This is a genomic window from Pseudomonas sp. B21-048 (genome assembly GCF_024748615.1).
Taxonomy (GTDB): domain Bacteria; phylum Pseudomonadota; class Gammaproteobacteria; order Pseudomonadales; family Pseudomonadaceae; genus Aquipseudomonas.
This window is the reverse complement of the sequence record NZ_CP087168.1, coordinates 4,570,440-4,627,757: the sequence shown is the minus strand read 5'-3', so window position 1 is coordinate 4,627,757 and position 57,318 is coordinate 4,570,440. Positions and strand designations below refer to the sequence as shown.

The 57,318-nt window shown below is 59.7% G+C and carries 50 protein-coding genes and 3 pseudogenes (2 of these 53 running past the window's edge); 30 read left to right on the top strand and 23 right to left on the bottom strand.

The window, feature by feature from the left end; translation table 11 throughout:
• From LOY56_RS21615 to lpxC, 13 genes are all read left to right on the top strand, one after another.
• Positions 1-679, top strand: partial view of a penicillin-binding protein 2 gene (locus tag LOY56_RS21615; RefSeq protein ID WP_258622829.1) — the 3' end only. The gene continues 1,061 nt to the left of window position 1, outside the view; only the last 679 of its 1,740 coding nucleotides appear in the window; its start codon lies beyond the left edge, outside the window; its stop codon occupies positions 677-679.
• On the top strand, positions 679-2,142 hold the full coding sequence (locus LOY56_RS21610; protein ID WP_258617040.1) for a UDP-N-acetylmuramoyl-L-alanyl-D-glutamate--2,6-diaminopimelate ligase: 1,464 nt from the start codon (positions 679-681) through the stop codon (positions 2,140-2,142). The genes LOY56_RS21615 and LOY56_RS21610 overlap by 1 nt, the downstream gene beginning before the upstream one ends.
• Positions 2,135-3,502 (top strand): UDP-N-acetylmuramoyl-tripeptide--D-alanyl-D-alanine ligase, encoded by a 1,368-nt coding sequence (murF, locus tag LOY56_RS21605; RefSeq protein WP_258617039.1) that lies wholly within the window; start codon positions 2,135-2,137, stop codon positions 3,500-3,502. Before LOY56_RS21610 ends, murF begins: the two co-directional genes overlap by 8 nt.
• The gene (gene mraY, locus LOY56_RS21600; protein ID WP_090286123.1) at positions 3,502-4,584 is read left to right on the top strand and encodes a phospho-N-acetylmuramoyl-pentapeptide-transferase; all 1,083 of its coding nucleotides are present in this window, start codon (positions 3,502-3,504) and stop codon (positions 4,582-4,584) included. The genes murF and mraY overlap by 1 nt, the downstream gene beginning before the upstream one ends.
• Positions 4,585-4,589: 5 nt before the next feature.
• Positions 4,590-5,936 (top strand): UDP-N-acetylmuramoyl-L-alanine--D-glutamate ligase, encoded by a 1,347-nt coding sequence (gene murD, locus LOY56_RS21595; RefSeq protein WP_258617038.1) that lies wholly within the window; start codon positions 4,590-4,592, stop codon positions 5,934-5,936.
• The gene (gene ftsW / locus LOY56_RS21590) at positions 5,933-7,150 is read left to right on the top strand and encodes a putative lipid II flippase FtsW (protein ID WP_258617037.1); all 1,218 of its coding nucleotides are present in this window, start codon (positions 5,933-5,935) and stop codon (positions 7,148-7,150) included. Before murD ends, ftsW begins: the two co-directional genes overlap by 4 nt.
• Positions 7,140-8,210, top strand: coding sequence for an undecaprenyldiphospho-muramoylpentapeptide beta-N-acetylglucosaminyltransferase (murG, locus tag LOY56_RS21585; RefSeq protein WP_258617036.1), 1,071 nt, complete (start codon positions 7,140-7,142; stop codon positions 8,208-8,210). Before ftsW ends, murG begins: the two co-directional genes overlap by 11 nt.
• Entirely contained in the window at positions 8,203-9,663 is a 1,461-nt protein-coding gene (gene murC / locus LOY56_RS21580; protein WP_258617035.1) for a UDP-N-acetylmuramate--L-alanine ligase, read from the top strand. Before murG ends, murC begins: the two co-directional genes overlap by 8 nt.
• On the top strand, positions 9,660-10,619 hold the full coding sequence (locus LOY56_RS21575; protein WP_258617034.1) for a D-alanine--D-alanine ligase: 960 nt from the start codon (positions 9,660-9,662) through the stop codon (positions 10,617-10,619). Before murC ends, LOY56_RS21575 begins: the two co-directional genes overlap by 4 nt.
• Before the next feature lie 4 nt (positions 10,620-10,623).
• On the top strand, positions 10,624-11,490 hold the full coding sequence (locus tag LOY56_RS21570; RefSeq protein ID WP_258617033.1) for a cell division protein FtsQ/DivIB: 867 nt from the start codon (positions 10,624-10,626) through the stop codon (positions 11,488-11,490).
• A 15-nt stretch (positions 11,491-11,505) separates the two neighbouring features.
• Positions 11,506-12,765, top strand: a complete 1,260-nt coding sequence (ftsA, locus tag LOY56_RS21565; protein ID WP_007939849.1) for a cell division protein FtsA — start codon at positions 11,506-11,508, stop codon at positions 12,763-12,765.
• An 80-nt stretch (positions 12,766-12,845) separates the two neighbouring features.
• Complete coding sequence (ftsZ, locus tag LOY56_RS21560; protein WP_007904318.1) at positions 12,846-14,039, top strand: cell division protein FtsZ; 1,194 nt, start codon at positions 12,846-12,848, stop codon at positions 14,037-14,039.
• A gap of 112 nt (positions 14,040-14,151) precedes the next feature.
• Positions 14,152-15,063 carry a UDP-3-O-acyl-N-acetylglucosamine deacetylase gene (gene lpxC / locus LOY56_RS21555; protein WP_007939852.1) on the top strand — a complete coding sequence of 304 codons (912 nt, stop codon included), beginning with the start codon at positions 14,152-14,154 and terminating at the stop codon, positions 15,061-15,063.
• Positions 15,064-15,231: 168 nt separating this feature from the next.
• Here the strand turns inward: lpxC and LOY56_RS21550 are convergent, their stop codons facing one another.
• The 4 genes and pseudogenes from LOY56_RS21550 to LOY56_RS21535 form a co-directional block, all read right to left on the bottom strand.
• A complete protein-coding gene (locus LOY56_RS21550; protein ID WP_258617032.1) occupies positions 15,232-16,728 on the bottom strand; it encodes a sensor domain-containing diguanylate cyclase in 1,497 nt (498 codons plus the stop codon).
• Positions 16,729-16,953: 225 nt separating this feature from the next.
• Positions 16,954-17,114: pseudogene (locus LOY56_RS21545) on the bottom strand (ATP-binding protein); the annotation flags it as partial.
• Positions 17,115-17,135: 21 nt separating this feature from the next.
• Positions 17,136-20,237 (bottom strand): multidrug efflux RND transporter permease subunit, encoded by a 3,102-nt coding sequence (locus LOY56_RS21540; protein WP_258617031.1) that lies wholly within the window; start codon positions 20,235-20,237, stop codon positions 17,136-17,138.
• Entirely contained in the window at positions 20,234-21,394 is a 1,161-nt protein-coding gene (locus LOY56_RS21535) for an efflux RND transporter periplasmic adaptor subunit (RefSeq protein WP_258617030.1), read from the bottom strand. The genes LOY56_RS21540 and LOY56_RS21535 overlap by 4 nt, the downstream gene beginning before the upstream one ends.
• A 605-nt stretch (positions 21,395-21,999) precedes the next feature.
• On the opposite strand from LOY56_RS21535, the gene LOY56_RS21530 reads away from it, so the two are divergent.
• A complete protein-coding gene (locus LOY56_RS21530; RefSeq protein ID WP_258617029.1) occupies positions 22,000-22,368 on the top strand; it encodes a DUF6124 family protein in 369 nt (122 codons plus the stop codon).
• Positions 22,369-22,570: 202 nt separating this feature from the next.
• Positions 22,571-22,828, top strand: a complete 258-nt coding sequence (locus tag LOY56_RS21525) for a hypothetical protein (protein ID WP_258617028.1) — start codon at positions 22,571-22,573, stop codon at positions 22,826-22,828.
• Between the two features lie 171 nt (positions 22,829-22,999).
• Here LOY56_RS21525 and LOY56_RS21520 read toward each other — a convergent pair whose 3' ends face one another.
• The 5 genes from LOY56_RS21520 to norR all read right to left on the bottom strand — a co-directional run bounded on the left by LOY56_RS21520 (position 23,000) and on the right by norR (position 27,515).
• Positions 23,000-23,749: a YkgJ family cysteine cluster protein gene (locus LOY56_RS21520; protein WP_258617027.1), complete on the bottom strand. Its 750-nt coding sequence runs from the start codon at positions 23,747-23,749 to the stop codon at positions 23,000-23,002.
• Between the two features lie 83 nt (positions 23,750-23,832).
• A complete protein-coding gene (locus tag LOY56_RS21515; protein ID WP_258617026.1) occupies positions 23,833-24,159 on the bottom strand; it encodes a hypothetical protein in 327 nt (108 codons plus the stop codon).
• Between the two features lie 127 nt (positions 24,160-24,286).
• A complete protein-coding gene (locus tag LOY56_RS21510) occupies positions 24,287-24,745 on the bottom strand; it encodes a GNAT family N-acetyltransferase (protein WP_258617025.1) in 459 nt (152 codons plus the stop codon).
• A 27-nt stretch (positions 24,746-24,772) separates the two neighbouring features.
• Positions 24,773-25,675, bottom strand: a complete 903-nt coding sequence (locus tag LOY56_RS21505) for a chemotaxis protein CheV (RefSeq protein ID WP_258617024.1) — start codon at positions 25,673-25,675, stop codon at positions 24,773-24,775.
• A gap of 286 nt (positions 25,676-25,961) precedes the next feature.
• Positions 25,962-27,515, bottom strand: a complete 1,554-nt coding sequence (gene norR, locus LOY56_RS21500) for a nitric oxide reductase transcriptional regulator NorR (protein ID WP_258617023.1) — start codon at positions 27,513-27,515, stop codon at positions 25,962-25,964.
• Between the two features lie 147 nt (positions 27,516-27,662).
• Here norR and hmpA point away from each other — a divergent pair, with 147 nt between their 5' ends.
• Positions 27,663-28,844, top strand: a complete 1,182-nt coding sequence (gene hmpA, locus LOY56_RS21495; RefSeq protein WP_258617022.1) for an NO-inducible flavohemoprotein — start codon at positions 27,663-27,665, stop codon at positions 28,842-28,844.
• A 234-nt stretch (positions 28,845-29,078) separates the two neighbouring features.
• Entirely contained in the window at positions 29,079-29,855 is a 777-nt protein-coding gene (locus LOY56_RS21490; RefSeq protein ID WP_258617021.1) for an ABC transporter substrate-binding protein, read from the top strand.
• Between the two features lie 146 nt (positions 29,856-30,001).
• On the opposite strand, the gene LOY56_RS21485 is transcribed toward LOY56_RS21490, so the two are convergent.
• The 5 genes from LOY56_RS21485 to LOY56_RS21465 form a co-directional block, all read right to left on the bottom strand.
• A complete protein-coding gene (locus LOY56_RS21485; protein WP_258617020.1) occupies positions 30,002-30,643 on the bottom strand; it encodes a transcriptional regulator in 642 nt (213 codons plus the stop codon).
• A 99-nt stretch (positions 30,644-30,742) separates the two neighbouring features.
• Positions 30,743-31,870, bottom strand: coding sequence for an FAD-binding oxidoreductase (locus tag LOY56_RS21480; RefSeq protein WP_258617019.1), 1,128 nt, complete (start codon positions 31,868-31,870; stop codon positions 30,743-30,745).
• A gap of 157 nt (positions 31,871-32,027) precedes the next feature.
• Positions 32,028-32,975 (bottom strand): ornithine cyclodeaminase family protein, encoded by a 948-nt coding sequence (locus tag LOY56_RS21475; RefSeq protein ID WP_258622828.1) that lies wholly within the window; start codon positions 32,973-32,975, stop codon positions 32,028-32,030.
• A 140-nt stretch (positions 32,976-33,115) separates the two neighbouring features.
• Entirely contained in the window at positions 33,116-34,603 is a 1,488-nt protein-coding gene (rhlB, locus tag LOY56_RS21470) for an ATP-dependent RNA helicase RhlB (RefSeq protein WP_217854429.1), read from the bottom strand.
• Positions 34,604-34,688: 85 nt separating this feature from the next.
• A complete protein-coding gene (locus tag LOY56_RS21465; RefSeq protein ID WP_258617018.1) occupies positions 34,689-35,345 on the bottom strand; it encodes an alpha/beta hydrolase in 657 nt (218 codons plus the stop codon).
• A gap of 469 nt (positions 35,346-35,814) precedes the next feature.
• Between LOY56_RS21465 and LOY56_RS21460 the strand changes: the two genes are divergently transcribed.
• The 4 genes from LOY56_RS21460 to LOY56_RS21445 all read left to right on the top strand — a co-directional run bounded on the left by LOY56_RS21460 (position 35,815) and on the right by LOY56_RS21445 (position 39,977).
• Positions 35,815-36,846, top strand: coding sequence for an amino acid ABC transporter substrate-binding protein (locus LOY56_RS21460; RefSeq protein WP_258617017.1), 1,032 nt, complete (start codon positions 35,815-35,817; stop codon positions 36,844-36,846).
• A 65-nt stretch (positions 36,847-36,911) separates the two neighbouring features.
• Positions 36,912-38,093: an amino acid ABC transporter permease gene (locus tag LOY56_RS21455; RefSeq protein ID WP_258617016.1), complete on the top strand. Its 1,182-nt coding sequence runs from the start codon at positions 36,912-36,914 to the stop codon at positions 38,091-38,093.
• A 10-nt stretch (positions 38,094-38,103) separates the two neighbouring features.
• Positions 38,104-39,201: an amino acid ABC transporter permease gene (locus LOY56_RS21450; RefSeq protein WP_258617015.1), complete on the top strand. Its 1,098-nt coding sequence runs from the start codon at positions 38,104-38,106 to the stop codon at positions 39,199-39,201.
• Positions 39,202-39,212: 11 nt separating this feature from the next.
• Positions 39,213-39,977, top strand: coding sequence for an amino acid ABC transporter ATP-binding protein (locus tag LOY56_RS21445; protein ID WP_010444394.1), 765 nt, complete (start codon positions 39,213-39,215; stop codon positions 39,975-39,977).
• A gap of 57 nt (positions 39,978-40,034) precedes the next feature.
• Here LOY56_RS21445 and LOY56_RS21440 read toward each other — a convergent pair.
• Together LOY56_RS21440 and LOY56_RS21435 are read right to left on the bottom strand one after the other, a co-directional pair.
• Positions 40,035-40,519: pseudogene (locus LOY56_RS21440) on the bottom strand (type II TA system antitoxin MqsA family protein).
• Positions 40,516-40,828 (bottom strand): annotated as a pseudogene (locus LOY56_RS21435) (type II toxin-antitoxin system MqsR family toxin). The pseudogenes LOY56_RS21440 and LOY56_RS21435 overlap by 4 nt, the downstream one beginning before the upstream one ends.
• 166 nt (positions 40,829-40,994) lie before the next feature.
• On the opposite strand from LOY56_RS21435, the gene LOY56_RS21430 reads away from it, so the two are divergent.
• The 5 genes from LOY56_RS21430 to LOY56_RS21410 all read left to right on the top strand — a co-directional run bounded on the left by LOY56_RS21430 (position 40,995) and on the right by LOY56_RS21410 (position 44,922).
• A complete protein-coding gene (locus LOY56_RS21430; RefSeq protein ID WP_258617014.1) occupies positions 40,995-41,654 on the top strand; it encodes a FadR/GntR family transcriptional regulator in 660 nt (219 codons plus the stop codon).
• Positions 41,644-42,954 (top strand): CynX/NimT family MFS transporter, encoded by a 1,311-nt coding sequence (locus LOY56_RS21425; protein WP_258617013.1) that lies wholly within the window; start codon positions 41,644-41,646, stop codon positions 42,952-42,954. The genes LOY56_RS21430 and LOY56_RS21425 overlap by 11 nt, the downstream gene beginning before the upstream one ends.
• Positions 42,955-43,067: 113 nt before the next feature.
• Positions 43,068-43,538, top strand: a complete 471-nt coding sequence (locus LOY56_RS21420) for a nuclear transport factor 2 family protein (RefSeq protein WP_095051230.1) — start codon at positions 43,068-43,070, stop codon at positions 43,536-43,538.
• 39 nt (positions 43,539-43,577) lie between these two features.
• Positions 43,578-43,898 (top strand): GIY-YIG nuclease family protein, encoded by a 321-nt coding sequence (locus LOY56_RS21415; RefSeq protein ID WP_038981663.1) that lies wholly within the window; start codon positions 43,578-43,580, stop codon positions 43,896-43,898.
• Positions 43,899-43,986: 88 nt separating this feature from the next.
• Positions 43,987-44,922, top strand: a complete 936-nt coding sequence (locus LOY56_RS21410; RefSeq protein ID WP_201062261.1) for a glutathione S-transferase family protein — start codon at positions 43,987-43,989, stop codon at positions 44,920-44,922.
• Between the two features lie 148 nt (positions 44,923-45,070).
• Here the strand turns inward: LOY56_RS21410 and LOY56_RS21405 are convergent, their stop codons facing one another.
• Together LOY56_RS21405 and yejK are read right to left on the bottom strand one after the other, a co-directional pair.
• Entirely contained in the window at positions 45,071-45,421 is a 351-nt protein-coding gene (locus LOY56_RS21405; RefSeq protein WP_123719445.1) for a glutaredoxin family protein, read from the bottom strand.
• Positions 45,421-46,425: a nucleoid-associated protein YejK gene (gene yejK, locus LOY56_RS21400; RefSeq protein WP_007905511.1), complete on the bottom strand. Its 1,005-nt coding sequence runs from the start codon at positions 46,423-46,425 to the stop codon at positions 45,421-45,423. The genes LOY56_RS21405 and yejK overlap by 1 nt, the downstream gene beginning before the upstream one ends.
• 396 nt (positions 46,426-46,821) lie before the next feature.
• Here yejK and LOY56_RS21395 point away from each other — a divergent pair, with 396 nt between their 5' ends.
• Positions 46,822-47,103 (top strand): HU family DNA-binding protein, encoded by a 282-nt coding sequence (locus LOY56_RS21395; protein WP_007905514.1) that lies wholly within the window; start codon positions 46,822-46,824, stop codon positions 47,101-47,103.
• A 228-nt stretch (positions 47,104-47,331) separates the two neighbouring features.
• On the opposite strand, the gene rlmF is transcribed toward LOY56_RS21395, so the two are convergent.
• From rlmF to LOY56_RS21370, 5 genes are all read right to left on the bottom strand, one after another.
• A complete protein-coding gene (rlmF, locus tag LOY56_RS21390) occupies positions 47,332-48,354 on the bottom strand; it encodes a 23S rRNA (adenine(1618)-N(6))-methyltransferase RlmF (protein WP_064676012.1) in 1,023 nt (340 codons plus the stop codon).
• Positions 48,355-48,508: 154 nt separating this feature from the next.
• The gene (locus LOY56_RS21385) at positions 48,509-51,355 is read right to left on the bottom strand and encodes a valine--tRNA ligase (RefSeq protein ID WP_258617012.1); all 2,847 of its coding nucleotides are present in this window, start codon (positions 51,353-51,355) and stop codon (positions 48,509-48,511) included.
• A gap of 123 nt (positions 51,356-51,478) precedes the next feature.
• Positions 51,479-51,880, bottom strand: a complete 402-nt coding sequence (locus tag LOY56_RS21380) for a DNA polymerase III subunit chi (RefSeq protein WP_258617011.1) — start codon at positions 51,878-51,880, stop codon at positions 51,479-51,481.
• An 8-nt stretch (positions 51,881-51,888) separates the two neighbouring features.
• Positions 51,889-52,317: a DNA polymerase III subunit chi gene (locus LOY56_RS21375; RefSeq protein ID WP_258617010.1), complete on the bottom strand. Its 429-nt coding sequence runs from the start codon at positions 52,315-52,317 to the stop codon at positions 51,889-51,891.
• Between the two features lie 60 nt (positions 52,318-52,377).
• A complete protein-coding gene (locus tag LOY56_RS21370; protein WP_258617009.1) occupies positions 52,378-53,868 on the bottom strand; it encodes a leucyl aminopeptidase in 1,491 nt (496 codons plus the stop codon).
• A 302-nt stretch (positions 53,869-54,170) separates the two neighbouring features.
• Between LOY56_RS21370 and lptF the strand changes: the two genes are divergently transcribed.
• From lptF to lepA, 3 genes are all read left to right on the top strand, one after another.
• On the top strand, positions 54,171-55,289 hold the full coding sequence (gene lptF / locus LOY56_RS21365; protein ID WP_258617008.1) for an LPS export ABC transporter permease LptF: 1,119 nt from the start codon (positions 54,171-54,173) through the stop codon (positions 55,287-55,289).
• A complete protein-coding gene (gene lptG, locus LOY56_RS21360) occupies positions 55,282-56,343 on the top strand; it encodes an LPS export ABC transporter permease LptG (RefSeq protein WP_258617007.1) in 1,062 nt (353 codons plus the stop codon). The genes lptF and lptG overlap by 8 nt, the downstream gene beginning before the upstream one ends.
• 171 nt (positions 56,344-56,514) lie before the next feature.
• A protein-coding gene (gene lepA / locus LOY56_RS21355) for a translation elongation factor 4 (RefSeq protein WP_258617006.1) crosses the window boundary here: on the top strand, positions 56,515-57,318 show its 5' portion. It continues 996 nt past the right edge of the window; only the first 804 of its 1,800 coding nucleotides appear in the window; its start codon is at positions 56,515-56,517; its stop codon lies beyond the right edge, outside the window.

The window sequence follows — 57,318 nt, the reverse complement described above, 5'->3', positions numbered from 1 at the left end:
GGTCGCGTTCGATATTGGCGGCGAAACGATTTTCCGTCTGGCGCAGAAAGTCGGCCTCGGCCAGGACACCGGCCTCGGCTTTCCGGGGGAGCGCGTCGGCAACCTGCCGAATTACCGCGAATGGCGCAAAGCTGAAACCGCCACGCTGTCCTATGGCTACGGTATTTCCGTGACCGCGATCCAGCTGGTTCACGCCTTCTCGGCCCTGGCCAACAATGGTCGCCTCGCGCCGCTGACCCTGATCAAAACCGACAAGGCGCCGCAAACCACACAGGTATTGCCGGAAGCCGTCGCAAAAACCATGCAAACCATGCTGCAACAAGTGATCGAGGCTCCGCGCGGTGTATTCCGTGCGCAGGTGCCGGCGTATCACGTGGGCGGCAAGTCGGGTACTGCACGTAAAACGTCGGTCGGCACCAAGGGCTACGCCGAGAATTCCTACCGCTCGCTGTTCGCCGGCTTCGGCCCGATGAGCGATCCGCGTTACGCAATCGTGGTGGTGATCGATGAACCGACCAAGGCCGGTTACTTCGGCGGTCTGGTCTCGGCGCCAGTGTTCAGCAAAGTGATGTCCGGGACTCTGCGCCTGATGAACATCACCCCGGACAACCTGCCAGCCACTCAACAAGCGAACACCGCACCGGTCGTTCCGCTGAAAGCTAATGGAGGGCGCGGCTGATGTCGCTGAGCCTGAACAAGATTTTCGCCCACGCCGGTCGCGATCTGTTGATCCGCGAATTGGCGCTGGACAGTCGCAATGTACGGGCAGGCGATCTGTTTCTCGCGGTCCCGGGTGGCAAGTTCGATGGGCGTGCGCACATCGCCGATGCCTTGCAACGCGGCGCGGCTGCCGTGGCTTATGAAGTCGAAGGCGCGACCGTGCTGCCGATTACCGACGTGCCGTTGATTCCGGTCAAAGGCCTGGCGGCGCAGCTGTCGGACATTGCCGGGCGTTTTTATGGTGAACCGAGCCGTCACTTGAATCTGATTGGCGTGACCGGTACCAACGGCAAGACCAGCGTGACCCAATTGGTCGCCCAGGCACTCGACCTGCTCGGTCAACACTGCGGCATCGTCGGCACCTTGGGCGCCGGCTTCTACGGCGCGCTGGAAAGCGGCCTGCACACCACGCCGAACCCGATTGCGGTGCAAGCGACCCTCGCCGACCTGAAAAAGGCCGGCGCCAAAGCCGTGGCCATGGAAGTCTCCTCCCACGGCCTGGATCAGGGCCGCGTGACTGCGTTGGCGTTCAATGTGGCGGTGATGACCAATCTGTCACGCGATCATCTGGATTACCACGGCACCATGCAGGCCTATGGCGAAACCAAGGCCAAGTTGTTTGCCTGGAATGATCTGAAGTGCCGGGTGGTCAACCTCGACGACGATTTCGGCCGGCAATTGGCTGCTGATAAAGGCGAGTCGCGGTTGATCACTTACAGCCTGGAAGATTCCAGCGCCTACCTGTATTGCCGCGAGGCGCAGTTCGACGACGAAGGCGTGCGCGCCACATTGGTCACGCCGCAAGGCGAGCACCATTTGCGTAGCACCTTGCTCGGTCGTTTCAACTTGAGCAACGTGTTGGCTGCGGTCGGCGCCTTGCTCGGGCTGGACTACGCGCTGGACGAAATCCTCAAAGTGCTGCCGAAACTCGAAGGCCCGGCCGGTCGCATGCAGCGCCTGGGCGGCGGTAGTCAGCCGTTGGTGGTGGTCGATTATGCCCACACGCCGGATGCGCTGGAAAAAGTCTTGATGGCCCTGCGTCCTCACGCTAAAGGTCGGTTGCTGTGCCTGTTCGGTTGTGGCGGTGATCGCGATCGGGGCAAGCGTCCGCTGATGGCGGAAGTGGTCGAGCGTCTGGCCGATGGCGTATTGGTCACCGATGACAATCCGCGCACCGAAGACCCGATTGTGATTTTCGATGACATCCGCGCCGGTTTCACCGCTGTGGATAAAGTTGCCTTCGTCGCCGGCCGTGGCCAGGCGATTGCCCAATTGATCGCCAGCGCTTCGGCGGATGACGTGATTGTCCTAGCCGGTAAAGGTCACGAGGACTATCAGGAAATCAACGGCGAGCGCCACGCTTTCTCCGATCTGGTCGAGGCTGATTACGCCCTGACCGCGTGGGAGGTGGCCCATGCTTAAAGCCTTGAAGCTGAGCGAACTGACCAGCGCATTGAATGGCCGTCTGATTGCCAGCGACGCCAGCTTCAACGGCGTCAGCATCGACAGCCGCGCGATCAAGCCAGGCCAGCTGTTTATCGCTCTGGCCGGCCCGCGTTTTGATGGACATGACTACCTCAATGACGTCGCCGCCAAAGGCGCCGTGGGTGCCTTGGTCGAGCGCGAAGTTACCGACAGCGCGCTGCCACAACTGCTGGTCAAGGACACCCGCCAGGCCCTCGGCCAATTGGGCGCGATAAACCGTGCGGCATTCACTCAGCCAGTCGTGGCCATCACCGGTTCCAGCGGCAAGACCACGGTCAAGGAAATGCTCGCGAGCATCCTGCGCACGCGCGGTCCGGTGCTGGCGACCCGTGGCAACCTGAACAATGACCTGGGCGCTCCGCTGACCCTGCTCGAACTGGCGCCGGAACATACCGCGGCCGTGATCGAACTCGGTGCTTCGCGGCTCGGCGAGATTGCTTACACCGTCGCCATGACCAAGCCGCACGTGGCTGTCATCAATAACGCCGGGACCGCCCATGTCGGCGAGTTCGGCGGACCGGAAAAAATCGTTGAAGCCAAGGGCGAGATTCTCGAAGGGCTGGATGCCGATGGCGTCGCCGTGCTGAATCTCGACGACAAGGCGTTTGAAATCTGGAAAACCCGAGCCGCCGGTCGCCACGTGCTGACGTTTGCCCTGAGCAACCTCAGCGCCGACTTCTACGCCAGCGATCTGGATCGCGATGCTCGCGGTTGCCCGGCGTTCAACCTGCACAGCCCTGAAGGTGTGGAACGGGTTCAACTGAACCTGCTCGGCACCCATAACGTCGCCAATGCCATGGCCGCCGCCGCTGCAGCTCATGCTTTGGGCGTGTCGCTGCCCGGCATCGCCACTGGTCTCGGCGCGGTGCAACCGGTGAAGGGCCGCACCGTCGCGCAACTGGCGACTAACGGCATGCGCGTGATTGATGACACATACAACGCAAACCCCACCTCTATGTGCGCCGCCGTTGATATACTCGCCGGCTTTTCCGGTCGCACCGTTTTGGTGCTCGGAGATATCGGCGAGTTGGGCGATTGGGCGGAGCAGGGGCACCGCGATGTGGGTGAGTACGCCCGCGGCAAGGTATCCGCGCTTTACGCGGTCGGGCCAATGATGGCGCACGCCGTGAACGCTTTCGGCGAACAGGCTTTTCACTTCAGTACTCAGGCTGAGCTGATCAAGGCCCTGGAAGCCGAGCAGGACACAAACACCACCATTTTGATCAAGGGCTCGCGCAGCGCCGCGATGGAAAACATCGTCGCCGCTTTGTGCGGGCCCCGTCTGGAGAAACATTAATGCTGCTGCTGCTAGCGGAGTATCTGCAACAGTTCTACAAAGGCTTCGCGGTCTTTCAGTACCTGACCCTGCGCGGGATTCTCGGTGTGCTGACCGCGCTGGTCTTGTCGCTGTGCTATGGCCCGTGGATGATCCGCACCTTGCAGAACCGTCAGATCGGTCAATCCGTTCGCAACGACGGCCCGCAATCGCACCTGTCCAAGTCGGGCACCCCGACCATGGGCGGCGCGCTGATTCTTTCGTCCATCGGTGTCAGCACCTTGCTCTGGGCCGACCTGAGCAACCGTTACGTGTGGGTCGTGTTGTTGGTAACCCTGCTGTTCGGTGCCATCGGCTGGGTCGACGATTACCGCAAAGTCATCGAGAAAAACTCCCGCGGCCTTCCGAGCCGCTGGAAGTATTTCTGGCAGTCGGTGTTCGGTCTGGGCGCGGCGATCTTCCTTTATATGACTGCCTCGACGCCGGTGGAAACCACCCTGATCCTGCCGATGCTCAAGGACTACAGCATTCCATTGGGCGCGGGTTTCATCGTCCTGACCTATTTCGTGATTGTCGGTTCGAGCAACGCGGTCAACCTGACCGACGGCCTCGACGGTCTGGCGATCATGCCTACCGTGATGGTCGGCGGTGGCTTGGGGATCTTCTGCTACCTGTCGGGTAACGTGAAATTCGCCGAATACCTGCTGATTCCTTACGTACCGGGCGCGGGTGAGTTGATCGTGTTTTGCGGCGCGTTGATCGGCGCGGGCCTGGGGTTCCTCTGGTTCAACACCTATCCGGCCCAAGTATTCATGGGCGACGTCGGCGCACTGGCGCTGGGCGCAGCCTTGGGCACCATCGCGGTGATCGTCCGTCAGGAAATCGTCCTGTTCATCATGGGCGGTGTGTTCGTGATGGAGACCCTGTCAGTCGTCATTCAGGTTGCCTCCTTTAAGTTGACCGGTCGCCGTGTATTCCGCATGGCACCGATACACCACCACTTTGAACTCAAGGGCTGGCCCGAGCCGCGTGTGATCGTCCGTTTCTGGATCATCACCGTGATTCTGGTCCTGGTCGGCCTTGCCACCCTGAAGCTGAGGTAGAACGAGTGTCTCTGATCGCTTCTGACCACTTCCGCATCGTTGTCGGCCTCGGCAAGAGCGGCATGTCCCTGGTTCGCTTCCTGGCGAACCGGGGCGTGTCATTTGCGGTCGCCGATACGCGGGAAAATCCACCGGAACTGGCCACGCTCAAGCGTGACTATCCGCACGTGGAAGTGCGTTGTGGCGAGCTGGACGTCGAATTCCTGTGCCGTGCCGACGAGCTCTACGTGAGCCCCGGCCTGGCTCTGGCGACCCCGGCCCTGCAGGCTGCCGCCGCCCGTGGCGTGAAGTTGTCCGGCGACATCGAGCTGTTCGCGCGTAACGCGAAGGCGCCGATTGTCGCCATCAGCGGTTCCAACGCAAAAAGCACCGTCACCACCCTGGTCGGCGAGATGGCGGCTGCGGCCGGCAAGCGTGTGGCCGTCGGCGGCAACCTCGGCACGCCGGCGCTGGACTTGCTCAGCGACGACGTCGAGCTGTACGTGATGGAGTTGTCGAGTTTCCAACTGGAAACCACCGATCAACTCAACGCCGAAGTGGCGACCGTGCTCAACATCAGCGAAGACCACATGGACCGCTACAGCGGTCTGCCGGCCTATCATCTGGCCAAGCACCGGATCTTCCGGGGTGCCAAACAATTTGTGGTCAACCGTCAGGACGCCCTGAGCCGTCCGTTGATGGGTGAAGGTCAGCCATGCTGGACCTTCGGCCTGAGCAAACCCGATTTCAAGGCCTTCGGTATCCGTGAAGAAGGCGGCGAGAAATACCTGGCCTTCGAATTCCAGAACCTGATGCCGGTGCGCGAATTGAAGATTCGTGGCGCCCATAACCAGTCCAACGCTCTGGCGGCATTGGCGTTGGGCCATGCTGTCGGCTTGCCGTTCGACACCATGCTTTCGGCCCTGCGCAGTTTCGCCGGGCTCGAGCACCGCTGCCAGTGGGTGCGCGACCTGAATGGCGTGAGCTACTACAACGATTCAAAAGCCACCAACGTCGGCGCCGCACTGGCTGCCATCGAAGGTTTGGGCGCGGACATCGACGGCAAGATCGTGCTGATCGCCGGTGGTGACGGCAAGGGTGCCGAGTTCAAGGATCTGCGTGATCCAGTCGCGGCCAACTGCCGTGCCGTGATCCTGATGGGCCGCGACTCCGACAAGATTGGTGAGGCCATCGGTGACGGCGTGCCGCTGATCCGCGTCGGCTCGCTCGTCGAAGCCGTCGAACAATGCCGCGCCACTGCCGAGCCGGGCGACGCGGTGCTGTTGTCGCCAGCCTGCGCCAGTTTCGACATGTTCAAGAACTACGAAGATCGCGGTCACCAGTTTGTCCGCGCCGTGGAGGACTTGGCATGAGCCTCCTGAATATCATCAAGCCGTATCCGTCGCCGATCATCACCGGGCGCGGCATCGACCTCGATTTCCCGATGCTCGCCGGCTGCCTGGCGCTGCTGGGTCTTGGGCTGGTGATGATTGCATCGGCCTCGACCGAGGTGGGGGCGGTGCAATCGGGCAGTGCCCTGTACTACATGATTCGCCACCTGATCTACGTAGTACTGGGCCTTGGTGCCTGCGTCGTCACCATGATGATTCCGATCGCGACCTGGCAACGCCTGGGCTGGCTGATGCTGATTGGTGCGTTCGGTTTGCTGGTGATGGTGATCGTCCCCGGGATCGGCCGTGAAGTGAACGGTTCGATGCGCTGGATCGGCTTCAGTTTCTTCAACGTCCAGCCTTCCGAGATCGCCAAGGTGTTCGTGGTGATCTACCTCGCCGGTTATCTGGTGCGGCGCCAGAAAGAAGTGCGTGAAAGCTGGATGGGCTTCTTCAAGCCGTTCATCGTTCTGCTGCCAATGGCGGGTCTGTTGCTGATGGAGCCGGACTTCGGTGCCACCGTCGTGATGATGGGAGCGGCTGCGGCGATGCTGTTCCTCGGCGGGGTCGGGCTGTTCCGTTTTTCCTTGATGGTTGTCCTGGCTGTCGCCGCGGTGGTGCTGTTGATTCAAATGCAGCCGTATCGAATGGCGCGTCTGACCAACTTTGCGGACCCGTGGGCCGACCAGTTCGGTGCTGGCTATCAGTTGTCTCAGGCCTTGATCGCTTTCGGTCGCGGCGAATGGCTGGGCGTTGGCCTGGGCAACAGCGTGCAGAAACAGTTCTACCTGCCGGAAGCGCACACCGACTTCGTGTTCTCGGTCCTGGCCGAAGAGCTGGGTGCCGTGGGTTCTTTGTGCACCGTAGCGCTGTTCGTCTTTGTCTGTATTCGTGGCATGTACATCGGTTACTGGGCCGAGAAGGCCAAGCAATTTTTCGCCGCCTACATCGCGTACGGCTTGTCGTTCCTGTGGATTGGTCAGTTCCTGATCAACATCGGGGTGAACGTCGGTCTGCTGCCGACCAAAGGTCTGACCCTGCCATTTCTCAGTTATGGCGGCAGTTCGTTGGTGATCTGCTGTGCCTGTCTTGGCTTGTTGCTGCGCATCGAGTGGGAGAGTCGAACCCACTTGGGCAGCGAAGAGATGGAGTTCCATGAGAGCGACTTCGCCGAGGAGCCGAACCATGGGCGCTAATGTATTGATCATGGCTGGCGGCACCGGGGGGCATGTGTTCCCGGCGCTGGCCTGCGCTCGGGAGTTCCAGGCCCGCGGTTATACCGTGCACTGGCTCGGCACGCCGCGCGGGATCGAAAACGATCTGGTGCCGGCGGCCGGTCTTGAATTGCATCGGATCAACGCCAGCGGTTTGCGCGGCAAGGGCAAATTGTCCCTGCTCAAGGCACCGTTCATGGTGCTCAAGTCGATCTGGCAGGCGCGGGCGATCATTCGTCAGCTGCAGCCAGTCTGCGTGGTCGGCTTCGGCGGTTATGTGACTGGCCCCGGCGGCGTTGCAGCCAAGTTGGCCGGCGTGCCGGTGATCGTTCACGAGCAGAACGCCGTGGCCGGTACCGCCAATCGGTTGCTGGTGCCGTTGGCCGCCCGAGTCTGTGAAGCGTTCCCCGACACCTTTACCCTGTCGAACAGCCGTCGCACCACCGGTAACCCGGTGCGCACCGAGCTGTTCCTCGAAACACCGCGACCTGCCCTGGCCGGTCGCAAGGCACGTTTGCTGATCCTGGGCGGAAGCCTGGGCGCAGAGCCGTTGAACAAGTTGCTGCCTGAAGCCCTGTCGCAAGTCGCCCCCGACCTGCGCCCGGACGTGTTTCATCAGGCCGGCAAAAACCACGATGAAGTGACTACAGAGCGCTATCGCGCAGCTGGTGTCGAGGCGCAAGTGCAGCCTTTCATCAAAGACATGGCCCAAGCCTATGGTTGGGCCGACCTAGTGGTGTGCCGCGCAGGCGCACTGACCATCAGTGAACTGGCGGCTGCCGGTCTGCCCTCGATGCTGGTGCCTTTGCCCCACGCGATCGACGATCACCAGACCCGCAACGCTGATTATTTGGCCCGTGAAGGCGCTGCCTTCCTGATGCCGCAAAGAACGACCGGCGCAGCGGATCTTGCCGCTCGCCTGACAGAGGTCTTGATGCAACCGCAACGACTCAACGACATGGCCACCGCGGCACGCCGCCTGGCCAAACCCGATGCCACTCGTAACGTGGTCGATACCTGCCTGGAGGTGGCCCATGGTTGAGAACAAGAAAGCCATGCCGCACCCGGAAATGCGCCGCATCCGTCGCATCCACTTCGTCGGCATCGGCGGCGTGGGCATGTGCGGTATTGCCGAAGTGTTGCTGAACCTGGGCTATGAAGTGTCCGGTTCCGACCTCAAAGCATCGCCGGTGACCGAGCGCCTGGAATCCTTCGGTGCCCACATCTATATCGGCCACCGTGCCGAGAACGCCGCGAACGCCGATGTGCTGGTCACCTCCAGCGCCGTGAACACGTCCAACCCGGAAGTCGCCACCGCCCTGGAACGTCGGATTCCGGTGGTGCCGCGTGCCGAGATGCTGGCCGAGCTGATGCGCTACCGCCACGGCATCGCCGTCGCCGGTACCCACGGCAAAACCACCACCACCAGCCTGATCGCTTCGGTGTTCGCGGCCGGTGGCCTGGACCCGACATTCGTGATCGGTGGTCGTCTGAATGCCGCGGGCACCAATGCCCAGCTCGGCACCAGCCGTTACCTGATTGCCGAAGCCGACGAAAGCGATGCCAGCTTCCTGCACTTGCAGCCGCTGGTGGCCGTGGTCACCAACATCGACGCCGACCACATGGCGACCTACGACGGTGACTTCAACAAACTGAAGAAAACCTTCGTCGAGTTTCTGCACAACCTGCCGTTCTACGGTCTGGCGGTGGTGTGCCTGGACGATCCGATGGTGCGTGAAATCCTGCCGCTGGTGAAACGTCCGACGGTCACTTATGGCTTTGGCGACGATGCCGACGTCCGTGCCATCAATGTACGTCAGCAGGGCATGCAAACTTTCTTCACCGTGCTGCGCCCTGAACGCGAGCCGCTGGATGTGTCGGTGAACATGCCGGGCAACCACAACGTGCTGAACGCGCTGGCGACCATTTGCATTGCCACCGACGAAGGCGTCAGCGATGAAGCCATCGTCCAGGGCCTGTCCGGGTTCCAGGGTGTCGGTCGGCGCTTCCAGGTGTACGGCGAACTGCCGGTTGAAGGCGGCAACGTGATGCTGGTGGACGACTACGGTCACCACCCGACCGAAGTCGCGGCCGTGATCAAAGCCGTGCGCGGTGGCTGGCCGGAGCGTCGTCTGGTGATGGTTTACCAGCCGCACCGTTACAGCCGCACCCGCGACCTGTACGACGATTTCGTCAATGTACTGGCCGACGCCAATGTGCTGCTACTGATGGAGGTCTACCCGGCCGGCGAAGAGCCAATCCCGGGTGCCGACAGCCGCAAGCTGTGCAACAGCATCCGCCAGCGCGGTCAGCTCGACCCGATCTACATCGAGCGCGGCATCGACCTCGCACCGATCGTCAAGCCGCTGCTGCGTGCCGGCGACATTCTGCTGTGCCAGGGCGCCGGTGATATCGGCGGTCTTGCACCGAAACTGTTGAACAGTCCGTTGTTTGCCGGAGCCGTTGCTGCTCCGGTAGAGGGGAAGTTGAAATGACTGCTGCTTACGCCAACCTCGTCTCCACTATTGCGCCGAAAGATTTCGGTCGCGTCGCCGTGCTGTTCGGCGGCAAGAGTGCCGAGCGTGAAGTGTCCCTGAAGTCGGGTAACGCAGTGCTCGAAGCACTGCAAAGCGCCGGTGTGGACGCCTTCGGTCTTGATGTGGGCGATGACCTGCTGCAGCGTCTGCTGAACGAAAAAATCGACCGCGCCTTCATCATCCTCCACGGTCGTGGCGGTGAAGACGGCAGCATGCAGGGCCTGCTCGAATGCGCAGGGATTCCGTACACCGGCAGCGGCATTCTGGCCTCCGCCCTGGCCATGGACAAACTGCGCACCAAGCAGGTCTGGCACAGCCTCGGCATTCCGACGCCACGCCACGCGGTACTGAGCTCTGAGGCCGATTGTATTTCGGCGGCCACGGAACTGGGCTTCCCTTTGATCGTCAAACCGGCCCATGAAGGTTCCAGTATCGGGATGGCCAAAGTGACTTCCACGTCTGAATTGATCGACGCGTGGAAAGCGGCCAGTACCTACGATTCACAAGTGTTGGTCGAGCAATGGATTCAAGGTCCGGAGTTCACCATCGCCACCCTGCGTGACCAGGTGTTGCCACCGATTGCCCTGGGCACGACGCACAGTTTCTACGACTACGACGCCAAGTACGTGGCTTCCGATACCCAGTACCGGATTCCGTGTGGCCTGGACAGCGATAAAGAAAAAGAACTCATGGACCTCACGGCCAAAGCCTGTGAGGCGCTGGGTATTGCTGGTTGGGGCAGGGCAGACGTGATGCAGGACGCCGCCGGCCAGTTCTGGTTCCTGGAAGTCAACACCGCACCGGGCATGACCGATCACAGTCTGGTGCCAATGGCAGCCCGTGCTGCCGGTCTGGATTTCCAGCAACTGGTTCTGGCGATTCTCGCCGCCAGTATTGAAGAAACTAGAGGTTAAGACGATGCAAGGCGCACAGCTTAGACATCAGCCCTCCGCACCCGGCCGCAAACCGGTGCCGCGGGGTGCCAGCCGAATGGTGGCCAAAGAGCCGATGTCCGCGCGCCTGCCGAAAGCCAACTTTGGTTTTCTGAAAAGCCTGTTCTGGCCCGTGCTGCTGGTTGCGCTGGGGTTCGGCACTTATGAAGGCGCACAGCGTTTGCTGCCGTACGCCGACCGGCCGGTCACCAAAATCGCGGTGCAGGGCGACTTGAGTTACATCAGCCAGCAAGCGGTGCAGCAGCGGATCGCCCCCTACGTGGCGTCGAGCTTCTTCACTATCGACCTGGAGAGCATGCGCACCGAGCTTGAACAGATGCCATGGATTGCCCACGCCGAAGTGCGCAGGGTATGGCCGGATCAAGTAGTGATTCGCCTGGAAGAACAACTGCCGGTGGCCCGTTGGGGCGATGAGTCGCTGTTGAACAACCAGGGGCAGGCGTTCACCCCGCGTGAGCTGGCGAACTACGAACACTTGCCACAGCTGTTCGGCCCGCAGCGGGCCCAGCAGCAAGTGATGCAGCAATATCAGGTGCTGAGCCAGATGCTCAGGCCATTGGGCTTCTCGATTGCACGCCTGGAATTGCGTGAACGAGGCAGCTGGTTCCTGACCACCGGCGCCGGCAGCGCGGGCCCGGGGATCGAACTGCTGCTGGGACGCGGCAACCTGGTGGAAAAGATGCGCCGCTTCATCGCCATCTACGACAAGACGCTTAAAGAACAGATTACGAACATTGCGCGCATCGATCTGCGCTACGCCAACGGCCTCGCCGTTGGCTGGCGGGAACCTGTAGCGCCGACGACAGCCCAACCCGCTGTCGCGAAGAATTAAGAAGAGGCAGGACCCATGGCAAACGTGCAAAGCGGCAAAATGATCGTCGGTCTCGATATCGGCACCTCCAAGGTGGTGGCGCTGGTAGGCGAGGTCGCGGACGACGGCACGCTCGAAATCGTCGGGATCGGTACTCATCCGTCCCGCGGCCTGAAAAAAGGCGTGGTGGTGAACATTGAGTCCACCGTCCAGTCGATCCAGCGCGCGATCGAAGAAGCGCAGCTGATGGCCGGTTGCCGAATCCACTCGGCGTTTGTCGGCGTGGCCGGCAATCACATCCGCAGCCTGAACTCCCACGGCATCGTGGCGATTCGTGATCGCGAAGTCAGCTCCGCCGACCTTGAGCGCGTTCTCGACGCTGCCCAGGCTGTGGCGATCCCGGCTGACCAGCGCGTGCTGCACACCCTGCCGCAGGATTACGTGATCGATAACCAGGAAGGCGTTCGCGAGCCGCTGGGTATGTCCGGTGTGCGTCTGGAAGCCAAGGTTCACGTGGTCACCTGCGCCGTGAACGCTGCACAGAACATTGAAAAATGCGTGCGCCGCTGCGGTCTGGAAATCGACGACATCATTCTCGAGCAGTTGGCCTCGGCCTACTCGGTCCTGACCGATGACGAGAAAGAGCTGGGCGTATGCCTGGTGGACATCGGCGGCGGAACCACCGACATCGCGATCTTCACCGAAGGTGCGATCCGTCACACCGCGGTCATCCCGATAGCGGGCGATCAGGTGACCAACGACATCGCCATGGCGCTGCGCACCCCGACCCAGTACGCCGAAGAAATCAAGATTCGCTACGCCTGTGCCCTGGCCAAACTGGCCGGTGCCGGCGAAACCATCAAGGTGCCAAGCGTCGGCGACCGTCCACCGCGCGAGCTGTCCCGTCAGGCCCTGGCCGAAGTGGTCGAGCCGCGTTACGACGAACTGTTCACCCTGATCCAGGCTGAACTGCGTCGCAGTGGCTACGAAGACCTGATCCCGGCCGGCATCGTGCTGACCGGCGGTACGTCGAAGATGGAAGGCGCGGTCGAACTGGCCGAAGAGATCTTCCACATGCCGGTTCGCCTGGGCGTGCCGCATGGCGTCAAGGGCCTGGACGACGTGGTCCGCAACCCGATTTATTCCACCGGCGTTGGCCTGTTGATGTACGGCCTGCAGAAGCAGTCCGACGGGATTTCGTTCTCGGGCATCGGCAGCCGCGACAGCTACAGCAATGACGAGCCGAAAGCCGCTTTGCTCGATCGCATCAAGAGCTGGGTACAAGGCAACTTCTGACGAAGCAGTTTCAAGCTACAAGCAGTAAAGCAGCAAAACGCAGTAGGCGAAAAAAACTAGAGAATGTAAGGAGAGGGAAAATGTTTGAACTCGTAGACAACATCCCCGCAAGCCCGGTAATTAAAGTTATCGGTGTTGGCGGTGGCGGCGGCAACGCTGTCAATCACATGGTCAAGAGCAACATTGAAGGCGTTGAATTCATCTGCGCCAACACTGATGCCCAAGCGCTGAAAAGCATCGGCGCGCGGACCATCCTGCAACTGGGTACCGGCGTGACCAAAGGCCTGGGCGCCGGCGCCAACCCTGAAGTAGGTCGTCAGGCCGCTCTCGAAGACCGTGAGCGCATTGCCGAAGTCCTGCAGGGCACCAATATGGTGTTCATCACCACCGGCATGGGCGGTGGTACCGGTACCGGTGCTGCGCCGATCATCGCCGAAGTGGCCAAGGAAATGGGGATCCTCACCGTTGCGGTGGTGACCCGTCCGTTCCCGTTCGAAGGTCGCAAGCGTATGCAGATCGCCGACGAAGGTATTCGTCTGCTGTCTGAAAGCGTCGACTCGTTGATCACCATTCCCAACGAGAAGCTGCTGACCATCCTCGGTAAAGACGCCAGCTTGCTGTCGGCTTTCGCCAAGGCCGACGATGTACTGGCCGGTGCCGTTCGCGGTATCTCCGACATCATCAAGCGTCCGGGCATGATCAACGTCGACTTTGCCGACGTGCGTACCGTGATGAGCGAAATGGGCATGGCGATGATGGGCACTGGCTGCGCCAGCGGTCCGAACCGTGCGCGTGAGGCCACCGAAGCGGCCATTCGCAACCCGTTGCTCGAAGACGTGAACCTGCAAGGCGCACGCGGCATCCTGGTGAACATCACCGCCGGTCCTGACCTGTCCCTGGGTGAGTACTCCGACGTGGGTAGCATCATCGAAGCCTTCGCTTCCGAGCACGCGATGGTCAAGGTCGGTACCGTTATCGATCCAGACATGCGCGACGAGCTGCACGTGACTGTTGTTGCCACCGGTTTAGGCGCTAAAATCGAGAAGCCTGTGAAGGTCATCGACAATACCGTTCACACCTCGATGGCCTCCCAGCCACAACAACAAGCCCCTGTTCGTCAGGAACAGCCTGCGGTGAACTACCGTGACCTGGACCGTCCGACCGTCATGCGCAACCAGGCTCAGGCCGGTGCTGCGACTGCCGCGAAGATGAACCCGCAAGATGACCTGGACTATCTGGACATCCCGGCTTTCCTGCGTCGTCAGGCCGATTGATGAAATGTATCAGGGGTATTCGGGTGATTGGTGTTCAGCAAAGGTCTGGTCTGCTATTATCGCCAGCCTTTGTTGATACCAGTTCGCAATTTGCGCTGAAGCGGCCCATGCCATGATAAAACAACGCACCCTGAAGAATATTATCCGTGCCACAGGTGTCGGCCTGCACTCCGGGGAGAAGGTCTACCTGACCCTCAAGCCAGCGCCCGTCGACACCGGCATTGTGTTTTGTCGTGCTGACCTCGACCCTGTGGTGCAGATCCCTGCCCGCGCGGAAAACGTTGGCGAAACCACTATGTCGACCACGCTTGTTAACGGTGACGTCAAAGTGGACACGGTGGAGCACCTGCTCTCGGCCATGGCTGGCCTGGGCATCGATAACGCCTACGTCGAGCTCTCCGCGTCCGAAGTCCCGATCATGGATGGTAGCGCTGGACCCTTCGTATTCCTGATTCAATCGGCCGGCCTGGAAGAACAGGACGCCGCCAAGAAGTTCATCCGGATCTTGCGGGAAGTGACAGTGGAAGACGGCGACAAGCGCGCCACTTTCGTCCCTTTCGAAGGTTTCAAAGTGAGCTTCGAGATCGATTTTGATCACCCGGTTTTCCGTGACCGCACACAAAGTGCAAGCGTGGATTTTTCCAGCACTTCGTTCGTAAAAGAAGTCAGCCGCGCCCGTACCTTTGGTTTCATGAGTGACATCGAGTACCTGCGCAAGCACAACCTCGCACTCGGCGGCAGCGTTGAAAACGCTATTGTGGTCGACGCGGATGGTGTACTGAACGAAGACGGCCTTCGCTATGAAGACGAATTCGTGAAGCACAAGATCCTCGATGCAATTGGTGACCTCTACCTGCTGGGCAATAGCCTGATTGGTGAGTTCAAGGGCTTCAAGTCCGGACATGCATTGAACAACCAGCTGCTGCGCAAGTTGATTGAGCAGACAGATGCCTGGGAAGTCGTGACTTTCGAAGACGCCAGCACTGCACCGATCTCTTACATGCGTCCTGTTGCGGCCGTGTAAGCAAAAAACCTCTCTAGTTTTTTAAAGGCTACCTTCGGGTGGCCTTTTTTTATGCTCGTATGATCGTTCCCACGCTCTGCGTGGGAATGCAGCTCGGGACGCTCCGCGTCCTGCCAAAACGGACGCGGAGCGTCCGGGGAGGCATTCCCACGCGGAGCGTGGGAACGATCAATCCGCTGCAACCACCCGATTCCGCCCACTTTCCTTGGCCTGATACAACGCCTTGTCCGCCACAAACAGCAATTGCTCCAGGCCGATATCAGACGCCGTCGTCCAGGTACTGATACCGATACTGACAGTAATTGGCGACTTATCTTTCCCCTCCAACGGCAACTGCTCCACCGCTGCCCGGATGTTCTCGGCAATCTGTTGCGCGCCGGCGCAGTCGGTTTCAGCCAGAATCACCGAAAACTCCTCGCCACCATAACGGGCGACAAGGTCTGCCGGCCGTCGGACACGGGCGCTGATCACTTTGGCTACCGAGCGCAAGGCATCGTCGCCACCCTGGTGGCCATGGCGATCGTTGAACGCCTTGAAGTGGTCGACATCGATCATCAGCACCGACAATGGCAGGCCGGAACGTTGGGCACGAAACCATTCGTGGCGCAGGGCCTGATCCAGGCTTCGACGGTTGGCCAGTCCGGTCAAGGGGTCGGTAGCGGCCAGTTGTGCCAGTTCCTGCTCGGCACTTTGGCGCCGACGCAATTCCCGGCAGAGCAACCAGGTCAACCACAGCAGGCTCACGCACAGCGCAATGGTCGCAAAGCTGACCACCACCGCCGTGCGCTTCCAGGTCGCAAAGACCTCATCACTGGACAGCGCAACGATGACGATCAACGGCAAGTTTCCGACCTTGGAGAAGGTGTACAAGCGTTTGTCTTTGTATCGGCTGGAGATGCCAGTGAAGCTGCCGTTGCCTTCCTTGACGATGCGCTGGAAATTGGGACGATTACTGAAGTCCTTGCCGATCAGTTCTTCGGCCAGGCGTGGTTGCTGGGCCAGAAGAATCCCGTCCTTGCTGATCAGATTGACTGTACTGTCACGACCGATGCTCAAACTGTTGAACAACTGATCGAAGTAACTCAAACGCATGGCGGCTTCGGCCACGCCCAGGAACTCACCCTGAGAGCCGTTCACCCGGCGGCTGAAACTGATACGCCAATCCTGCTCTGGCGACCTGCTCCTGAAGGGGCGGCTGATGAACATGCCCGGGTCCGGGTTGTTCACGTGAGACTGGAAGTATTCGCGGTCGGTATAGTTGCCTTGCCTGGGCTCCACCGAGGCCGAGTCGGCGATCACGTCGCCCTTGTTGTCGAGCAACAAAATGTTGCCCTTGTACGGCGCGGCAGTGGCGCGGTCGAAATAGGCCAGATGTCGAATAGCTGGAGAAACGCTCTTGAGGTCTTCTCGCTGGGAAGCCGCGATCAAACCCTGCAGGGATACATCATAGAGTTCGACATTGCGCAGTACATCGGCGTCGATCAATTGCACGATATTGTTGGCGGCGCGCGCGGCGGACAATTCGGCATTGGCGCGTTCACGGATCAGCAGGAACGCCACGATGCTCAGTATCGCAATCACCAACAACACACTGCCGAGAACCAGAAGCCGTTCCGAGCGCGTCGAGCGGCGCGGATGGCGAGATTTCGTACTGCTCACACTCATGGTTCTGACTTCTGCAAATAAGGCGTTATGAAAGTTCTTTTACAACAATCGGGCAGAGTCCTAGAAACCGCTTGTGTTCAGAGCGCCTATATAAATGCCGGATAAAAAAAAGGCCAGCAAAACATGCTGGCCTTTTGCTAATGGAAGCTTAGAAGACATTCGGCGGGTAGTCGATAACTACCCTGTCGGATGGTCTGGTTTTTTTGTGGCGAGGGTTCTGTGTGATCAGACCGGGAGGTGGATGCCGAACGTATTCATCCCTGATCACTGCGCACAAACACATTCCCGCCGTGCATCAGCGCAATCGCCTTGACGATTGCCAGCCCCAGGCCATGGTTGTTGCCGCTGTTACTGCGCGATGCATCAACTCGGTAGAAGCGCTCGAACTATCGCGGTAGATGCCCGCCTCAGTCTGTGGTCGTCAGCGCCGATATCGGTGCCGGCTTAGGTCGATGGAATAGCCGTTCAAGCCACAAGTATATGACCGGCGTGGTGAACAGCGTCAGCGCCTGGCTCACCAACAAACCGCCGACCACCGCGATGCCCAATGGCTGGCGCAGTTCGGCGCCGGTGCCGTAGCCGAGCATCAGCGGCAGAGCACCAAGCAGGGCGGCGAGGGTGGTCATGATGATGGGCCGGAACCGCGTCATACAGGCCTCATAGATCGCCTCTTCTGGCGGCAAGCCACGGTTGCGCTGGGCGTCCAGTGCGAAGTCGATCATCAGAATGCCGTTCTTCTTGACGATGCCGATCAGCAACACCAGCCCGATCAGCGCCATGATCGAAAAGTCCTGGCCGCAGATCCACAGCATGATCACCGCCCCGAGCCCCGCCGAGGGCAGGGTCGAGATGATCGTCAGCGGGTGTACGAAGCTTTCGTACAGCACGCCAAGAATGATGTACACCGCCACCAGCGCTGCCAGAATCAGCCACGGCTGGCTGGCCAGCGAACTCTGGAAGGCCTGGGCCGCGCCCTGGAAATTACCGCTGATGGCTACCGGCATGCCGATGTCGGTCTTGGCCTGATTGAGCATGATCACCGCATCACCCAACGCAACGCCGGGCGCCAAGTTGAACGACAGGTTGGCTGCCGGGAACATCCCGTCGTGAGCGATGGACAACGGACCGATAGTTGGCGCAGTGAATTTCGCCAAGGCCGACAGCGGCACCATTTCCCCGCTCAGCGGCGAGCGCAGGTAGAAATAGTTGAGGCTTTCGGCCCTGCCACGCTGTTTGGTGTCCAGCTCTAGAATCACGTTGTACTGGTTGGTCTGGGTCTGGAATTCGTTGATCTGCCGCTGGCCGAAGGCGTCGTACAGCGCTTCATCAACATCGCTGGCCGTCAGGCCGAAACGCGCCGCAGCGCTGCGGTCGATGCTGATGTGGGTAATGCTGCCGCCCAGTTGCAGGTCGTTGGAAATGTCGCGGAACGCCGGGTTGCTGCGCAGTTTTTCCGTCAGGCGCTGGGTCCAGGTGCTCAGGAGTGCGCCGTCGTTGCTCTTGAGCACGTATTGATACTGCGCGCGGCTCGGGCCGGAGCTGAGGTTGATGTCTTGCCCGGCACGCAGATACAGCGCGATGCCCGGGACTTTCATCAGCTGTGGGCGAATCCGGTCGATGAACTGACTGGCGGACACATCGCGGTCGCCGCGCTTTTTCAGCGAAATCCAGAACCGTCCGTTGGCGATGGTCTGGTTGCTGCCCGCAACGCCGACCGAGTGCGAGAACGTCTCGACGGCAGGATCGGCGGCGACGATTTCGGCCATCGCCAAGTGTTTTTTCACCATGTCGCCGTAGGAAATGTCCGCCGCCGCTTCGGTGGTGCCGAGGACGAAACCGGTGTCCTGCACCGGGAAGAAACCCTTCGGAATGAAAATGTACCCGGCGACCGCCAGGCCGAGGGACAGGCCGAACACACCGATCATCAATGTCTGATGGGCGAGGGCGCGGCGCAGGCCTTTCTCATACAGCGCCAGCAAGCGTTCGCCGAAACCCGGTTTGCCGTGGGCGTGATGCACCGGCGCGCGCATGAATAGCGCGGCCAGGGTCGGCGCCAGCGTCAGGGACACCACCACGGAAATCATGATGGTCGAGGTGGCGGTCAGGGCGAATTCCTTGAACAGCCGCCCGACCACACCGCCCATGAACAGCAGCGGAATGAACGCCGCCACCAGCGAGAAACTGATCGAGACCACGGTAAAACCGATCTCGCCGGCGCCCTTGATCGCCGCCTCGCGCATGCCGTCGCCGGCCTCCAGGTGGCGGTGAATGTTTTCCACCACCACAATCGCATCGTCCACCACAAACCCGACGGACACCACGATCGCCACCAGCGTCAGGTTATTCAGGCTGAAGCCCATGATGTACATCAGGGCAAAACTGGCGATCAACGACACACCGAGCACCGACGCCACGATCAGGGTCGCCGACAACTGCCGCAGGAACAGCGCCATCACCGCCACCACCAGCAGGATCGCGATCAGCAGGGTGACTTCCACTTCATGCAACGAAGCGCGGATGGTCTGGGTGCGGTCGACCAACACGTTGACCTGCACTGAGGCCGGCAGCATGGCCTCCAGCGTCGGCAGTGCCGCTTGGATACGGTCGACGGTCGCGACGATGTTGGCTCCCGGTTGCCGGAAAATCACCAGGTTCACCCCCGGCTGACCGTCAGCCCAGGCCTGGATGTAGGCGTCTTCCGAACCGTTGACGACTTTGGCCACATCCTTGAGATGAACCGGTGCGCCGTCCTTGTAGGAAACAATCAGCTGACCGTATTCCTGGGGGTGGAACAATTGGTCGTTGGTGGACAAGGTCGAAATGCTCGACTCGCCGTACAACGCACCCTTGGCCAGGTTGAGGCTGGTCTGCTGGATCGCCAGGCGGATGTCTGCCAGGGTCAGGCCGATGGCGGCGAGTTTGTCCGCCGAGGCCTGCACGCGAATCGCCGGACGTTGCTGACCGGTGATATTGATATTGCCTACGCCGTCGATCTGGCTGATCTGACGGGCGAGCAGGGTTTCCACCAAGTCACTGACTTCGGTGCCGGGCATTTGCGGTGAGTGGATGCTGAGGATCAGCACCGGGCTGTCGGCCGGGTTGACCTTCCTCCAGTTCGGCAGGTTCGGCATGTCTTTGGGCAGTTTGCCGGCGGCAGTATTGATCGCGGCCTGGACTTCCTGCGCGGCGGTGTCGATGCTTTTGTCGAGGGTGAATTGCAGGGTCAGGATGGTCGAGCCCAGGGCGCTGCTCGAGGTCATTTGGGTCACGCCGGGGATGGCGCTAAATTGCACTTCAAGCGGCGTGGCCACCGACGAGGCCATGGTCTCGGGGTTGGCGCCGGGCAGTTGCGCAGCCACCTGGATGGTCGGGAATTCCGCTTCGGGCAGCGGGGCAATTGGCAGTCGCGGAAAGGCAATAACACCGAGCAGCACCAAGGCAAAAGTCAGCAGGACCGTCGCCACCGGATGATCGATGCACCACGCGGAAACCGAGCCATGACCCTTCATGGTTTCGGCTCCGATTGCACCACTTGCGGCGGGTCGGTCACTACCTGCACGGTCGAGCCAGGTTTGAGCCGCGACTGGCCGTCGCTGACCAGCACATCGCCCGGTTTCACGCCTTTGATGATGTCCTGGCCGCTGCCTTGATAAACCATCTGCACCTGAACGGCTTCAGCCTTGTCGCCGTTGACCCGGTAGACGAAATGTTGATCGAGGCCACGTTGTACGACGGTGGGCGGCACCACCAGCGCATTTTTATCCAGCGCTGTCTGAATTTTTACCGTTACCAGCAGGCCCGGCCAGAGTTTCTGTGCGGGGTTGGCGAATTCGGCCTTGGCGCGGATGGTCCCGGTGTTGGCGTTGATCTGGTTGTCGATCAGGGTCAGGTGGCCTTCGCCCAGCAGGTTGCCGGTTTCGCCGTCGGTGTCGGCACCGATGTAAGCCTTGACCGGCGTGTGCTGGGGATCGTTGATCAGGCCTTGCAGGGTCGGCAGCATTTGTTGTGGCAGGGAAAACTCCACGGCGATCGGGTCGATCTGGGTCACCGTGAACAACCCTTGAGTGTCAGTCATGCGCAGGAAGTTGCCTTCATCCACTGTGCGAATACCGACGCGACCGGTGACCGGGGAGCGAATCTGTGTGTAGGAAAGCTGCACCAGAGCGGCGTCGATTGATGCCTGATTGCCTTGGGCAGTGGCTTTGAGTTGGTTGACCAGGGCTTGTTGCTGGTCATAGGTCTGCTTGGACACGCCGTCGTCGACGCTCAGCAGTTTGTAGCGCTTGAGATCGACCTGTGCCACTTGCAGTAGCGCCTGACTTTCGCCCAGTTGCGCCCGTGCCTGATCGAGGCTGGCGCGGATCGAGCGGTCGTCGAGGGTGGCCAGCAGGTCACCTTTGTTCACGCGTTGGCCTTCCTTGACCAGCAATTGGGTGAGAATGCCGTCGATCTGCGGACGTATGACCACACTGTGCAGCGACAGCACCGAGCCGATGCCGCTGACGTAGCGGGGCACGTCTTTTTCGGCGACGCTGACCACTCGCACGGGGATGGCGGTGGAGGTGGCCAGTTTGGTCGTGGCGGGCTTGGCGACGTACCACACGCCCAGCGCTGCCAGGACGATCAGAAGGGCGGCGAACAACGCGGTTTTTTTCTGAGTTCGCATGCGAGTGGGGCGCCGGGCAGAGTGGTCGGAGTTTTGTCAGGTTTATACCTTCCTTTATAAACCTGTTCGGCCGTCAGTAGAGTGACGGGTAACTGACGGCGCTGTCAGTTTGGACCTCTTTGGGTTGATGCTGATTCCCTGGTAGGCACTGCCTCGTTTCACTCGACGGCTCCTACAGTCATCCGTGTCAGGCGAGCATTCGGTGTCAGACGTGGGATTGATCGTTCCCACGCTCCCGCGTGGGAATGCCGCCAGGGACGCTCCGCGTTCCGCTTTTGAATGTTTAACGGGTGTGTCAGAACGCAGACCTTTCCCACGCATTTTTCAGGTTGTCGGTCGGACGCGGGCCCAATAACCTTTGGCTGTCGCTGACAACTCAGCGACCGGGCGTGAGATCCCCGGCAATTGCTATGCATCTAGCGCCAACACCACCATAATTGGCGCCAGCTTATCCGCTGCCTGTAAATGCGTTATGGCAGCTGTGTGCGGGCAGACTTCGGTCTGGCCGGTTGCCTGCTCCGGTGGATCTCACTCTGCACATAGCTGCCACCTCCTCGTCGCTTGAGATCCGGCGAGTGGTGGCACCCATTTCAGCAGGAGTTTGTATGGATAAGTTAATCCCCGACCCACCCTTCAATACCACCACCCCCAACGCCGAAGCCTCGCGCACCGAAGAATTACTCAAAGACCGCGAAGCCATAAAACGCGCCCTCGACTACTACCTCGATCCCCCGGCGCAATACACCGAAAAGCCCCGTCGCCCCAGCACCATGTTCATGGTCGCCCCGGGTGCCGGCACCGAAAGCCTGCTGGCCCACGCCTACGAATCGTTGGCCTCAGCGAGTGTCCTGGCCACCGATTTCGCCAACAACCTGATCGGCCCGCAGCGCCATACGGCGTTGGCGATTCAGCAGGTCATCATGCTGGCGGAGTTGGCGGTGAGTCGGGCGCTGGATAACGTCGATCCGGCGTAGACCGCGTTATCGTTCATCGTCGTTCGCAGATTCGGTGTACGACACTATGCACCTGAGCGAGGCTTGCCCGCGAAAGCGGTTGGTCAGTCAATACAAAACCCAACTGACCAACTGCAGCTTGCGGCTCCCGACACAGGTATACTGCCCGCCTTTCGCGGCTCGCCTACCGGGCCCGACTCTTTGAGCATCACCCGGAGCTTTCATGACTTCCCCGACACAACCGCCGGTTGCCGACGCTTTGAGCGACGACCAGGCAGATCTGCCAGACAGCGTCGACTCCAGCGCAGACAGCGAAACCAAAGCGGCGATTCCAGTGTTCAAATTTCCGTTCAAACCGGGTGAACTGGCCGCGGCGAAGAATGCCAGCCAGCCTTGGTATAAGAACGGCGCCAAGAATGGTCACACCAAGACCCCGGGTGCAGCGCCTCCTGGCACCCGTCGTTCGATGGGTAAGCGCTGAGTTTTTACCTCTACGGTGCCTGATCTATCGTCATCGTCGGAACGCCGCCCGGAGCAGGCTCGCTCCCACATGATCTTCATGAGACACAGATGTTGTGTACGACGAAATCCACTGTGGGAGCGAGCCGGCTCCGGGCGGCGTTCCGACGATGAGGCCAGCCCATCATCTGGCTCAGACCGCCCGCAACGAAATAAACGCATAGTTCAGCGGCGCTTCAGTCGCCACTTGCGCCCCGGCTGCCAGCACTTGCCCGGCGATATCATCGCCCGACACATGAAAGGCCCATTCACCGCCCGACGCCGCCAGCGGCTGTTGCGCCACCTGATCAATGACCATGGCAAACGCCGTCATGTCCGGCAAATAGGCAGTAAATCCATCGCCCTTCAGTGCTGTCGTCCGAATCCCCAATAACGCGCAAATCGCCTCCTTGGTCTGAATCTCATCGCGATCCGCCTGACGCGAACGCTGAATTAATCCTGCCAGTTCCTGATCCACCAGCTCACCCCCAATGATCAAGTCCGGCCCTGTTTCCCAGGACTCAGGCGGGCATTCTTTGATCGCCGGGTTGAGCGGGATGTGCGGATTGATTTCCATCGGGTAGATGCGGCACACCAACGGTCGGCGTTCGTAGATGCGGCAGAGGTTGTCGTCGTCAAGATTCCGGCAGGGACCGACGTTGTAGGCGGCGAAGGTAATCGCTACGTGGGCCTCGCAGGCGCCGCTTCGAACCATCACCGAACGGCGTTCGGCGTGTTCGCGTTGCTGCGCGGGCAGGCCCAGGCCATTGGCGAGAAAGGCTTCCACCAGCACGATCACCTGACCGCCATCGGCCGCCCACATCCGGGCTTCTGTCAGTGTCAGGGGCACGTGGTGGTCGTTGCAGCATTTGCCACAACCTACGCAGGAAAACGTTGTATTCATCGAACGGCCAGTCACCTGTGGGGGCATGAAATGGCGACAAAAAGCCACCGCAAAGGCCTGTGCCGAAGCAAGTTATGCGCCATTCACTGCGTTTTTGCTGTTGAGCGGATGGAGTCCCACTCGGTCACGTAGGCGGTTTTGCTTTTCTTGTTGTACAGGCACAACTCGGTGCCTTGTTGGCCTTTCATGTGCTTTTGCGGGTACTGGCCTTGCAGCAGGAGCGCGGTATAGCCGACCCGGTCATCGAACTGCGCGGCGTTGCCGACGGGTTTGACGTTCTTCAGGCCGCTGGTTTTGGTGCAACTGGCGAGTACGGCTTTGTCGTAGGCGGCCCAGGCGTCGGGGCTGGAGGCGTGGGCTTGGGTGGCGAGGGTGGTGAGGCAGAGGAAGGTCAGGGTGATGGCTTTCATGGTTTGGGCATCCTTGGCGTGTAGTGGCCGAGGTCAGGAGTATGCCTGATGGTTTTGGATTGTTTAGGCGGCCTCTTCGCGGGCAAGCCTCGCTCCTACAGGGTTCGGTGTGCCCGCGAAAGCGGTGTCAGGTTGGAACCGGCTCTCGGCGGACCACATACATCCCGGCACTTTCATACAAACGTTGTGCCCGAAGGTTGTTTTCCAAGACTTTCAAATCCACAAATCCTTCGCGGCGTTGCTGAAACACATTGAAAGCATTTAGCAGCAGAGCACGGCCAAGTCCGAGGCCTTGAGCGCGCGGGTGCACCACCAGGCTCTTGATGTAAGCGCTGGTCCAGCACTGGGCGACGCCGACGATTCCTTCGGCATCCAAGGCAATAAAGCATAGGGCCGGATCGTATTCAGGATCGGTTTCGAAACGCTGCTGCCAGACTTCCCGCGCCGGTACGCGACCGCTACCTTCCAGATAGCCAAGTTCCATCAATTGATGAACGGCTTCGGCGAGTTCAGGACGGTACTCGGTCAACTCAATGCCATTTGGCCAAGCGCAAGGCGGCACAGCCTCAGCGAGGTTGCGCCGCATCAGAAAACAAAAAACCTCAGCCACAACTCAGTGACCTTGTTCGGCGATGGCCCTGGCCGCCGCGATCAGGCATTTGGTCAGTTCCGGCGAGGAGAATTTGGTCAGCACCGCGTTGGCCCCGGCCAGTCGAGCCTTCTCGCTGTTCATCGCGCTGTCCAATGATGTATGCAGCAACACGTAGAGGTGCGAGAAGTCCGGCGTTTCGCGCAATGTGCGGGTAAGGGCATAGCCGTCCATTTCCGACATTTCGATGTCCGAGACGATCAGGTTGATTTGTTGGGCGGTGCCTTGCAGGTCCAGCAGGCAGTCGATGGCTTCCCTGGCGCTGCGAGCGGTGTGGCACTGCAGGCCGAGGTTACGCAGGGTGTGCACCGATTGTTGCAGGGCGACCTGGCTGTCATCGACCACCAGGATCCGCGCGTTGCCGAGTACTTCGGCGTCTTCCATGCTCAGTTCGGTCGGAGCCGTTTCGATCTGCGCTGGCGCGATGCCGTGGATGACCTTTTCGATGTCCAGCACTTGCACCAGCGTGCCGTCGACGGAGGTCACGCCGGTGATGTATGAGCGCACGCCGCCGGAACCGAAGGGCGGTGGTCGGATGTCGGTGGTCAGGCAATGGACGATCTTGCTCACCGCCTGAACGTGCAAACCCTGTTTGGAGCGGCTGACGTCGGTGACGATCAGGCAGCCACCGTTCGGGTCTTCCAGCGGTCGCTCGCCAATGGCGCGGCTCAGGTCGATCACCGACAACGACGCGCCGCGCAGGGTGGCGATGCCTTTGACGTGGGGGTGCGACTCCGGCAGCTTGGTCAGCGGCGGGCAGGGAATGATTTCACTGACCTTCAGCAGGTTGATCGCCATCAGCTTGCCGCTGCGCAAGGTAAACAGCAGAAGCGAAAGTGAATCTGCGCGGGCTTTGTTGGAAGACATAAAAACCTTCTGTGGAGAAAGGTGATGGGCGATTGTGAAGATCGCCAACAGCTATCGATGTCGGGTTATCGACTTGTCGGGGGCAGGCTTTAGGCGTAATCCCCATTGCCACCCAAACGGTGAACCCCTGTGGCGAGGGAGCTTGCCTGTGGCGAGGGAGCTTGCTCCCGTTTTTTTCAAGACTAACCTCATCGCTGGTTTCACGCCGCTTCGCGGCCGAACGGGGTGATGCGGCGTTCCGACAAGCCCCCCTCGCCACAGAAATACCGAACTGATGATATCGGGCTTACTTCATACCCAACCGCTTAGCCATTCGCCCAAGGTTCGCCCGATCCAGACCCAGCTCCCGCGCCGCGCTGGCCCAGTTGTTCTGGTGCCGTTCCAGGCAAGCGCTGATCAGTTGGCGCTGATAATGCTCGGTGGCCTCACGCAAATCCCCTGCAATTAATGCAGCCGCCGGCGCAGCCACCACCGGTTCTGGCGCGGGTTCAACGCCGCCATTGGGCAAATCCAGATCCGCCGCGCTCAAACTGAGAATCTTCGGCCGTTGTTTGCAGTTGCCCAACGCCTTCAGCGCGCTGCGGCCAATCAAATGCTCCAGCTCTCGTACGTTACCCGGCCAGTCATACGCCAACAATGCCGCTTGCGCATCGCCGGACAGGCGCAGGCTGTTGAGGCCCATGCGTGAGCGGTTTTGTTCCAGGAAGTAGCCGCTGAGCAGCAGCACATCCCGACCGCGATCGCGCAGTGCGGGGACCAGCAGCGGGTAAACGCTGAGGCGATGATAAAAGTCGGCACGGTAGCGACCGCTACGCACTTCTTCGGCCAGGTCGCGGTTGGTCGCTGCAATCAATCGCACGTCGACCTGATGTTCCTTGTCCGACCCCAGGCGCTGCAGTTGACCGCTTTGTAGCACTCTCAACAATTTAGCCTGAACCGTCAGCGACAGTTCACCGACTTCATCGAGGAACAAGGTGCCGCCATTGGCCAGTTCGAACTTGCCGAGACGATCATTCGTCGCGCCGGTGAAAGCACCGCGCACATGGCCGAACAATTCGCTCTCCACCAGTGTGTCTGGCAGGGCTGCGCAATTGAGGCTGATGATCGGTTTGTCGGCCCGTGGGGACGCCGCGTGGATAGCCTGAGCCACCAACTCTTTGCCGACCCCGGTTTCCCCGGTGATCAGCACCGTCAGATCGCTGCCGCCCACCAGGTTGATCTCTTCCACCAGTCGTTTGTGCGCCTTGCTCTGGCCGATCATTTCGCGGCTCTGCTGGCCGCTGACCTGACGGTAAACCTCGGCGCGCTGATGTTCGTCTTCGACGCGATTGGCCAGCCGTTCAATGCGCTCGGCGGCGTTGACCGTGGCGGCGGCGAGGCTGGCGAAGGCTTGCAGGGCGTCCAGTTCGATCGGTTCGAAGCGTTCAGGGTCGAGCGCGTCGAGGGTCAGCAAACCCCATGGACGCTCGTCGATAAACAGCGGGCAGCCCATGCAGTCGTGGACTTCCAGGTGATCGTGAAGACCCTCGACCAGACCGTCATAAGGATCGGGCAAATCGCTGTCGGCGGCGAAGCGAGTCGGGCCGGGACTGCTGAGCAGCGCTTCGAAGCGCGGGTGTTCGCTGATTTTGAAACGTCGGCCGAGGGTATCAGTGCTCAATCCGTCCACGGCCAGCGGCACCAGCCATTCGCCATCGAGTCTCAGCAGGGCCGCGGCGTCGCAAGGGAGCAGGGCGCGCATGGCTTCGAGCAGGCGTCGGTAGCGCTCGCCTTCGGGTAATTCGCGGGACAGGTCGGAGACCAGGGGCAGCAGGGTCGTGAGCAGTAATTTTGCAGTCATAATGACTCCGTGTAGTCGGTGAGACTATAAATCGTCGTATGTCGATATGACTACTATGTTTTTAACTATCTGATTTATAAGGATTTAATTGTTGGCATGGAAACTGATATGTATAGGTCATTCATATAAAGCCCAGGAGTCGCTCTTATGCTTAGCGTTCAAGACCGTGCCATCGTCAAGTCCACCGTGCCATTGTTGGAAAGTGGCGGCGAAGCGTTGATCACTCACTTCTACCGCATGATGCTCTCTGAATACCCGGAAGTCCGTCCGCTGTTCAACCAGGCCCACCAGGCCAGTGGCGATCAGCCTCGCGCCCTGGCCAACGGTGTATTGATGTATGCGCGGCACATCGACCAGCTCGATCAGTTGGGCGACCTGGTGGCCAAGATCATCAACAAGCACGTGGCCCTGCAAATCCTTCCGGAGCATTACCCGATCGTGGGTAGCTGCCTGTTGCGAGCGATCTCAGAAGTGCTGGGCGAAGAGATTGCCACGCCTGAAGTGATGAGTGCCTGGGGCGCGGCCTACGGTCAATTGGCCGAGATCCTGATCGGCGCCGAAGCCAGCATCTACGACCAGAAAGCGCAGGCACCGGGTGGCTGGCGTGGTGCGCGGGAGTTCATCGTGGCGGCCAAGGTCGAGGAGAGCGCGGAAATCACCTCGTTTTATTTCGAACCGGCGGACAAGGGGCCGATTCTGGCGGCAGAGCCTGGCCAGTACATCGGCATGAAACTGATCCTCGAGGGCGAAGAAATTCGCCGTAACTATTCGCTGTCGGCGCTGGCCAGCAAGGGCCAGTACCGCATCAGCGTCAAGCGCGAAATCGGCGGCCGCGCTTCCAACCATTTGCACGATCAACTGAATGTGGGCGCGAGCATTATGCTGTTCCCGCCAGCGGGCGACTTCACCCTGACCGCCAGCGACAAACCGCTGGTGCTGATCAGCGGCGGCGTCGGCATCACTCCGACGCTGGCGATGCTCGAAGCGGCGCTGGCGACTGAGCGGCCGGTGCACTTTATCCACTGCGCGCGCAACGGTAGCGTGCATGCTTTCCGTGACTGGATCGATGGCCTGGCCGAGCGTCATCCGCAGCTCAAGCGTTTTTATTGCTACGCCGAAGACGATGGTGTCAGCCCGGCGGCGGACAAGGTTGGCCTGTTGAGCCAGGAGCAACTTTGCGAGTGGATGCCGGAACAGCGCGATGTGGATGCGTACTTCCTGGGGCCTAAAGGCTTCATGGCAGTGATCAAGCGTCACCTCAAGGCCTTGGGTGTGCCAGAGAAGCAAAGCCGTTACGAGTTCTTCGGGCCGGCTGCCGCGCTGGAATAACTGTCTGCGGTAGTTCCTGAGGGCCGGGTTGGTGTTTCGCTTGTTCGCGAAGCACCGACCCGGCCTTTTTTTGCATTCGGCTAGCACCCGACCAAGGGCCGCCTATGAACCTGTTTACCCAATTGACGGGTAATACGTAAAAGTCCAGTATGGAATTATAAGTACAAAAAATGCTTTTCCTGTTTCAGCTTCTTCTGTCTTGCCAAACCAACAACAACCCGCGAGAGAACGAATATGAAGAAATTCCCCCTCATCACCGGTCTGGCCTTGAGCCTGTTGGCGTGCAGTAGCCTGTTCGCCGCCGAGAAAAACCTGCGCATCGGCATCGAAGCGGCTTATCCGCCGTTCGCGTCCAAAACCGAAGAAGGCAAAATAGTCGGTTTCGACTACGACATCGGCAATGCGCTGTGCGCGCAGATGAAGGTCAAGTGTGAGTGGGTCGAAGGCGAGTTCGACGGTCTGATTCCTTCCCTGAAAGTGAAGAAAATCGACATGGCGCTGTCGTCCATGACCATCAACGAAGACCGTAAGAAATCGGTGGATTTCACTCACAAGTATTACTTCACCTCATCGCGTCTGGTGATGAAGGACGGCGCCGTGGTGGATGACCAGTACGCCAGCCTCAAGGGCAAGAATATCGGCGTGCAGCGCGCAACCACCACCGACCGTTACGCCACCGAGGTTTTCGAGCCCAAGGGCATCAACGTCAAGCGCTACGGTAACAACGAAGAAATCTACATGGATCTGGCAGCCGGTCGCCTCGATGCGATTTTTGCCGATACCATTCCATTGAATGACTTCCTGTCGATGCCGCGTGGCGCCGGTTACGCTTTTGTCGGGCCGGAACTCAAGGATCCGAAATACGTGGGCGAGGGCGCCGGGATTGCCGTGCGCAAGGGCAACACGCAGTTGGTGGCGGATCTGAACAAGGCGATCGACGACATTCGCGCCAACGGCGAGTATCAGAAAATTTCGCAGAAGTATTTCAAGTCGGATATCTACGGCGACTGATTGATCGCTTTCGCGGGCAAGCCTCGCTCCTACAGGTTTCGCGTCGTTCACCCGATTTGTAAACAACGTTGGACTGTCGGAGCGAGCGCTGCGGCGATCCGACTTGCCCGCGAAGGGGTCCTCTCAGACAGCACAAATCTCAGGGCCTAGCCCTTCAATTCCTTCAAATGCTTGTACACCGTCGCCCGCCCCATGTTCAGCACATTGGCCACATAGTTGGAGGCGCTTTTGCCTTTGAAGGCGCCTTCGGCGTGCAGCGCCAGCACCAGTTCGCGTTTGTGGTCGCGGGTCAGCACGTTCAGGCTCAACTGACGCTCGCGCAGCCAGGCGTGCAGAAAGGTATTGATCCGTTCCTGCCAGTCATCGCGAAACAGTGAGTCCGGTTGCGGGATCAGCTTGGTCGGCGACAGGAACAAATCCAGTGCTGCTTTCGCGTTCTCGAACAACGAAATATTAAGGTTGATGCATAGCACCGCCAACGGACGACCCTCGCTGTCGCGCAGTACGCTGCTGAGGCTGCGAATCTTCTGGCCGTCCCAGTTGAGCTTTTCGTACGGCCCGATGTTTCGCTCACTGACCTCTTCGCTGAGCATGTCTTCCAACGACGAGTCATCGCCGATTTCCCGTTTGGACAGGTTGTTGGCGATGTAATCGACCTTTTGCGTGCGCAGGTCATGCAGCACCACCTCGGCGTGAGGAAAGAACAACGTGGCGATCGCATCGGCAATCGCGCGGAAGTTGTCCATGGACGCAGTGTCCAGGGCCGAGTCTTTTTCGGGTGCGTTCATACAGTGGAACTCCAGGCAGCGTCAGCGCCCCCGTTAAAAAGGGACGCTGGAAGTTTGCCGCAATCGCGTGGACACGTCACCTGAGAGGCAGGATCAGGGTCAGCTCAGACGGGCGGGAGAGAGCATCTCGGCATCCAGGCCGAAACGGGTGAGCTGCTCGGGCAAGGCTTCACCGCGTACCAGTGCCGCGCTGGCCTGGCCCATGGCCGGCGACGTCTGGATGCCATAGCCACCTTGCGCCGCGACCCAGAACAGCCCTGGCACCTGCTGATCGAAGCCGGACAGCAAATCCCCGTCGCGTACGAAACTGCGCAGGCCGGCCCAGGTGCGGGTCGGGCGGCGGATGGTCAGGGTGGTGGCTTCTTCGATCTGGTAGATGCCCATGGCGATGTCGAGCTCTTCGGGCTGCACGTCGTGAGGTTCGACCGGGTCGGCGTTGGCCGGTGAACCGAGGAACATGCCGGCGTCGGGCTTCATGTAGAAGGATTCATCGAGGCTGACCAGCATTGGCCAGTCATGGATATCCAGGCCCTCGGGGCCGGCAAAGATAAAGGCTGCTCGGCGCTTGGGTTGTAAGCCTAGAGGTCTGGCGCCAGCCAACTCGCCAATTTTGTCGGCCCAGGCACCGGCGGCATTGATGATGATCGGAGCGCTGAAGGTCTGAGTCGCGGTTTGAGCTTGCCACAGCCCTGCGGTATCCCGGGTCAGGCTCAACACTTCGCTGTCGGTATGGACTTCACCTTTATTGCGCCGGATACCGCGCAGATAGCCCTGATGCAGGGCGTCGGTATCGATGTCGCTGGCGGTCGGGTCGTAGATTGCGCCATGGACTTTTTCCCGACGCAGGATTGGCAGACGCGCACAGGCCTCGTCGGCGCTGAGCCGTTGCATTTGCGGCACGGTGGCTTTGGCACTCAGGTATTGATTGCTCAGCTCGGCCGGATCGCCGGTGAAGTCGACGGTCATCTCACCGCGCGGGGTCAGCAGCGGGTGTTCGCAGAAACCGGGCGGCGGTGCGTCGAAGAAGTCGCGGCTGGCCTGAGTCAATGCCCGAACCTGCGGTGTGCCGTAGGCGGCGGTGAACAGCGCCGCCGAGCGTCCGGTGGAGTGATAGGCCGGATGGGATTCGCGTTCAAGCACAATCACCCGCCCGTGCGGCGACAGCCAGAAACCGGTGGAAGCGCCGGCAATCCCGCCGCCGATAATGATGAAATCTGCCTGGCTCATGAACGTCTCCTGTGGGGGCGCAAATGCCGAAATTGTTAGAGATCCCCTGTGAGCTGCCGAGTGAAACGAGGCTGCGATCTTTTGACTTTGCTTTTAAAGGCAAGATCAAAAGATCGCAGCCTCGTTTCACTCGACAGCTCCTACGGGGGGCGTGGTGTTAGCGCTGTAGTTGGTAAAGGGCATTGGCCAGTGCAATGTCTTCCAGGCCCAGGCCGATGGAGCGGAAGAACACCGGGCGATCGTATTCAGGGCGCTGCACTTTCTCGCTGAGCAAGTCGGGCAGGTCGCCGACAATCGAACGCTTGTCCCAGCCATGCTGCTCACCGGCGATCAGCATTTCACCGGCCGAGCCCGGAGTGGTCTGACGATAGTCGCAGAACACCTGCATGTCATGGAGGTTCTGCGGCGGCACTTCATGAGCGCGTGGGGCATTGGTGCTGATGGAAGTGATCAGCGCCGGTTTGGTCAAAATTGACGGGTCGATCACTGGCCCGGCGGACGAGGTGCAGAGCATGATCACGTCGGCGTCCTGAATCGCCGCTTCGCAACTGTCGGCGAGGGTCAGCCGTGGATCGAGGCTTTTGAGCTGTGCCAACGCTTCGGGATTCTTGTCGCTCAGGCTCGGTGAGTAGAGGCTGATGCTTTGCCAGTCTCGCAGATCCTTGACGTAATGCAGGTGCGCCTGGGCCACCTTGCCGCTGCCGATGATCGCCAGACGCTGAGCCTTCAGCGGCGCGAGGGCATCGACTGCCACCGCCGTCGTGGCGGCGGTGCGTGCCGTGGTCAGTTCACCAGCATCGCAGAGCAGCAGCGGCTGGCCGGTCTGCATCGACATCAGCAGCGTCCAGGCAGTCACCAGTGGGCCTTGCTCGCGCACGATGTAAGGCGACGTCTTGACGCCATATACCCCGTCTTCGGCCAGCACACCCAAGAAGTTGATGAAATCCCCAGCACCCTTCGGGAATTCCACCCGCTGTTGCGCCGGTTGTACGGCTTGCCCGGTGGCCAGGTCGCGAAACAACTTGCGCAGGATCTGCGGCACGTCGATTTGCGCCAACAGTTCGCGGGTCTGGGATTGGGTGATCACGTAAGGCGTGCTGGGCATGGTCGGTTCCGGGCGCTGGATGTAAACTAATTTGTCCATTATGGACTTTTAGTTATCTCTAGCAAGCGCCTGTTGAAAAAAGCCGGACGAAAAAAAAGCGCAGTCCGTTGCCGGCTGCGCCTCTTTCTGAAAGGCCCGCGTTATGGGCGCTTGCGTTCAACCGCCCGCAGCAGATGCGTCGGTGGTGTTTCACAACTGATCTTGCGACCCAGCAGCGCCTCGATGGACGGTAGCTGGTAGGAGTCATCTTCACCGGCAAAACTGATGGACACGCCATCCGCGCCGGCACGGCCAGTACGACCGATGCGGTGCACGTAGTCGTCCGGGACTTCCGGCAGGGTGAAGTTGATCACGTGGCTGATGCCGTCGATGTGAATGCCGCGACCGGCAACATCGGTAGCCACCAGCACGCGGATCTTGCCTTCGCGGAAACCTTCGAGGGTCTTGATGCGCTTGTGCTGCGGCACATCGCCAGACAATTGCGCCGCGTTGACGCCATCGCGTACCAGGCGTTCTTCGATGCGCCGCACTTCGTCCTTGCGGTTGGCGAAGACCATCACCCGTTCCCAGCCGTTATCGTTGACCAGGTTGTAGAGCAATTTGTATTTGTCGGCACCGGCCACCGCGTAGATGTGTTGCTCGACGTTTTCGCTGGCCACGTTCTGTGCTTCGATCTCGACGATCGACGGGTCGGTGGTCCATTGCTTGGCGAGGTTCATCACGTCTTCGGTGAAGGTCGCGGAGAACAGCAGCGTCTGACGCTCGTTCTTCGGCGGAGTCTGGCGAATGATCTGACGCACTTGTGGGATGAAACCCATGTCGAGCATCCGGTCGGCTTCGTCCAGCACCATCACTTCGACCATGTCCAGGTGCACATCGCCGCGCTGGTTGAAGTCGAGCAAGCGGCCCGGTGTCGCAACGAGAATGTCGCAGTGACGGGCTTCGAGGTGCTTGAGTTGCTTGTCGAAGTCCATGCCGCCGACAAATGTCATGACGTTGAGGCCGGTGTACTTGGTCAGGTCGGCTGCGTCCTTGGCGATCTGCACCACCAGTTCCCGGGTCGGGGCGATGATCAGTGCCCGCGGTTCACCCATGTAGCGCTCTTTGGGCGGCGGGGTTTGCAGCAGCTGAGTGATGATCGAAATCAGGAAGGCGGCGGTTTTGCCGGTGCCGGTCTGGGCGCGACCGATGGCGTCTTTGCCCGCGAGGGTGAAGCCAAGCACCTGCGCCTGGATCGGCGTGCAATACGGAAAGCCCAGGTCCTGAATGGCGTGCATCAGTTCGGGGGCAAGTTTGAAATCGTGGAAGCGGGTTTTGCCTTCCTGGGGTTCGACCACGAAGTCTTCGAGTTTCCAGGGAATAACCGGCGCTTTTGGCTTTGGTTCGCGACGCGGTTTTGCCGGTTTCGGGGCTTCGCTGCGCGGCTGCTCAGAGGCGATGGCCGGGGCTGCGGGGGCGGTCGGTGTGGTCACCGGCTCGTGTTTCGGTGCCGCTACGGTTGCGGTCCGGCCAGGCTGATTACCGTCGGTGCGGTGGCTGGGAGTATGAGAAGGAGCGCTGGAGACTGGCGCGAGCTGCTCAGTCTCGCTTTTACCGAACATTTTCTTGAGTGCTTTGAGCACGGTCATCTCATCAATTGGTTAAGGAATATACGCCGGCCAGTGTAATGCAAGAATCGGGCGCGGCGTAGTGGGATGGATCAATGGGTAGCTTTTAACGCAAACGCTCGGCGAGCCAGGCGCCGATGTCACGAATTTCTTCGGGTAACACTTCGTGGCCCATTGGGTATTCCTGCCATGTCACGGTGACACCACGCTGCTTTAAATACTCATAGGCGGTCCGACCCATGGAATTTTGCACAACCTCATCGTACTGGCCGTGCAATGAAAGCACGGGAATGCGCTGCTGGCTGGCGGAAAGCTCGAGTTCATCGCTGAAGGTCGGCGCATAAGTAGAGAGGGCAAGTACGCCACCCAGCGGTCCCTGCCATTTCAGAAAGGCCGTGTGCAATACCACGGCGCCGCCTTGGGAAAAACCGGCGAGAAATATCCGCGAGGCGTCTATTCCGCTGGCCTTCTGCTCTTCGATCAAATCAAAGATGCGTTGCGCGGACGTTTCCAGCTGCTCGCGGCTGATCGCCCGCGCCGGGCTCATGGCCAATATGTCGTACCAGCTCGGCATCTCGTAGCCACCATTAATGGTGACGGCGCGAGTCGGTGCCTGGGGCAGTACGAAGCGAGTGGTCAGCAAGCTTTCCTGCAGCGCTTCAGCCACCGGCAAAAAGTCGTAGCGGTCGGCGCCCAGCCCGTGCAGCCAGATGACGCAGGCGTCTGCGGGCTTGACGGGTTGCAGAATCAAGGGGTCGGTCATGGGTGCTCCATATGTGTGCATGCGCTCTCATTTCAGTGCGAGGTTGGAGTGCGCAACAGGTTGATCAGTTAAGAAGATGTCGCAAGGTTGAAAGTTTTTCTATTGACCTGACGCTGAATCACTTTAGCGAGCGCTCTGGTACGGGCTTTGCTATGTGAAGACCTGTGCAAGCAATCTCGGGCTAAGCGGTAACACTATCAGTGTACTGCCGGCGGTGGGATAGCAAAGAATCCGGTGATGGATGTTCGCCAGTGGCCGTTACGGGTTTCGCGAACGTGAAAGGGCTACCGCCCGTTCGGCCGATTGGTGAAAAGGGAGTTGTCCAGGACGTGGATTTTCTCCTACTAGACTCATAGCGACGGTCTTACGTCGGTTGACCCTAAAAAAAACCAACAAGGGTCGACTACGCCTCATAAGGGTGCGACAGGACTCAAGCTCCGACACAACAAGAGCAAAACTGGAGGTTTGAATGAAGATGTTGAAATCCACCCTGGCCATCGTGACTGCAGCCGCAGTGCTCGGTGTCAGTGGGTTCGCTCAGGCGGGTGCAACCCTGGATGCAGTGCAGAAAAAAGGTTTCGTACAGTGTGGTGTGAGTGATGGTTTGCCGGGCTTCTCGGTTCCGGACTCCACCGGCAAGATCGTGGGTATCGATGCTGACTTCTGCCGCGCTGTGGCGGCTGCCGTATTCGGCGACGCGACCAAGGTCAAATTCAGCCAGTTGAATGCCAAGGAGCGTTTCACTGCTCTGCAATCCGGCGAAATCGACATGCTGTCGCGCAACTCCACCATGACCAGTTCCCGTGACGCGGGCATGGGCCTGAAGTTTCCTGGCTTCATTACTTATTACGACGGCGTTGGCTTCCTGGCCAACAGCAAGCTGGGCGTGAAGAGTGCCAAGGAACTGGATGGCGCGACCATCTGTATTCAAGCCGGTACCACCACCGAGCTGAACGTATCCGACTACTTCCGTGCCAACAACCTGAAGTACACCCCGATCACCTTCGACACCTCCGATGAAAGCGCCAAGTCGCTGGAATCCGGTCGTTGCGACGTGCTGACTTCCGACAAGTCTCAGCTGTATGCACAGCGCAGCAAACTGGCCTCGCCGAAAGACTACGTCGTTCTGCCGGAAACCATCTCCAAGGAACCTCTGGGTCCGGTCGTGCGTAATGGCGACGACGAGTGGCTGGCCATCGTGCGCTGGACGGGTTTCGCCATGCTCAACGCTGAAGAAGCAGGCATCACTTCGAAGAACGTCGAAGCCGAAGCCAAGGCCACCAAGAACCCGGACGTTGCTCGTCTGTTGGGGGGCGACGGTGAATACGGCAAAGATCTGAAACTGCCGAAAGACTGGGTAGTTAAAATCGTCAAACAAGTGGGTAACTACGGCGAAGTCTTCGAGAGAAACCTCGGCAAGAGCACTCCGCTGGAAATCGACCGTGGCTTGAACGCCCTGTGGACCAACGGCGGCATTCAATACGCACCACCAGTGCGCTGATGGTTCTATCGCCCGGTGGGCCAACCACCGGGTGATGTTCTGTTCCATTATTTGCGGGGCCCTTCATGCAAAATTCAATCGGCGCACCAAAGCAGAGGCTCAGCCTCAGCGATCCACGAGTGCGTGCGTGGCTGTTTCAGATCATCACGGTTATCGCCGTGGTCGGGATGGGTTGGTACCTGTTCGACAACACTCAAACAAACCTGCAACACCGGGGCATTACCTCCGGTTTCAGTTTTCTGGAGCGCAGCGCCGGTTTCGGCATCGCTCAGCATTTGATCGACTACACCGAATCGGACAGTTATGCCCGGGTGTTTGTCATCGGCCTGCTCAACACTCTGTTGGTGACCTTCATCGGCGTGATCCTGGCGACGATCCTCGGTTTCATCGTCGGCGTGTCACGGCTGTCGCACAACTGGATCATCAGCAAACTGGCGACCGTCTACGTCGAGGTCTTCCGTAACATTCCACCGCTGCTGCAAATCCTGTTTTGGTACTTCGCGGTCTTCCTGACCATGCCTGGGCCGCGCAACAGCCATAACTTCGGTGACACCTTCTTCGTCAGCAGCCGTGGTCTTAATATGCCGGCAGCAATGATCGCGGATGGTTTCTGGCAGTTTGTGGCGGGCATCGTCGTGGCCATCGTCGCGATCGTGCTGATGTGCCGCTGGGCCAACAAGCGTTTCGAAGCGACCGGCGTCCCGTTCCACAAGTTCTGGGTGGGCCTGGCGCTGTTCTTCGTCATCCCTGCATTGTGCGCCCTGGTTTTCGGCGCGCCGTTGCACTGGGAGCTGCCGAAGCTGCAAGGCTTCAACTTCGTGGGTGGCTGGGTGTTGATCCCGGAACTGTTGGCGCTGACCCTGGCCCTGACGGTGTACACCGCGGCGTTCATCGCCGAAATCGTGCGTTCGGGGATCAAGTCGGTCAGCCATGGCCAGACCGAAGCGGCCCGCTCGTTGGGATTGCGTAACGGTCCGACCCTGCGCAAGGTGATCATCCCGCAAGCCCTGCGCGTGATCATTCCGCCGCTGACCAGCCAATACCTGAACCTGGCGAAAAACTCCTCGCTGGCGGCCGGTATCGGTTATCCGGAGATGGTCTCGTTGTTTGCCGGTACGGTGCTGAACCAGACTGGGCAGGCCATCGAGGTGATTGCCATTACCATGAGTGTGTACCTGGCGATCAGTATCAGCATTTCCCTGCTGATGAACTGGTACAACAAGCGCATTGCGCTGATCGAGCGGTAAGGAAAAGCGCATGACGACTCATACTTTCAAACCCGACATGCCACCACCGAGCAGTAGCATTGGTGTCGTGGCGTGGATGCGGGCGCACATGTTCTCCAGCTGGATCAACACCCTGCTGACGCTGTTCGCGTTCTATCTGATTTATCTGATAATTCCGCCTATCTTGAGCTGGGCGATTCTCGACGCCAACTGGGTCGGGACTACTCGCGCCGATTGCACGAAGGAAGGCGCCTGCTGGGTGTTCATCCAGCAACGCTTTGGCCAGTTCATGTACGGCTACTACCCGACAGACTTGCGCTGGCGCGTGGACCTGACCGTGTGGCTGGCGGTGATTGGCGTGGCGCCGTTGTTCATCTCGCGCTTCCCGCGCAAGGCGGTCTACGGGCTGAGCTTTCTGGTGCTTTATCCGATCATTTCCTACACCTTGTTGCACGGTGGCTGGTTCGGTCTGACCGAAGTGGCGACCAGCCAGTGGGGTGGCCTGATGCTGACCCTGGTGATCGCTACCGTCGGTATCGTCGGCGCATTGCCGCTGGGTATCGTTCTGGCCTTGGGCCGTCGTTCGAACATGCCGGCGATTCGTGTGGTCTGCGTGACCTTCATCGAATTCTGGCGCGGCGTGCCGTTGATCACGGTGCTGTTCATGTCTTCGGTGATGTTGCCGTTGTTCCTGCCCGAAGGCATGAACTTCGACAAACTGCTGCGGGCGCTGATCGGCGTGATCCTGTTCCAGTCGGCGTACATCGCTGAAGTGGTGCGTGGCGGTCTGCAAGCGATCCCTAAAGGTCAGTACGAAGCGGCAGCGGCGATGGGCCTCGGTTACTGGCGCAGCATGGGCCTGGTGATTTTGCCGCAAGCCCTGAAGCTGGTGATCCCTGGCATCGTCAACACCTTCATTGCGCTGTTCAAGGACACGAGCCTGGTGATCATCATCGGCCTGTTCGACCTGCTCAACAGCGTCAAGCAAGCCGCCGCCGACCCGAAATGGTTGGGCATGGCCACTGAAGGCTATGTGTTCGCGGCCTTGGTGTTCTGGATTTTCTGTTTTGGTATGTCCCGCTACTCCATGCATTTGGAACGTAAGCTGGACACTGGCCACAAGCGTTAGGAGCGTAGTTTATGAGTGAAGCGATCAAACAGCCTGTGAGCCCTGAAGGCATTATTCAGATGCAGGGCGTGAACAAGTGGTACGGCCAGTTCCACGTGTTGAAAGACATCAACCTGAACGTCAAGCAAGGCGAGCGTATCGTTTTGTGCGGCCCGTCGGGTTCCGGCAAATCCACCACCATCCGTTGCCTCAATCGTCTGGAAGAACACCAGCAAGGCCGCATCGTGGTCGATGGCGTGGAGTTGACCAACGACCTCAAGCAGATCGAAGCGATCCGCCGCGAAGTCGGCATGGTATTCCAGCACTTCAACCTGTTTCCGCACCTGACCATCCTGCAGAACTGCACGCTGGCACCGATGTGGGTGCGCAAGATGCCCAAGCGCAAGGCCGAAGAAATCGCCATGCATTACCTGGAACGCGTACGCATTCCGGAGCAGGCGCATAAATTCCCGGGGCAATTGTCCGGTGGCCAGCAACAGCGTGTGGCGATTGCCCGTGCCCTGTGCATGAAACCGAAAATCATGCTGTTCGACGAACCGACTTCGGCACTCGACCCAGAGATGGTGAAAGAGGTTCTGGACACCATGATCGGCCTGGCCGAAGACGGCATGACCATGCTCTGCGTAACCCACGAAATGGGCTTCGCCCGTACCGTGGCCAACCGCGTGATCTTCATGGACAAGGGTGAAATCGTCGAACAGGCTGCGCCGAACGACTTCTTCGACAACCCGCAGAATGAGCGTACGAAGCTGTTCCTGAGCCAGATTCTGCATTGATACCGGACTGACTCGCAAAAACAAACCCGGCCTCGCGCCGGGTTTGTTTTATGTGGCTCAGGAAACGGTGAGGGTTTCATGTTCCTTATGCTCGGTATATTTGAACCCCCCCCTCAAATCTGCCCCTTCGCCCAAGGTTTTCGCATCGGCGAGCAAGTGCGGGTAGCGATCCAGCAGGCGCATTAGCAGCATCAACGCCTTCGGCGCAAGCACTTCGCCGCGCTCGTACCGTGAAAACGCGTTGTGCCCGCCGCCTGACAGCAGTTGCACCGTTTCTTTTTGCGTAAGGTGCAACTTGCGGCGGATGCGCTTCATCTCGGCGCCGATCATTTGCTTGGCAGCGATGACCAGCGCATCACCTGCTTCCCCATAACGCTCTGCACTATCGGGGGCCCACTCGATTTCCCCGCACTGCTGGCATTCCCAGCCAGAAAGATCATCTACACGGCGCTCCATGCCTTGACACTCAGGGTTTCACCGCGCCCTTCGAAATGCCTCATTCCCTCACGTGCACCGCAGCTGAAACATTGCTGGGTTTTCATGGGTTTTTCTCCTTGAAGGAGATTACGGGTGGGCCGCCGGCAGGGCGGTACGTCACCTTGATGTAAATCTCCAGATCTTGTGAATTGATGTGATACACGTCCTGCCAGACTCGATGATCGTCATGGGGGGGGCATCGATTTGTACAACATCTTGTTTTGCAACTCGAAAACGACCTCTTGCATCTCTCTGAGGCTAAAGCCGAGATCCATGCCGTTTTTTTCTGCGGTCTTGGTGAATGCTTTTCTTCCAAGTCGCCTGACATCTGCCTTGATCACCGCCAAGTTGTAGTGGGGTGTGTTCTTTTCCATAAGAAACTGTGAATCCCATCCCTAAAATTACCCTTAAAGGGTAATTTTGACCAATCGAAAATCCCGCTCCATTCCTCTCACTTGACCCTAGGCGGTTGTCGTCCTACATGGAGCTGACTAACATGTCAGAAAATTCATCCTATGATTGGATGAAAGGGCGAATCCTATGTCAGACATTTCTCCATTAATTAAACGATCCCTGGTCGATCAGGCCTTGGATCAGTTACGCCTGCGCATCACCGAAGGCGTCTGGACGGTCGGCCAGCGCTTGCCCACCGAGCCGGAACTGGCGTCTGAGTTGGGCATCAGCCGCAACACGGTGCGCGAAGCCATGCGCGTGTTGGCGTTTTCCGGGTTAATCGAGATTCGCCAGGGCGACGGCAGTTATCTGCGGGCGGTGATTGATCCGCTGGACACCATGAAGGCGCTGTCCCGTTGTACTCAGGAACAGGCTCGGGAAACCCGGCACATTCTGGAAGTCGAAGCCATCGGCCTCGCGGCGTTACGCCGCACCGATGAAGACCTGGTGGCATTGCGCGAGGCGCTAGGTGTCAGTGGCAGTCATTACCACGGCGATCTCGACACCTACATCGCCTGCGATCTGGTGTTTCACCGTCGACTGGTGGATGCGGCGCACAACCCGACACTCAGCGAGCTGTATCGCTATTTCTCCAGCATCGTCGGCGCGCACTTGCGCCAGACCCTGAACATCTCACCCCGACGCCAAGCGGTGTTCGACCTTCATGTCGAACTGCTCGATGCCGTCGAGCAACGCGACCCGGAACGGGCCAAAGCCCTGTCGAGGCAGTTGATCAATGAACCTTGAAACCGAGAACCCCATGTCCACCCAGCAGGTCAGCAGCATCACTGAGCTCAAGCGTACGGCGGAGCTCGAAGAGCTGTTGATCGACGCCGAGGCCGATGACGAACAGGTTCAGCAAACTCACCCGGTCCTGCGGCGGCCATGGCTGTTGTTGCTCGGCCTGATTCTGGTGGCGCTGAACCTGCGTCCGGCGTTGTCGAGCATGGCGCCGATGCTCAGCGAAATCTCGAAGACGCTGGGGCTATCGGCCGCCCAAGCCGGGTTGCTGACGACCTTGCCGGTACTCTGCCTCGGTCTGTTCGCGCCATTGGCGCCGGTGCTGGCACGACGTTTTGGTGCCGAGCGAGTGGTGTTGGGGATTCTTCTGATGCTGGCCGGCGGGATCATTTTGCGCAGTTCATTCGGCGAGGTCGGCCTGTTCGCCGGCAGCGTGCTGGCCGGCGCCAGCATCGGGGTGATCGGCGTGTTGCTACCCGGCATTGTCAAACGCGACTTCCCGAAACAGGCCGGCACCATGACCGGTGTCTACACCATGGCACTGTGCCTGGGCGCGGCCATGGCGGCAGGGGCAACCGTGCCGTTGAGCGAACATTTCGACAAAAGCTGGCCCTTGGGTCTCGGCTTCTGGGTGGTTCCAGCGTTGGTCGCGGCGATTTTCTGGCTGCCGCAAGTCGGTCAGAAGCACGGCGCGCATCATGTTGCCTATCGGGTCCGAGGCCTGCTGCGTGATTCGCTGGCCTGGCAAGTGACCTTGTACATGGGTCTGCAATCGTCTTTGGCCTACATCGTGTTTGGCTGGCTGCCGTCGATTCTGATCGGCCGCGGTCTGACGCCAACCCAGGCTGGGCTGGTGTTGTCGGGTTCGGTGATTGTCCAGTTGATCAGCTCGCTGGCAGCACCCTGGCTGGCGACGCGCGGCAAGGATCAGCGGCTGGCAATCGTGATCGTCATGGCAATGACCCTCGGCGGTTTGTTCGGTTGCCTTTATGCGCCGATTGATGGCTTGTGGGGCTGGGCGATCCTGCTGGGGTTGGGGCAGGGCGCCACGTTCAGCCTGGCGTTGACCCTGATCGTGCTGCGCTCGCGGGATGCTCATGTCGCGGCCAATCTGTCGAGCATGGCTCAGGGCTTCGGTTACACCCTGGCGTCCATGGGGCCGTTCGCGGTCGGCGTGGTGCATGACTGGACCGGCGGCTGGAGTTCCCTGGGCTGGATCTTCGGCGTCATCGGCCTCGGCGCGATCATCGCCGGCCTCGGTGCCGGGCGTTCGTTGTACGTTCAGGTTCAAAGCGAGAAAGTCTGACGTTCTGCGCACTGTCGGTATTCGGGCCACGAATGCCGATAGTGTTCTGCGCATTTGTTGACTATCGTGCAGGCAATCTTTCGACGCCACTTTGCAACCCAGAGAGCCTGCCCATGAGTGATGCCCACAACGCCTTGATCACCCGGTTCTACCAAGCCTTCCAGCGCCTGGATGCCGAGGCCATGAGCGCCTGCTACACCGACGACGTGGTGTTCAGTGATCCGGCATTCGGCGAACTGCGCGGGCGCGACGCCGGCGACATGTGGCGCATGCTGACCACCCGAGCGAAGGATTTCTCCCTGACCTTCGACAATGTGCGCAGCGACGAGCGCACCGGTGGGGCTCATTGGGTCGCGACTTATTTGTTCAGTCAGACCGGCAACACCGTGGTCAATGATATTCAAGCGCGTTTCGTCTTTCGCGACGGCAAGATCTGCGAGCATCACGACAGCTTTGATCTGTGGCGCTGGTCGCGTCAGGCGCTGGGTTTCAAAGGGTTGTTGTTGGGCTGGACGCCGGTGGTGAGAAACGCCGTTCGTGCTCAGGCGCTGAAGGGGCTGAAGGCATTCCAGGCCAGTCGCTGATAAGATCACGGCTTGTTTCCTACAAGCCTTGATCGTCACGTGAACACCTCGAGCGAATCTTCCGTCATTGCCGCCGAACCGCCGCTGCCCGTCAGCAAACCCTGGTTCGTCTACCTCGTTCGCGCGGCCAATGGTTCGCTCTACTGCGGGATCAGCGACGACCCCGTCCGCCGTTTCGCCACCCACCAAAGTGGCAAAGGCGCACGCTTCTTCCTGTCCAGCCCGGCTGTGGCATTGGTCTACACCGAAATCTGCCGCGATAAAAGCGAAGCACTGCGCCAGGAACGACTGATCAAAAAACTCAAGAAAAGCGCCAAGGAATGTCTGGTCGCGAGCGCGGCTGCGGGCTTATCAATCTGACTGATAAGCGCCCATCAGGCAGATGGGTAGGCTGCTTGTGGATTGCGCGTTAAGCTGCGAGCTCCTTATCCGAGCGGCGGAGCCGAGCATGTCCGAGTTGATTCTTCATCACTACCCGACGTCCCCTTTCGCCGAAAAGGCCCGCTTGCTGCTGGGCTTCAAGGGGCTGTCCTGGCGCTCGGTGAACATCTCGCCAGTGATGCCAAAACCCGATCTGACTGCCCTGACCGGCGGCTACCGCAAGACGCCGGTGTTGCAGATTGGTGCTGATGTCTATTGCGACACCGCGCTGATGGCTCGTCGTCTGGAGCAGGAAAAAGCCTTGCCGGCGTTCTTCCCGGAAGGTCAGGAAATGATTACCGCAACCTTCGCGGCGTGGGCCGATTCGGTGGTGTTCCAGCATGCGGTCAGCCTGGTGTTCCAGCCGGCGTCGGTGGCGGTGCGCTTTGGCAAGTTGTCACCGGAAGCGATCAAGGCCTTCCTGGCCGATCGCGCCGGATTATTCAGCGGTGGCAGTGCCACACGGCCGTCTGCCGAACAGGCTCGGCATCAATGGCCAACGATCATGGCGCGTCTGGAGCAGCAACTTCAGCGTGAGCAGGGGGACTTCCTGTTCGGTGAGCCATCGATTGCCGACTTTGCCCTGGCCCACTCGTTGTGGTTCCTCAAAGCGACGCACGTGACATCACCGTTGGTGGATGCTTATCCGGCGGTTTTGGCGTGGTTTGGCCGTGTGATGGGGTTTGGTCATGGCGCGTTCAGCGAGATGACTTCTGAGGAAGCGCTTGAAGTCGCGCGCAACGCCACACCGGCTGCGTTGCCGGATGAGCAGTTTGAGGAGCCGAACGGGTTCGAGGTTGGTCAGCAGGTGGTGATTGCCGCGACTGATTATGGGGTTGATCCGGTGGCGGGTGAATTGTTGTTTGCGGGTAGCGAAGAATTGATTTTGCGTCGCGAGGACGAGCGGGCCGGCGTGGTGCATGTGCACTTTCCGCGGTTCGGGTTTCGCATCGAAGCGCTCTAGGTGCTAACCACTGATTTTCTGGCCATGCACTAACCTGTGGGAGCTGGCTTGCCTGCGATGAGGTCAGCCCAGCAATATTGATGTTGCCTGACACTGCGCTATCGCAGGCAAGCCAGCTCCCACAAGGGACGGGGTCGGGCCTGAAGAGCTATTCCAGCGCCGCAAGAACCTTGTCCGGGTCATACCCGCGTATCAACGTTCCGTTGACATCGATCAGCGGAATCCCGCGTCCTCCCAGCGCCTCATAGGCCGTGCGCGCCTGCGCATCTTTCTCGATATCGAATTCCTTGTACGGAATGCCCTTCTGGTCGAGAAAGCGTCGGGTCAGCTTGCAGTAGCCGCACCAATCGGTGGCGTAGAGCACGACATTGGCCTTGGCCTGAGTCTGCTCGGACACCACTTGCGAGGGGTGAAACACGCGCTCGATCTTGCCCCAGTTCTGGTAAACCACGACCACCAGCAAGATCAGCAGGCATTTCTTCAATACGCCGCCGAGCATCAGTTGCGTCGCTTGAGCTGGTCGGTCAATTGGGTCGGCAGGCCTTTGATGATCAACGTGCCGGCTTCTTCGTCGTATTCGATCTTCGAGCCCAGCAGGTGGGCTTCGAAGCTGATGGACAAGCCCTCGGCACGGCCGGTGAAACGGCGGAACTGGTTCAGGGTGCGCTTGTCCGCCGGGATCTCAGGCGACAGGCCGTAGTCTTTATTGCGGATGTGATCGTAAAAGGCTTTCGGGCGTTCTTCGTCAATCAGTCCGGACAATTCTTCCAGGCCCATGGGCTCGCCCATTTTTGCCTGGCTGCTGGCGTAATCCACCAAGGTCTTGGTCTTTTCGCGCGCGGACTCTTCCGGCAGGTCTTCGCTTTCGACGAAGTCACTGAAGGCCTTGAGCAGGGTGCGGGTTTCGCCGGGGCCGTCGACGCCTTCCTGGCAGCCGATGAAGTCGCGGAAGTACTCCGAAACCTTTTTGCCGTTCTTGCCTTTGATAAACGAAATGTACTGCTTGGACTGCTTGTTGTTCTGCCACTCGGAGACGTTGATCCGCGCTGCCAAGTGCAGTTGGCCAAGGTCCAGGTGTCGTGAAGGGGTCACGTCCAGCTGATCGGTCACTGCCACGCCTTCACTGTGGTGCAGCAGGGCGATGGCCAGGTAATCGGTCATGCCCTGTTGGTAATGCGCAAACAGCACGTGGCCGCCCACAGAGAGGTTCGACTCTTCCATCAGCTTTTGCAGATGTTCCACCGCCACCCGGCTGAAGGCTGTGAAGTCCTTCCCGCCGTCGAGGTATTCCTTCAGCCAGCCGCTGAACGGATGCGCCCCGGACTCGGCATGGAAGAAACCCCAGGCCTTGCCTTGTTTGGCGTTGTAGCTCTCGTTGAGATCGGCAAGCATGTACTCGATGGCGCTGGACTCGGCCAGTTCGGAATCGCGGGCATGAAGAACTGCGGGTGTGCCGTCGGGTTTTTTGTCGATCAGGTGGACGATGCAATGACGGATCGGCATGGGCTTCTCGGCTGATTGAAGAGAGGAGGGCGTGCTCCTCCGAAAAAGCGCTCAGTGTACCGCAACCACTGGTTTTGGCGTGGTGCCAAGGGCAATTTGCAGCCGTCCGCCGGCCCTTATGCAGTTTTTTGCCGATTTAGAGCAATAAAGCTGACCAAATGGGTAGCTAGAGGCGGATATTTCCCCGTCTCTGTGCTAGTTTTGCCCGGTCTTACGCGAAGTCACTGCGTTAAGCGTGCATTCAGCATTTGTCAGGTCGAACCAAACCCTGATTTCGGTATCTATAACCCCGACTCGTCGTGGTTATGGCCGAGGGTGCCAGATCCAGAAGATCGGGCTCGATGGCTGACACTGCACTCTGCAATCCATATGAATTTGATAGGGAAGGAACATTACATGGCTCTTACTAAAGACCAACTGATCGCCGACATCGCTGAAGCTATCGACGCGCCAAAAACCACCGCGCGTAACGCTCTGGACCAACTGGGCCAAATCGTTGCCGATCAGCTGGAAAACGGCGGCGAAATCACCCTGCCAGGTATCGGCAAGCTGAAAGTGACTGAGCGTCCTGCCCGTACCGGCCGCAACCCTTCGACTGGCGCTGCCATCGAAATCGCTGCCAAGAAAGTTATCAAGCTGGTTGTGGCCAAAGGCCTGACCGACGCTGTTAACAAGTAAGACTTGTTAAAAAAAAACCGTGCTCCGGAGTAATCCGGGCACGGTTTTTTTGTGCCATAAATTCTTCAAACACCGCCGATCCTTGTGGGAGCGGGCTTGCCCGCGATGGCGGCGTGTCAGTCGCCTTCTTTGACGCCTGGCACACTGCTTTCGCGGGCAAGTCGAATCGTCGCACCGCCGCTCCCACAGGGATTTCAGCACTCAGTAATTTGGCTTGTCAGCAATTACTCAGCTTTTACGCGCCCAACGTTCGCGCCAGACCTGCTGCTCGCTTTTAGTCTGGAACGTCCAGGCGACGAAGCGGCTTTGCTTCTGCCCTTGCGACATTTCCACGACCTGGCTTTCCAGCACGCCAGCCTTTTTCAGCGCCGTCTGGATCGCAGGCAGGTTTGAGGCTTTCGAGACCAGGGTGCTGAACCAAAGCACTTTGTGTTGAAAATGCGCGCTCTCGGCGATCAGTTGCGTCACAAACCGTGCTTCCCCGCCTTCGCACCACAGTTCGGCCGATTGACCGCCAAAGTTCAGCACCGGCAGTTTGCGTTTCGGATCGGCGCGGCCCAGTGCGCGCCATTTACGCTCACTGCCCTTGGTTGCCTCGTCCATCGAGGCGTGGAACGGTGGGTTGCACATGGTCAGGTCAAAGCGTTCGCCGGGCTCAAGCAGGCCCAGCAGAATGTGCTTGGGATTGCTTTGCTGGCGCAGCTGGATCGCTTTGTTCAGCCCGTTGGATTGCACGATGGCTTTGGCGGCGGCCACCGCCGTTGGGTCGATTTCCGAGCCGAGGAAGTGCCAGCGGTAGTCACTGTAGCCGATCAACGGATAGACGCAGTTGGCACCCATGCCGATATCGAGCACCTTGACCGGTGCACCGCGAGGAATCTCGCCGTCGTTGACGCTGGCCAGCAGGTCGGCCAGGAAGTGCACGTAGTCAGCGCGGCCCGGCACCGGTGGGCACAGGTAATCAGCCGGAATGTCCCAATGGGCGATGCCGTAGAACGACTTGAGCAGCGCCCGGTTGAACACCCGAACCGCGTCCGGACTGGCGAAGTCGATGCTTTCCTTGCCATACGGGTTGATGATCACGAACTGCGCCAGTTCCGGCGTGGTTTTGATCAGCGCCGGGAAGTCATAACGACCCTGGTGGCGATTGCGCGGGTGCAGGCTGGCCTTCTCGCGGGGCTCCACGGCTTTGGCCGGGGTAGCGGAGTCAGGCTTCTTGCGCGCAGGTCTTGGTGTGCGGGGGGCGTTCATGGGCGTTGTCGATTCGGGTATGGCTAAAAGTGGCGGGTATTGTCCCACAGACAATGGCAGCGCGGGGGATCCTACAAAAAGCGGGTTTTGGTGTTTGGCGTGTCATAAAAAAGGGAGACCGCACGGGCCTCCCTCTTTCATTACGATTTACCCGTTACAAACTGGCAATCCGCGCATGTTGCTCGGCCAGCTTGCCCAAAGCCTGTTCAGCTTCAGCCAGTTTGGCACGTTCCTTCTCGATGACTTCGGCCGGGGCCTTGTCAACGAAACCGGCGTTGGACAGCTTGCCGCCGACGCGCTGAACTTCGCCCTGCAGACGCAGGATTTCCTTGTCCAGACGGGCCAGTTCGGCGTCCTTGTCGATCAGGCCAGCCATTGGCACCAGCACTTCCATCTCGCCGACCAGTGCGGTGGCGGACAGCGGTGCTTCTTCACCGGCCTTCAGAACGGTGATCGATTCCAGACGCGCCAGCTTCTTCAGCAGCGCTTCGTTCTCGGTGAGACGACGCTGGTCTTCGGCGCTGACGTTTTTCAGGAACAGGTTCAGCGGCTTGCCCGGACCGATGTTCATTTCGCCACGGATGTTACGCGTGCCGAGCATCAGGCCCTTGAGCCATTCGATGTCGTCTTCGGCGCCCTGATCGATGCGTGCCTCAACGGCCACTGGCCAAGGTTGCAGCATGATCGTCTTGCCTTCGATACCGGCCAGCGGCGCGACGCGCTGCCAGATTTCTTCGGTGATGAACGGCATGAACGGGTGCGCCAGACGCAGCGCGACTTCCAGCACTCGAACCAGGGTACGGCGGGTGCCGCGCTGACGTTCAACAGGTGCATTTTCGTCCCACAACACAGGCTTGGACAGTTCCAGGTACCAGTCGCAATACTGGTTCCAGATGAACTCGTACAAGGCTTGTGCGGCCAGGTCGAAACGGAACTGATCGAGCTGACGAGTCACTTCGGCTTCGGTGCGTTGCAACTGCGAAATGATCCAGCGATCCGCCAGGGACAGCTCGTAGGCTTCACCGTTCTGACCGCAATCTTCGCCTTTATCCAGCACGTAGCGCGCAGCGTTCCAGATCTTGTTGCAGAAGTTGCGATAGCCTTCGACGCGGCCCATGTCGAACTTGATGTCGCGACCGGTCGATGCCAGCGAGCAGAACGTGAAGCGCAGAGCGTCGGTGCCGTAGCTGGCGATGCCGTCGGCGAACTCGTCGCGGGTCTGCTTCTCGATCTTCTTCGCCAGTTTTGGCTGCATCATGCCGGAGGTGCGTTTCTGCACCAGCTCTTCCAGCTCGATGCCGTCGATGATGTCCAGCGGGTCCAGGACGTTGCCCTTGGACTTGGACATCTTCTGGCCCTGGCCATCACGCACCAGACCATGCACGTAAACGGTCTTGAACGGAACCTGCGGTGTACCGTCTTCATTTTTCACCAAGTGCATGGTGAGCATGATCATCCGGGCAACCCAGAAGAAAATGATGTCGAAACCGGTCACCAGCACGTCGGTGGAGTGGAATTTCTTCAGGAATTCGGTCTGCTCCGGCCAGCCGAGCGTGGAGAAAGTCCACAGGCCCGAACTGAACCAGGTGTCGAGAACGTCGTTGTCCTGTTGCAGCGCAACGTCCGGGCCGAGGTTGTTCTTGGCACGCACTTCGGCTTCGTCGCGACCGACATAGACCTTGCCCGACTCGTCGTACCAGGCCGGAATCCGGTGGCCCCACCACAGCTGACGGCTGATGCACCAATCCTGGATGTCGCGCATCCATGAGAAGTACATGTTTTCGTATTGCTTTGGCACGAACTGAATACGGCCGTCTTCAACGGCGGCGATGGCCGGCTCGGCCAATGGCTTGGTGGAGACGTACCACTGGTCGGTCAGCCATGGCTCGATGATGGTGCCGGAGCGGTCGCCTTTTGGCACTTTCAGGGCGTGATCGTCGACGCTGACCAGCAGGCCGGCGGCTTCGAACGCTGCCACAATTTCCTTGCGGGCCTGGAAGCGGTTGAGGCCGACGAACTCGGCAGGCAGCGTGCCGTCGATTTGCTCGTTGACGCTGCCATCTAGGTTGAACACTTGGGCCGCTGGCAGTACGTCAGCATTCTTGTCGAAGATGTTCAGCAGTGGCAGGTTGTGGCGCTTGCCGACTTCGTAGTCGTTGAAATCATGGGCCGGGGTGATTTTCACGCAACCGGTGCCGAACTCAGGGTCGCAGTAATCGTCGGCGATGATCGGAATGCGGCGGCCAACCAGCGGCAACTCGACAAATTTGCCGATCAGGGCTTTGTAGCGTTCATCGTTCGGGTTAACCGCCACGGCGGCGTCGCCGAGCATGGTTTCCGGGCGAGTGGTCGCGACGATCAGGTAATCGTTGCCTTCAGCGGTTTTGGCGCCGTCGGCCAGCGGGTACTTCAGGTTCCACAGGAAACCTTTCTCGTCGTGGTTTTCCACTTCGAGGTCGGAAATCGCCGTGTGCAGCTTGGTGTCCCAGTTGACCAGACGCTTGCCGCGGTAGATCAGGCCGTCTTCGTGCAGGCGCACGAACGCTTCTTTAACCGCTTCCGAGAGGCCGTCGTCCATGGTGAAGCGCTCACGGCTCCAGTCCACGGACGAGCCGAGGCGGCGGATCTGACGGCTGATGTTGCCGCCGGACTGATCCTTCCACTCCCAGACTTTCTCGAGGAATTTTTCGCGGCCCAGATCATGGCGATTCTGGCCTTGGGCTTCGAGTTGGCGTTCCACCAGCATTTGCGTGGCGATACCGGCGTGGTCGGTACCCGGCTGCCACAGGGTGTTGCGACCCTGCATGCGGCGGAAACGGATCAGGGCGTCCATGATCGCGTTGTTGAAGCCGTGACCCATGTGCAGGCTGCCGGTGACGTTCGGCGGCGGGATCATGATGGTGTAGGACTCGCCCGCGCCTTGCGGGGCGAAGTAATTCTCAGACTCCCAGGTGTTGTACCAGGAAGTTTCAATGGCGTGCGGCTGGTAGGTCTTATCCATGCGCGGCGGGACCCTATTGGCATTTGCTGAAGAAAAGCCGGCAAGTATAGCGGAGGGGGGCAGCTACAAGCCACAAGTCACAAGCCACAAGAAGTACGCGTCGGCTTTGCTTTTACTTGCAGCTTAAGGCTTGCCGCTTGTAGCTGCGGCGAGTAGCCGCTCCATCCGCGCATCAAGACGGCGTTTGATTTCAGTTTCGATGTGCGGGGCGAAGTCGTCGATCACGTCTTGCATGATCAATTGCGCGGCGGCGCGCAGTTCGCTGTCCAGGTGCAGCAGGGCGTCGGGACCTTTGCTGGCCGCAGGCGACGGTTGCGCAGCCGGGGCGGGTGGTGGTGTCGTTTCGACCGGCTGCGGCGCATTACCGACCGTGTCGAACAGCATGGGAATCTGTTCCTGATCACTTTCAATGACCGTGTCGGTCAGCAAGGGCGGTTGCAGGTTGTCATCGCCGAGCAGTTGGCGGATCGACTCGAGGTCATCCAGCAGGTGCGCGGACTTTTGCGGCAGTTTTGGAGTGTCCATCGGAAGGCTCAGAGTCGCTGTAAACGGTGATCTTGCAGAGGATAGCCCTGTTCGCGGTAGAAACGGAAACTCTCCCGCGCAGCCGAACGAATCGTCGGATCTTCCACCACCACTTCCGCCACGCGGGCGAACTGTTTGGCAAATACCGGCACCTTGAGGTCGAGATTGACCAACAGGTCCTGATGCTGGCCGCAGTCATCGCCAAGACCCAGGACAATCAAACCCTCCGGCTCGCTTTCGGCGGGGCCGTGGGGCACGAAGCTTTCGCCCTTGAAGGCCCACAAACGCGCATCGAGGTCATCACGCTGGGCGGCATCGCCGCAGTGCAGGTAAATACGGTGGCCCATGCGCCAGGCTTTTTCCGTGAGTTTGCAGGCGAAATTCAGCCGTGCCGAAGGGTCGGCGCTGGGCAGGATGTAGAAGTCGACTTTGGTCATTGCGGTTCCTGAGCCTTGAGCGGCGTTACCCGAAAGCAACGCCACCCCAGGTCATCGGTTTCAGGCTTTGGCGCGGTCCAGCAGGTATTGGGTCAGCAGGGGAACCGGACGGCCAGTGGCGCCCTTGTCCTTGCCGCCGCTGGTCCAGGCCGTGCCGGCGATGTCCAGGTGCGCCCAGTTCAGGTTTTTGGTGAAACGTGACAGGAAGCAGGCAGCGGTGATAGCACCGGCTTTCGGGCCACCAATGTTGGCGATGTCGGCGAACGGGCTGTCCAGCTGCTCTTGATATTCATCGAACAGCGGCAGTTGCCAAGCGCGGTCGTCGGCGGATTGCCCGGCGCTCAGCAGTTGGCCGATCAGCTCGTCGTTGTTGCCCAGCAGGCCCGAGGTGTGAGAACCCAGCGCGACGATACAAGCACCGGTCAGGGTGGCGATGTCGATCACCGCTTGCGGCTTGAAGCGTTCGGAGTAGGTCAGGGCATCGCACAGCACCAGACGGCCTTCGGCATCGGTGTTGAGGATCTCCACGGTCTGGCCGCTCATGGTAGTCACGATGTCGCCTGGACGCGAAGCATTGCCGCTCGGCATGTTCTCGGCGCAGGCCAGGATGCACACCAGGTTGATCGGCAGTTTCAGCTCAAGCACGGCACGCAGGGTACCGAACACGCTGGCGGCGCCGCCCATGTCGTACTTCATTTCATCCATGCCGGCGCCCGGCTTGAGGCTGATGCCGCCGGTGTCGAAGGTGATGCCTTTGCCGACCAGTGCGTACGGCTTCTCGGATTTCTTGCCACCGTTGTATTGCATGACGATCAAGCGCGGTGGCTGGGCGCTGCCCTGGCCGACGGCGTAGAAAGAACCCATGCCCAGGTCCTTGATCTTCTTCTCATCGAGGACTTCGACTTTCAGGCTCTTGAATTCTTTGCCCAGGTTCTTGGCTTGCTCGCCCAGGAACGTCGGGTGGCAGATGTTTGGCGGCAGGTTGCCCAGGTTACGGGTAAAGGCCATGCCGTTGGCGATCGCGGTGGCGTGGGCCACGGCGCGTTCGATTTCAGCCTGTGCTGCCTTGATGGTCACCAAGGTAACTTTCTTCAGCGAGAGCGGGTCGGCTTTCTGGCTCTTGAACTGGTCGAAGGTGTACTCGCCATCCACCAGGGTTTCGGTCAACAGGCGGGTCTTGCCATAGCTGTCGCGGCCTTTGACCACGACTTCGTCCAGGGCCAGCACTGCATCGCTGCCGCCCAGGCCTTTAAGGGTGTTGAGGATACCGGCGATGATTTTGCGGAACGGGCGATCGCCCAGCTCGTCGTCCTTGCCCACGCCCACCAGCAATACGCGTTCGGCCTTGAGGTTAGGCAGGCTGTGCAGCAACAGGCTCTGGCCGACTTTGCCAGCCAGGTCGCCGCGCTTGAGTACTGCGCTGATGGCGCCACCGCTCAGCTCATCGAGTTGTTTGGCAACGACGCCGAGCTTGCGGCCTTCACCGACGGCGACCACCAGCGTGGCGGTCTTCAACGTTTCCGGGCTAACACTTTTTACAACCAGTTCCATGTCCGGGTCCCTGAATTAATGGTCAAAATGCGCGACGCGCAGAGGGCTTGCTTAATAAAATAAGTAGAAAGACGCCGGAGCAGTGCCAGCGACAAAGGCCGCAGTTTGAACCTCGCTACTGGCGCCTGACAACCCTCGGTCGTGCGAACTTCGGTGGTTCAGGTGTCTGCTTGAGCATGCGCAGTGACAGGCGCACCCAATCACAGGATAATGCGCCATCTTTCTCGGCGGCTCTGCCCTGCGGGCCGACCGATACGTTTGTTTGTTTGGCCGCTTAGCCTGACAACCCTGGAGTGTCTGGTTTGATTGTCTTCCGTTATCTATCCCGCGAAGTCCTGTTGACCTTGAGCGCCGTCAGCGCCGTGCTGCTGGTCATCATCATGAGCGGACGCTTCATCAAATACCTCGCCCAAGCAGCCGCTGGCGCCCTGGATCCGGGCTCGCTGTTCCTGATCATGGGTTTTCGTCTGCCAGGTTTCCTGCAGTTGATCCTGCCTTTGGGGCTGTTTCTCGGCATCCTGCTGGCCTACGGTCGTCTGTACCTCGACAGCGAAATGACCGTGTTGTCGGCCACCGGCATGAGCCAGCAGCGGCTGTTTCGGATCACCCTGTTTCCGGCCACGCTGGTTGCGCTGGTGGTGGCTTGGCTGAGCCTGAGCCTGGCGCCACAAGGTGCCAACCAGTTCCAGCTGCTGCTGAACAAACAGGACGCACTGACTGAGTTCGATACCCTCGAACCAGGCCGCTTCCAGGCTTTGCGCGACGGTACCCGGGTGACCTACACCGAACAATTGTCGGATGACCGCATCAATCTGGGCGGCGTGTTCATTTCGCAAAAAAATGTTAATTCCGACAAAAAGGATCGGGGGATTTCCGTACTGGTGGCCGAGAAGGGCCGTCAGGAAATTCGCCCAGACGGCAATCGGTATCTGATCCTCGACAACGGCTACCGCTACGATGGTAATCCAGGTCAGGCCGATTACCGCGCCATCAAATACGAGGAATACGGCGTATTGCTACCCAAGCCTGATGTCAGCGACGAAGTGACCGACCGCGACGCGATGACCACTGGCTCCTTGCTGGGCAGCGACGACATCCGCTCGCGCACCGAACTGCAATGGCGTCTGTCTCTGCCGTTGCTGGTCTTCATCGTGACCCTGATGGCGGTGCCGCTGTCGCGGGTTAATCCGCGACAGGGCCGTTTCCTCAAGCTGCTGCCGGCGATTCTTCTTTATATGGCTTACCTGACCATCCTGATTGCCGCTCGCGGTGCCCTCGAAAAGGGCAAGATCCCGCCGGCATTGGGCTTGTGGTGGGTGCATGCGATCTTCCTGGTCATTGGCCTGGGCTTGCTCTATTGGGAGCCGCTGCGCTTGAAGATGGCGAGTCGCCGCAGTGCGTTGGAGGTGGCCCGTGGATAAGCTCGACCGCTACATTGGTAGCAGCGTATTCATCGCGATCCTGGCCGTACTCGGAATCATCCTCGGTCTGGCCACGCTGTTTGCCTTCATCGATGAGATGAGCGAAGTCAGCGATACCTACACCTTGATGGACGTTTTGAGCTACGTCTTGCTGACTGCACCACGCCGTCTGTACGACATGTTGCCGATGGCGGCGCTGATCGGTTGTCTGATCGGCCTCGGCAGCCTGGCCAGCCACAGCGAGCTGACCATCATGCGCGCCGCGGGCGTGTCGCTCGGTCGAATCGTCTGGGCCGTCATGAAGCCGATGCTGCTTTTGATGGCGGTGGGGCTGTTGATCGGCGAATACGTCGCGCCAGCCACGGAAGTTACCGCTCAGGCAAACCGTTCACTGGCCCAGGGCAGTGGTGACGCGCAAAGCGCCAAGCACGGTCTGTGGCACCGTCAGGGTGACGAGTTCATTCACGTCAACTCCGTACAACCCAATGGTCTGCTGTACGGCGTGACCCGTTATCGCTTCGACGATCAACGCCACATGCTGTCTTCGAGCTTCGCCAAGCGCGCGGAATTCGACACGGATCACTGGCAACTGAGCGACGTCACGACCACGTTGTTCCATGACAAGAGCACCGAAGTGGTGACAGCCCCGGTCGAGCGCTGGGAGGTGGCCCTGAGCCCGCAACTGCTGAGCACTGTGGTGATGGCGCCTGAGTCTCTCTCGATCACCGGTCTGTGGAGTTACATCCACTACCTGGCTGACCAGGGCCTGAGCAACGGTCGTTACTGGCTGGCGTTTTGGGTCAAGGTGTTGCAGCCACTGGTGACCGCTGCATTGGTGTTGATGGCGATTTCCTTCATCTTCGGCCCGCTGCGGTCGGTGACCCTCGGTCAGCGGGTCTTTACCGGTGTGCTGGTGGGCTTCACCTTCCGCATCGTCCAGGATTTGTTGGGGCCATCGAGCCTGGTATTCGGTTTCTCGCCGCTGTTTGCGGTGCTGGTACCGGCTGGAGTCTGTGCCCTGGCCGGGGTCTGGTTGTTGCGCCGGGCCGGTTGATCGCGGGTTATTCCCGACATTGCTTGTCACTCAAAACGCCCCTGTCGCAAGACCGGGGCGTTTTTGTACGCGCCGTCTGACCTGCGAACGTGACGCTTGCGCCGTGGATCAGGTACAATTCCCGGCTATTTTTCGGCGGGCTATGCCTGCAGCCTTTTTGAGTGTTGATCCGTGAGTGATTTGAGTCATATCCGCAATTTCTCCATCATCGCCCACATTGACCATGGCAAGTCGACGCTGGCCGATCGCTTCATCCAGATGTGCGGCGGCCTTGCCGAGCGCGAAATGGAAGCCCAGGTACTGGACTCCATGGACCTGGAGCGTGAACGCGGGATCACCATCAAGGCCCACAGCGTTACCCTTTATTACACCGCTCGCGATGGCATCAAATACCAGCTGAACTTCATTGACACCCCCGGCCACGTTGACTTCACCTACGAAGTCAGCCGGTCGCTGGCGGCCTGTGAAGGTGCGTTGCTGGTGGTCGATGCCGGTCAGGGCGTTGAGGCGCAGTCGGTTGCCAACTGCTACACGGCGATTGAGCAGGGCCTGGAAGTCATGCCAGTCCTGAACAAGATCGACCTGCCACAGGCCGATCCAGAGCGCGTCAAAGAAGAAATCGAAAAAATCATCGGCATCGATGCCACTGACGCGGTCGAGTGCTCCGCCAAGACCGGTCTGGGCGTCGACGAAGTGCTCGAGCGTCTGGTGACCACCATTCCCGCGCCGACCGGCAACATCGAAGATCCGCTGCAAGCGTTGATCATCGACTCCTGGTTCGACAACTACCTGGGCGTTGTTTCCCTGGTACGCGTGCGTCACGGTCGCGTAAAGAAGGGCGACAAGATTCTGGTCAAGTCCACCGGCAAGATCCACCTGGTGGACAGCGTCGGCGTTTTCAACCCGAAACACACCGCCACCGTTGACCTGAAGGCCGGCGAAGTGGGCTTTATCATTGCCGGTATCAAGGACATT

Excerpts from the sequence above, each read along its gene's own strand:
- LOY56_RS21610 (WP_258617040.1), top strand. The coding sequence starts at position 679 with ATGTCGCTGAGCCTGAACAAGATTTTCGCCCACGCCGGTCGCGATCTG.
- murF (WP_258617039.1), top strand. The coding sequence starts at position 2,135 with ATGCTTAAAGCCTTGAAGCTGAGCGAACTGACCAGCGCATTGAATGGC.
- mraY (WP_090286123.1), top strand. The coding sequence starts at position 3,502 with ATGCTGCTGCTGCTAGCGGAGTATCTGCAACAGTTCTACAAAGGCTTC.
- ftsW (WP_258617037.1), top strand. The coding sequence starts at position 5,933 with ATGAGCCTCCTGAATATCATCAAGCCGTATCCGTCGCCGATCATCACC.
- murG (WP_258617036.1), top strand. The coding sequence starts at position 7,140 with ATGGGCGCTAATGTATTGATCATGGCTGGCGGCACCGGGGGGCATGTG.
- murC (WP_258617035.1), top strand. The coding sequence starts at position 8,203 with ATGGTTGAGAACAAGAAAGCCATGCCGCACCCGGAAATGCGCCGCATC.
- LOY56_RS21575 (WP_258617034.1), top strand. The coding sequence starts at position 9,660 with ATGACTGCTGCTTACGCCAACCTCGTCTCCACTATTGCGCCGAAAGAT.
- LOY56_RS21570 (WP_258617033.1), top strand. The coding sequence starts at position 10,624 with ATGCAAGGCGCACAGCTTAGACATCAGCCCTCCGCACCCGGCCGCAAA.
- ftsA (WP_007939849.1), top strand. The coding sequence starts at position 11,506 with ATGGCAAACGTGCAAAGCGGCAAAATGATCGTCGGTCTCGATATCGGC.
- ftsZ (WP_007904318.1), top strand. The coding sequence starts at position 12,846 with ATGTTTGAACTCGTAGACAACATCCCCGCAAGCCCGGTAATTAAAGTT.
- lpxC (WP_007939852.1), top strand. The coding sequence starts at position 14,152 with ATGATAAAACAACGCACCCTGAAGAATATTATCCGTGCCACAGGTGTC.
- LOY56_RS21550 (WP_258617032.1), bottom strand. The coding sequence starts at position 16,728 with ATGAGTGTGAGCAGTACGAAATCTCGCCATCCGCGCCGCTCGACGCGC.
- LOY56_RS21540 (WP_258617031.1), bottom strand. The coding sequence starts at position 20,237 with ATGAAGGGTCATGGCTCGGTTTCCGCGTGGTGCATCGATCATCCGGTG.
- LOY56_RS21535 (WP_258617030.1), bottom strand. The coding sequence starts at position 21,394 with ATGCGAACTCAGAAAAAAACCGCGTTGTTCGCCGCCCTTCTGATCGTC.
- LOY56_RS21530 (WP_258617029.1), top strand. The coding sequence starts at position 22,000 with ATGGATAAGTTAATCCCCGACCCACCCTTCAATACCACCACCCCCAAC.
- LOY56_RS21525 (WP_258617028.1), top strand. The coding sequence starts at position 22,571 with ATGACTTCCCCGACACAACCGCCGGTTGCCGACGCTTTGAGCGACGAC.
- LOY56_RS21520 (WP_258617027.1), bottom strand. The coding sequence starts at position 23,749 with ATGAATACAACGTTTTCCTGCGTAGGTTGTGGCAAATGCTGCAACGAC.
- LOY56_RS21515 (WP_258617026.1), bottom strand. The coding sequence starts at position 24,159 with ATGAAAGCCATCACCCTGACCTTCCTCTGCCTCACCACCCTCGCCACC.
- LOY56_RS21510 (WP_258617025.1), bottom strand. The coding sequence starts at position 24,745 with ATGCGGCGCAACCTCGCTGAGGCTGTGCCGCCTTGCGCTTGGCCAAAT.
- LOY56_RS21505 (WP_258617024.1), bottom strand. The coding sequence starts at position 25,675 with ATGTCTTCCAACAAAGCCCGCGCAGATTCACTTTCGCTTCTGCTGTTT.
- norR (WP_258617023.1), bottom strand. The coding sequence starts at position 27,515 with ATGACTGCAAAATTACTGCTCACGACCCTGCTGCCCCTGGTCTCCGAC.
- hmpA (WP_258617022.1), top strand. The coding sequence starts at position 27,663 with ATGCTTAGCGTTCAAGACCGTGCCATCGTCAAGTCCACCGTGCCATTG.
- LOY56_RS21490 (WP_258617021.1), top strand. The coding sequence starts at position 29,079 with ATGAAGAAATTCCCCCTCATCACCGGTCTGGCCTTGAGCCTGTTGGCG.
- LOY56_RS21485 (WP_258617020.1), bottom strand. The coding sequence starts at position 30,643 with ATGAACGCACCCGAAAAAGACTCGGCCCTGGACACTGCGTCCATGGAC.
- LOY56_RS21480 (WP_258617019.1), bottom strand. The coding sequence starts at position 31,870 with ATGAGCCAGGCAGATTTCATCATTATCGGCGGCGGGATTGCCGGCGCT.
- LOY56_RS21475 (WP_258622828.1), bottom strand. The coding sequence starts at position 32,975 with ATGCCCAGCACGCCTTACGTGATCACCCAATCCCAGACCCGCGAACTG.
- rhlB (WP_217854429.1), bottom strand. The coding sequence starts at position 34,603 with ATGACCGTGCTCAAAGCACTCAAGAAAATGTTCGGTAAAAGCGAGACT.
- LOY56_RS21465 (WP_258617018.1), bottom strand. The coding sequence starts at position 35,345 with ATGACCGACCCCTTGATTCTGCAACCCGTCAAGCCCGCAGACGCCTGC.
- LOY56_RS21460 (WP_258617017.1), top strand. The coding sequence starts at position 35,815 with ATGAAGATGTTGAAATCCACCCTGGCCATCGTGACTGCAGCCGCAGTG.
- LOY56_RS21455 (WP_258617016.1), top strand. The coding sequence starts at position 36,912 with ATGCAAAATTCAATCGGCGCACCAAAGCAGAGGCTCAGCCTCAGCGAT.
- LOY56_RS21450 (WP_258617015.1), top strand. The coding sequence starts at position 38,104 with ATGACGACTCATACTTTCAAACCCGACATGCCACCACCGAGCAGTAGC.
- LOY56_RS21445 (WP_010444394.1), top strand. The coding sequence starts at position 39,213 with ATGAGTGAAGCGATCAAACAGCCTGTGAGCCCTGAAGGCATTATTCAG.
- LOY56_RS21430 (WP_258617014.1), top strand. The coding sequence starts at position 40,995 with ATGTCAGACATTTCTCCATTAATTAAACGATCCCTGGTCGATCAGGCC.
- LOY56_RS21425 (WP_258617013.1), top strand. The coding sequence starts at position 41,644 with ATGAACCTTGAAACCGAGAACCCCATGTCCACCCAGCAGGTCAGCAGC.
- LOY56_RS21420 (WP_095051230.1), top strand. The coding sequence starts at position 43,068 with ATGAGTGATGCCCACAACGCCTTGATCACCCGGTTCTACCAAGCCTTC.
- LOY56_RS21410 (WP_201062261.1), top strand. The coding sequence starts at position 43,987 with ATGTCCGAGTTGATTCTTCATCACTACCCGACGTCCCCTTTCGCCGAA.
- LOY56_RS21405 (WP_123719445.1), bottom strand. The coding sequence starts at position 45,421 with ATGCTCGGCGGCGTATTGAAGAAATGCCTGCTGATCTTGCTGGTGGTC.
- yejK (WP_007905511.1), bottom strand. The coding sequence starts at position 46,425 with ATGCCGATCCGTCATTGCATCGTCCACCTGATCGACAAAAAACCCGAC.
- LOY56_RS21395 (WP_007905514.1), top strand. The coding sequence starts at position 46,822 with ATGGCTCTTACTAAAGACCAACTGATCGCCGACATCGCTGAAGCTATC.
- rlmF (WP_064676012.1), bottom strand. The coding sequence starts at position 48,354 with ATGAACGCCCCCCGCACACCAAGACCTGCGCGCAAGAAGCCTGACTCC.
- LOY56_RS21385 (WP_258617012.1), bottom strand. The coding sequence starts at position 51,355 with ATGGATAAGACCTACCAGCCGCACGCCATTGAAACTTCCTGGTACAAC.
- LOY56_RS21380 (WP_258617011.1), bottom strand. The coding sequence starts at position 51,880 with ATGGACACTCCAAAACTGCCGCAAAAGTCCGCGCACCTGCTGGATGAC.
- LOY56_RS21375 (WP_258617010.1), bottom strand. The coding sequence starts at position 52,317 with ATGACCAAAGTCGACTTCTACATCCTGCCCAGCGCCGACCCTTCGGCA.
- LOY56_RS21370 (WP_258617009.1), bottom strand. The coding sequence starts at position 53,868 with ATGGAACTGGTTGTAAAAAGTGTTAGCCCGGAAACGTTGAAGACCGCC.